General features: G+C 45.5%; 39 protein-coding genes and 1 tRNA gene (1 of these 40 only partly in view). 19 read left to right on the top strand and 21 right to left on the bottom strand.

The features are described 5' to 3' along the window. The 10 genes from LZZ85_RS22530 to LZZ85_RS22485 all read right to left on the bottom strand — a co-directional run. Positions 1–790, bottom strand: partial view of a T9SS type A sorting domain-containing protein gene (locus tag LZZ85_RS22530; RefSeq protein WP_237875626.1) — the 5' portion only. Its footprint begins 74 nt before the window's first position; 790 of the gene's 864 nt are visible here — the first part of the coding sequence; the start codon lies at positions 788–790; its stop codon lies beyond the left edge, outside the window. 303 nt (positions 791–1,093) lie between these two features. Further along, positions 1,094–1,741, bottom strand: a complete 648-nt coding sequence (locus tag LZZ85_RS22525; protein WP_237875625.1) for a rhomboid family intramembrane serine protease — start codon at positions 1,739–1,741, stop codon at positions 1,094–1,096. Between the two features lie 60 nt (positions 1,742–1,801). Then, positions 1,802–2,275 (bottom strand): 23S rRNA (pseudouridine(1915)-N(3))-methyltransferase RlmH, encoded by a 474-nt coding sequence (locus LZZ85_RS22520; protein WP_237875624.1) that lies wholly within the window; start codon positions 2,273–2,275, stop codon positions 1,802–1,804. A 118-nt stretch (positions 2,276–2,393) separates the two neighbouring features. After that, positions 2,394–3,800 carry a M16 family metallopeptidase gene (locus LZZ85_RS22515; RefSeq protein ID WP_237875623.1) on the bottom strand — a complete coding sequence of 469 codons (1,407 nt, stop codon included), beginning with the start codon at positions 3,798–3,800 and terminating at the stop codon, positions 2,394–2,396. Positions 3,801–3,839: 39 nt separating this feature from the next. Continuing rightward, entirely contained in the window at positions 3,840–5,153 is a 1,314-nt protein-coding gene (locus LZZ85_RS22510; protein ID WP_237875622.1) for a M16 family metallopeptidase, read from the bottom strand. A gap of 189 nt (positions 5,154–5,342) precedes the next feature. Further along, a complete protein-coding gene (locus LZZ85_RS22505) occupies positions 5,343–7,694 on the bottom strand; it encodes an ABC transporter permease (protein WP_237875621.1) in 2,352 nt (783 codons plus the stop codon). Positions 7,695–8,593: 899 nt separating this feature from the next. Beyond that, positions 8,594–8,667, bottom strand: a tRNA-Arg gene (locus LZZ85_RS22500). 149 nt (positions 8,668–8,816) lie between these two features. Continuing rightward, the gene (locus LZZ85_RS22495; RefSeq protein WP_237875620.1) at positions 8,817–9,938 is read right to left on the bottom strand and encodes a DUF4932 domain-containing protein; all 1,122 of its coding nucleotides are present in this window, start codon (positions 9,936–9,938) and stop codon (positions 8,817–8,819) included. Positions 9,939–10,002: 64 nt separating this feature from the next. After that, on the bottom strand, positions 10,003–11,094 hold the full coding sequence (locus LZZ85_RS22490) for a helix-turn-helix domain-containing protein (protein ID WP_237875619.1): 1,092 nt from the start codon (positions 11,092–11,094) through the stop codon (positions 10,003–10,005). Positions 11,095–11,317: 223 nt separating this feature from the next. Further along, a complete protein-coding gene (locus LZZ85_RS22485) occupies positions 11,318–12,763 on the bottom strand; it encodes a hypothetical protein (protein ID WP_237875618.1) in 1,446 nt (481 codons plus the stop codon). 151 nt (positions 12,764–12,914) lie between these two features. Between LZZ85_RS22485 and LZZ85_RS22480 the strand changes: the two genes are divergently transcribed. Continuing rightward, positions 12,915–14,168, top strand: a complete 1,254-nt coding sequence (locus tag LZZ85_RS22480; RefSeq protein WP_237875617.1) for an LVIVD repeat-containing protein — start codon at positions 12,915–12,917, stop codon at positions 14,166–14,168. Positions 14,169–14,170: 2 nt separating this feature from the next. After that, a complete protein-coding gene (locus tag LZZ85_RS22475) occupies positions 14,171–14,731 on the top strand; it encodes a hypothetical protein (RefSeq protein ID WP_237875616.1) in 561 nt (186 codons plus the stop codon). 14 nt (positions 14,732–14,745) lie between these two features. Here LZZ85_RS22475 and LZZ85_RS22470 read toward each other — a convergent pair whose 3' ends face one another. The 3 genes from LZZ85_RS22470 to LZZ85_RS22460 all read right to left on the bottom strand — a co-directional run bounded on the left by LZZ85_RS22470 (position 14,746) and on the right by LZZ85_RS22460 (position 18,474). After that, positions 14,746–15,114 carry a DUF1801 domain-containing protein gene (locus LZZ85_RS22470; protein ID WP_237875615.1) on the bottom strand — a complete coding sequence of 123 codons (369 nt, stop codon included), beginning with the start codon at positions 15,112–15,114 and terminating at the stop codon, positions 14,746–14,748. Positions 15,115–15,164: 50 nt separating this feature from the next. Beyond that, positions 15,165–15,938: a hypothetical protein gene (locus LZZ85_RS22465; protein WP_237875614.1), complete on the bottom strand. Its 774-nt coding sequence runs from the start codon at positions 15,936–15,938 to the stop codon at positions 15,165–15,167. Between the two features lie 166 nt (positions 15,939–16,104). Next, positions 16,105–18,474 carry an ABC transporter permease gene (locus LZZ85_RS22460; RefSeq protein ID WP_237875613.1) on the bottom strand — a complete coding sequence of 790 codons (2,370 nt, stop codon included), beginning with the start codon at positions 18,472–18,474 and terminating at the stop codon, positions 16,105–16,107. Between the two features lie 721 nt (positions 18,475–19,195). Between LZZ85_RS22460 and LZZ85_RS22455 the strand changes: the two genes are divergently transcribed. The 8 genes from LZZ85_RS22455 to LZZ85_RS22420 all read left to right on the top strand — a co-directional run bounded on the left by LZZ85_RS22455 (position 19,196) and on the right by LZZ85_RS22420 (position 29,027). Then, on the top strand, positions 19,196–20,254 hold the full coding sequence (locus LZZ85_RS22455) for a sensor histidine kinase (protein ID WP_237875612.1): 1,059 nt from the start codon (positions 19,196–19,198) through the stop codon (positions 20,252–20,254). Beyond that, positions 20,251–20,958 (top strand): LytR/AlgR family response regulator transcription factor, encoded by a 708-nt coding sequence (locus tag LZZ85_RS22450; RefSeq protein WP_237875611.1) that lies wholly within the window; start codon positions 20,251–20,253, stop codon positions 20,956–20,958. Before LZZ85_RS22455 ends, LZZ85_RS22450 begins: the two co-directional genes overlap by 4 nt. A 95-nt stretch (positions 20,959–21,053) precedes the next feature. Beyond that, entirely contained in the window at positions 21,054–22,784 is a 1,731-nt protein-coding gene (locus LZZ85_RS22445) for a CocE/NonD family hydrolase (RefSeq protein WP_237875610.1), read from the top strand. A 154-nt stretch (positions 22,785–22,938) separates the two neighbouring features. Further along, positions 22,939–24,186: a transglutaminase-like domain-containing protein gene (locus LZZ85_RS22440; protein ID WP_237875609.1), complete on the top strand. Its 1,248-nt coding sequence runs from the start codon at positions 22,939–22,941 to the stop codon at positions 24,184–24,186. A 1-nt stretch (position 24,187) separates the two neighbouring features. After that, positions 24,188–25,885 carry a sensor histidine kinase gene (locus tag LZZ85_RS22435; RefSeq protein WP_237875608.1) on the top strand — a complete coding sequence of 566 codons (1,698 nt, stop codon included), beginning with the start codon at positions 24,188–24,190 and terminating at the stop codon, positions 25,883–25,885. A gap of 2 nt (positions 25,886–25,887) precedes the next feature. Continuing rightward, positions 25,888–26,628 (top strand): LytR/AlgR family response regulator transcription factor, encoded by a 741-nt coding sequence (locus LZZ85_RS22430; protein ID WP_237875607.1) that lies wholly within the window; start codon positions 25,888–25,890, stop codon positions 26,626–26,628. A 36-nt stretch (positions 26,629–26,664) separates the two neighbouring features. Further along, a complete protein-coding gene (locus tag LZZ85_RS22425; RefSeq protein ID WP_237875606.1) occupies positions 26,665–27,405 on the top strand; it encodes a DNA-formamidopyrimidine glycosylase family protein in 741 nt (246 codons plus the stop codon). Positions 27,406–27,545: 140 nt separating this feature from the next. Continuing rightward, the gene (locus LZZ85_RS22420; RefSeq protein WP_237875605.1) at positions 27,546–29,027 is read left to right on the top strand and encodes an alpha-amylase; all 1,482 of its coding nucleotides are present in this window, start codon (positions 27,546–27,548) and stop codon (positions 29,025–29,027) included. A 493-nt stretch (positions 29,028–29,520) separates the two neighbouring features. Here the strand turns inward: LZZ85_RS22420 and LZZ85_RS22415 are convergent, their stop codons facing one another. Further along, complete coding sequence (locus LZZ85_RS22415; protein ID WP_237875604.1) at positions 29,521–29,748, bottom strand: hypothetical protein; 228 nt, start codon at positions 29,746–29,748, stop codon at positions 29,521–29,523. A gap of 310 nt (positions 29,749–30,058) precedes the next feature. On the opposite strand from LZZ85_RS22415, the gene LZZ85_RS22410 reads away from it, so the two are divergent. Then, positions 30,059–30,244 carry a hypothetical protein gene (locus LZZ85_RS22410; RefSeq protein WP_237875603.1) on the top strand — a complete coding sequence of 62 codons (186 nt, stop codon included), beginning with the start codon at positions 30,059–30,061 and terminating at the stop codon, positions 30,242–30,244. 156 nt (positions 30,245–30,400) lie between these two features. On the opposite strand, the gene LZZ85_RS22405 is transcribed toward LZZ85_RS22410, so the two are convergent. Then, complete coding sequence (locus tag LZZ85_RS22405) at positions 30,401–31,336, bottom strand: AAA-type ATPase lid domain-containing protein (protein WP_237875602.1); 936 nt, start codon at positions 31,334–31,336, stop codon at positions 30,401–30,403. Positions 31,337–32,041: 705 nt separating this feature from the next. Here LZZ85_RS22405 and LZZ85_RS22400 point away from each other — a divergent pair. From LZZ85_RS22400 to LZZ85_RS22385, 4 genes are all read left to right on the top strand, one after another. Next, entirely contained in the window at positions 32,042–32,959 is a 918-nt protein-coding gene (locus LZZ85_RS22400; RefSeq protein ID WP_237875601.1) for a lytic transglycosylase domain-containing protein, read from the top strand. A gap of 102 nt (positions 32,960–33,061) precedes the next feature. Beyond that, positions 33,062–33,634, top strand: a complete 573-nt coding sequence (locus tag LZZ85_RS22395) for a DUF4142 domain-containing protein (protein WP_237875600.1) — start codon at positions 33,062–33,064, stop codon at positions 33,632–33,634. A gap of 482 nt (positions 33,635–34,116) precedes the next feature. Next, the gene (locus LZZ85_RS22390; RefSeq protein WP_237875599.1) at positions 34,117–34,296 is read left to right on the top strand and encodes a hypothetical protein; all 180 of its coding nucleotides are present in this window, start codon (positions 34,117–34,119) and stop codon (positions 34,294–34,296) included. 335 nt (positions 34,297–34,631) lie between these two features. Continuing rightward, complete coding sequence (locus LZZ85_RS22385) at positions 34,632–35,267, top strand: response regulator (RefSeq protein WP_237875598.1); 636 nt, start codon at positions 34,632–34,634, stop codon at positions 35,265–35,267. Between the two features lie 103 nt (positions 35,268–35,370). On the opposite strand, the gene LZZ85_RS22380 is transcribed toward LZZ85_RS22385, so the two are convergent. From LZZ85_RS22380 to LZZ85_RS22365, 4 genes are all read right to left on the bottom strand, one after another. Next, positions 35,371–37,992 carry an OmpA family protein gene (locus tag LZZ85_RS22380; RefSeq protein ID WP_237875597.1) on the bottom strand — a complete coding sequence of 874 codons (2,622 nt, stop codon included), beginning with the start codon at positions 37,990–37,992 and terminating at the stop codon, positions 35,371–35,373. 19 nt (positions 37,993–38,011) lie between these two features. Further along, positions 38,012–39,013 carry a PorP/SprF family type IX secretion system membrane protein gene (locus LZZ85_RS22375; RefSeq protein WP_237875596.1) on the bottom strand — a complete coding sequence of 334 codons (1,002 nt, stop codon included), beginning with the start codon at positions 39,011–39,013 and terminating at the stop codon, positions 38,012–38,014. Positions 39,014–39,049: 36 nt separating this feature from the next. Next, positions 39,050–47,953: an Ig-like domain-containing protein gene (locus tag LZZ85_RS22370; RefSeq protein ID WP_237875595.1), complete on the bottom strand. Its 8,904-nt coding sequence runs from the start codon at positions 47,951–47,953 to the stop codon at positions 39,050–39,052. A 741-nt stretch (positions 47,954–48,694) separates the two neighbouring features. After that, a complete protein-coding gene (locus tag LZZ85_RS22365; RefSeq protein WP_237875594.1) occupies positions 48,695–49,546 on the bottom strand; it encodes an AraC family transcriptional regulator in 852 nt (283 codons plus the stop codon). Positions 49,547–49,668: 122 nt separating this feature from the next. Between LZZ85_RS22365 and LZZ85_RS22360 the strand changes: the two genes are divergently transcribed. From LZZ85_RS22360 to LZZ85_RS22345, 4 genes are all read left to right on the top strand, one after another. After that, positions 49,669–50,490 carry a phytanoyl-CoA dioxygenase family protein gene (locus LZZ85_RS22360; protein ID WP_237875593.1) on the top strand — a complete coding sequence of 274 codons (822 nt, stop codon included), beginning with the start codon at positions 49,669–49,671 and terminating at the stop codon, positions 50,488–50,490. Positions 50,491–50,589: 99 nt separating this feature from the next. After that, complete coding sequence (locus LZZ85_RS22355) at positions 50,590–52,509, top strand: beta-L-arabinofuranosidase domain-containing protein (RefSeq protein ID WP_237875592.1); 1,920 nt, start codon at positions 50,590–50,592, stop codon at positions 52,507–52,509. 372 nt (positions 52,510–52,881) lie between these two features. Then, a complete protein-coding gene (locus tag LZZ85_RS22350) occupies positions 52,882–53,721 on the top strand; it encodes an MBL fold metallo-hydrolase (RefSeq protein ID WP_237875591.1) in 840 nt (279 codons plus the stop codon). 1,437 nt (positions 53,722–55,158) lie between these two features. Further along, entirely contained in the window at positions 55,159–55,974 is an 816-nt protein-coding gene (locus tag LZZ85_RS22345) for a Cif family virulence factor (RefSeq protein WP_237875590.1), read from the top strand. Positions 55,975–55,979: 5 nt separating this feature from the next. Here the strand turns inward: LZZ85_RS22345 and LZZ85_RS22340 are convergent, their stop codons facing one another. After that, the gene (locus LZZ85_RS22340; RefSeq protein WP_237875589.1) at positions 55,980–56,435 is read right to left on the bottom strand and encodes a DinB family protein; all 456 of its coding nucleotides are present in this window, start codon (positions 56,433–56,435) and stop codon (positions 55,980–55,982) included. Between the two features lie 582 nt (positions 56,436–57,017). Continuing rightward, entirely contained in the window at positions 57,018–57,386 is a 369-nt protein-coding gene (locus LZZ85_RS22335) for a helix-turn-helix transcriptional regulator (RefSeq protein ID WP_237875588.1), read from the bottom strand. Between the last annotated feature and the right edge of the window lie 285 nt (positions 57,387–57,671).

Below are 57,671 nucleotides of genomic sequence, written 5' to 3'. Positions count from 1 at the left end.
GGCGGATCGCGTTTGATCCGGAGATCTCGAAGCTCAGTTGTTTGCCCGCGAGGTTGAAAACGCGGATATTGTTCTTGTTCATGTCAGCAGCTTTTACACCGATCAGTTGAATGTCTTCGTTCAGGAACGGGTTTGGTGCTACACGGACGCTTTGGCCTGCTTTTGCACTGCTGTTGATATACACAACTTTGGAGAAAGAAGTGGTGCCGTCGAAGTCAACCTGTTTCAGGCGATAAAAGCTGACGTCACCTGCTTTGTAGGAAGCATCAGTAAAGCTGTATTTGTTAAGTTCAATGGAGTTAACAGCGCCAGCCACTTCTCCAACTGCAGAGTAGCTTCTTCCATCTGCGCTTTTTTCTACAATGTATTTAGCATTATTGAACTCAAAGGAGGTAGACCATTTCAGCAGAGCGCCACCAGCGGCAGCAACCTCAACAGTGATCGACTCGAATTTTACAGGCAGAATGACTTCCTGTGCAAACTGAACCTGCGTACAGATCTGTCCGCCGACAGTGAGTGATTGAACGCCCGTAATGGGTGCTTTTGCACAATCATAAGGGATGGTAACAGCGCCATTTGGACCGGCTGTACCCTGCGCAACATATCCATCTACGTTCGCGATGCTGACATTCGAGTTAGGGATCGCAAACTGGATATAGATGTAGCACAAACCCTGTAGTTTGTACGGTTGGGCGGTCATGCCCTGAGGACGTGTACACTGCGCGTTAGCGTTAACAGATGCAACGGTAAAAAATAAGACACTAAGTAATCCAAGGGTAAAAATTCTCATACAGTATGACATTTAATGAATGAATTAAAAAATTATTCATTAGGACATTAAGGGCACTCGTTAATGTAGACGCCGGGGAATTTTAACTGCGGAATTTTGTGGGATATCAGAGTACGGGGAGCGGAGCTCAGTAGAAATACTATTAGAAGTATTACGGCGATAAAAGTAGAAAATGTACTTAGTATCTCAAAGCTTTTTGGAGAATGTTTTTAAAAAGGCCCGTAAAAAGCACTCTAAATTAGTTGATTATCAACGTTATTTGTGCCCAAAAAATATTAGGAATCAGTAACGCTCAGATTGGATTTATTTGTTGAAATAGTATTCGATGCCTCGTATACAGTAGGCAATAGCGTCAAAATCGGCGACAAGTTTGCCTACAATGATCACGAAGGCCAGGCCAAACAAAGCGCCAAAGATATGAGCTGAATGGTTTATGTTATCTCTCCCACGACGCTCCATTGCGATCGAGATCAAGATATATAGAGGAGCGAATACAAAGCCTGGAATGCGAACAAAAGGAATAAATATAAGCCCAACTTCACTATACGGAGCGAGAAGGAGGCCGGCAAATATAACAGCACTCACTGCACCGGAGGCGCCCAGGCTTCTGTAGTGATAATCGTCCTTATGCTTTACAAAAGTCGGAATAAGACACACTCCCAGCGCCAGTACATACATCAGCAGGTAGATGGCTTTGCCTGAATTTCCAAATATCGCAACAAATTGTGATTCCACCGCTCCGCCGAACATATAAAGAGCAAGCATATTAAAGATGAGATGCGTCCAGTCTGCGTGTATGAGCCCACAACTGAAAAAACGATACCATTGTTTCCTGCGGGTAACTGCCGGTGGGTAGAATATCAGATCTTCAATGATTTTCTGATTATTAAAGGCTGTGATAGAAACAATACATGTTACTATGACGATGATAAGAGTTAAAGTGAATTGCATGGCTGTCCGTTACTTTCAGTGCTCAAGATAATCGTTTTACTTTAAGCAGCCGCGCTTCGCTTACTTATGATGATACTTTTCATTGCGCAGGATCGTGCAGGCGCGATAAACCTGTTCTGCAAGGATAAGTCTGACCAGCTGATGCGGAAATACGAGCTTGGATAGGCTCCAGCTGAGACTGGCCCGTTTCATTACTGCTTCATCAATGCCAAAGGCACCGCCGATAAGAAATACAACTTTCTTTGATCCGGCATTCGCGCGGGATTGAAGAAAATCGGCCAGCCCTTCTGAAGAAAGCTGTTTACCGCGTTCATCCAGCGCCACCAGGAAATCATCTTTATCAAGGCGTTCAAGAATGATCTCCCCTTCTTTTTTCTTGAGGTCCGTTTCACTCAGCATGCCGGCATTCTTTAGCGGAGGTATGATCAACCAGTCAACCTTGAAATAATTGGAGATGCGTTTCGTGAAATCTTCAACACCGCTCCTGACATACGGTTCATGATTCTTTCCGATCGACCAGAGTTCTATGCGCATGGGAGGAAATAAAAGTTTAAAAGTTTACGGGTTTAAAATGTTCAATGGTTTTAAAGTCTGATGTGTAAGGCTGGCCCCGAACATTAAACTTTAAAACCATTGAACGTTAAAACTATCCTTAGAACGCTTTCTTCGTTGGTTCTTCTTTTATCTGTACTTCGGTTACGGGACCGTATTTTTCAGCGATCTTTTTAATATCAGCAGATTTGCCTACCAGGACGAACTGGAGTTTATCCTGCGGGAAATATGTTTTGATGATGGATTTTGCTTTATCAAGCGTAAGTCCATCTACATTCTTCTGGAAGTTGTTGATGAAAGATTCATCAAACTTGTACCAGTACATCTGTGTGAGCAGACCGGCGAGCTGACCGCTTGTTTCGTATCTCGGAGGGAACTGCCCCTTTACATAGTTCTTAGCAGAAGCAAGAGATGTATCATCAACACCCTGTTCGTGAAGTTTTTTCAATACTTCGAGCGCTTTATCGATAGCGGGTTCCGTTGTTTTGCCTGCTGTAAAAGTTGAAATAGCGAATGTGCCGCCGTTTTTCAGCGCAGCGAAGCGGCTGTTAGCTCCGTACGTAAGACCGGAGTTCACACGCAGCTCATCGTTCAGCATTGAAGTGAAACGACCGCCAAAAAGTGTATTGATCACTTCTACGGCAACATAGTCAGGATTGTTCCTCGCGATACCCTGTGAGCCGATAAGAAATGTAGTTTCCTTTGCGTCATCTTTATTTACCAGCAGTACTTTGTTGCCTGTTGCTTTAGTGATCGGTTTGGCAGCAAGATTCGCATTGTCCTGCTTGCCTTTCGCCCAGCCGGAGAACACTTTTGTGACGAGTGCTTTCATCTCTTTGCTGTTGAAATCGCCAACAATAGAGATCGCCGATCCATTAGGGATATAGTTCGCTGAATAGAATTGTTTAAGATCAGTTGTGGAAAGAGTTGTTACAGATCCAACTGTCCCGCTGATTATGTTTCCGTAAACGTGGTCACCGTAAATGAGTTTATCAAAATAAGAACCGATCACATTGCGCGGGCTTTCTTTTGCCTGTTCCAGTCTGAGCAATGCTCTTCTTTTTTCTTTGGTGAATTCAGCCGTATCAAAAACAGGAGCTGTGAGGAGGTCGTTGATGATATCAAGCACGAGGTCTTTATCTTTTGCCGCGAATTGGGCGGATAGGCCAGCTGACTCTTTGGAAGCATACGTTGAAACGGAAGCGCCGATGAAGTCGAGCTCCTCATCCATTTTCGCTTTTGGGTATTTCTTCGTACCATGTTTCAGGGCGGTGGCTGTCAGGGACGCAAGGCCGCCTTTTTCTCCGTCATAAATGGCACCGGCAGGTAGGATGGCGGATACGCTGACCATAGGCACATCATGTTGTTCCATCAGGTAAACGGTCAGGCCGTTCTTCAGCGTGAACTGCTGATAGGAGGGCAGTTTATAGTCCTGCGCATTCACCACCAGGCCTATCATGCAGGCCAGTGAGAAAGCAAGGGATCGAATATAGATTGATTGTTTCATTTGTGTTTGTTTGTAATGTTAGCTGAGAAATGTTCCTGCTTACTCTGCAGTGTTAGATTTAAGGATACCAACGGTACGCGTTGTTTTCCTGAAATAGGCGTTGGCTACGCGCTTGATATCATCTGCGGTTACTTTGTTATAACGATCAGGAGCTTCAAACATCTTTTTATAATCGCCGAAGAAAACTTCGTAAGTACCGATATTGTTCGATTTACCGTCGATGGTTTGCACCTGGTTATAGAACTCTATCAGTTTCTGGTTTTTCACTTTCTGAAGTTCTTTATCTGTCACACCACCGGTTTTGATCTTTTCCAGCTCTTCATAGATCGCATTTTCAAGATCTGTTTCCTTGATACCTTTTGCCGCAATCGCGCTGATGTCAAACGTGGTAGGATCGAAGCTCTCTCCATAAGAAGCAGAGATCGTTGTAGCGAGCTGCTTATTGTCAACCAGTGCAGCATACAGGCGTGACGATTTTCCTGAGCTGAGAATATCGCTCAGCAATACCAGGGCATAGTAGTCATCATGTTTTGCTTCCGGTGCTTTGTAAACGATATTCAGATAAGGAGTGGCAACATCTTTTTGAACAAGGATCCTTCTTTCCCCTGTTTGTACCGGTTCAACCTGGTGAACTTTGGGCGGTTCAGGCTGAGCAGGGATCGGTTCAAGATATTTTTCAGCGAGTGCTTTGATATTTTCTGTTTTGATCGCGCCGGACATTACGACAACGCAGTTATTTGGTGCGTAATATGTTTTGAAGTAGCGTTCAAGGTCAGTCTGTTTCCAGTTCTTCATATCATCTTCATAGCCGATCACCGGCCAGTGATAGGGGTGTTCCTGGAATGCCTGCGCAGTTACGGCTTCGCCAAGTGTGCGCCAGGGAGAGTTTTCCAGTCCCGTGCTTCTTTCGCTCAGCACCACACCTCTTTCGCTTTCCACCATTTTCGGGTCGATGCTGAGGCTGGAGATGCGGTCGCCTTCCAGATCGAAGATGGTTTCTGTTGCTGAAGCGGGAAACCAGTTGGTATACACGGTCACATCTGACCGGGTGTAAGCGTTATTTGCACCGCCATTGAATTCCATTGTGCGGTCGAATTGTTTTGGGCCGTATTTTTTTGCACCGTTGAACATCATATGTTCAAAAAAGTGGGAGAGGCCAGTGATGCCCTGGTATTCGTTTCTCGATCCGACACGATAGAAAAGATACATATTCGCATTGGGAATAGAATAGTCTTCCACAACGAGGAATTTCATGCCGTTCTTCAGTGTAAAGCTTTTTACATCGTCCGCTTTTATTTGCGCCTGGGACACAACACCCAGCAGCAAACAGACGGGAAGCAGGATTTTTTTCATATTTGTGCTTGTAATTATAGCGATAAAGCTAAGGAATGAGCCGATTGAATGCGGTACCGTTCAAAAAAAAGGCGGAAATGGGCGGCGCCTGGCAGTACAGACGGCTATTGACCGAAATACCGCCGGATAACAGCTGTCAGGAGCTGAAGCATCTGCAGAAGCTGAAAACAAGCCTCATAAATATTCGCCCTATTCCGACCGCAGGCTTTTGACCGGATTGGTCATTGCCGCTTTCACCGATTGAAAAGTAACGGTGAATAGCGTCAGCATAATAATAGATATGCCTGCAATGATGAATATGTAGGGATTGATAGTTATGCGATATGCAAAGTTTTGAAGCCAGGTGCTCATGATCCACCAGGACAAAGGAAAAGCAATGATCAATGAAATAAGGATCAGCCGGAGGAAGTCGGTCGATAGCATGGCCGTAATATTTGCTACGGAGGCTCCCACGACTTTGCGTACACCGATCTCCTTTCTTCTTTTTTGAGCGGAGAAAGCCGCCAGACCAAAAAGACCAAGGCAGGAGATGATAATGGCCAGCCCCGCAAAGTACCTGGAAAGAGCGGATACGCGTGATTCTGACTCATACTGTTTTTGAAATGCCTCGTCCAGCAGGCTATAGGTAAACGGAAAACCCGGATTGAATTTGGTATACAACTCCTCCATGGACCTGATCGCCTCCTGCATCTTACCTGTCTCTACGCTGGCGATAATTGTATTCCCTCCGTATAAGAACAGGTAAGCCGGCTTGATCGGCTCATGTAATGACTCAAAATGAAAATCTTTCACTACTCCGATGATCTGTACATCCTTGCCAAAACGGCGAATGGTTTTCCCGACGGGATCTTTCAGCCCCATCCTTTTAACAGCCGTTTCATTCAGGACAATGTTTGAGGAATCATTACCGAATTTTTTTGAAAAAGTTCTTCCTTCTGAAAGTTGCATACCCATCGTCTCCACAAAATCATAATCCACCTCAAATGCGTCAAAGAAGATCTCCGGCTGAGGCTCTTTTCCTGCCCACTCCATCCCGGAATGATTATATCCACGCCCCACGATTTTGTGGTAAGTTGAGCTGGCGTTAATGACTCCGCCGATCTTTTTGAGCGCTTCAATAAAAACAGTCTCTTTCCCCTTGATGGCACCTTCTGCGGAGAACCGGACGATATTGTTTTTATTATAACCTGTATCTTTCGATTGAATAAATTGTATTTGCTGGTAGATCACCATTACTGCGACGATCAAAACTGTCGATAAAGTAAATTGAAAAACGACAAGACCTTTCCTGGAAAGCACTTCGCCGACCGAGCTTCCTATTTTTCCTTTTAAGACATTAAGCGGGTTGAATTTTGAAAGGTATAATGCCGGGTAGCATCCTGCGAGCAAGCCGGTGGCGACGATAATTAATATGAATGAGAGCAGGAGGTCTGGTGTTAAATGAAAAGAGATCTGCTTGCCGGTGATCTGATTAAATGCCGGGATCAGCAGGGAAACGAAAAACAAGGCAAATGCAGCCGCAAGCAGTGTTAACAGCAGTGATTCTGTAAGAAACTGAAAGATCAGTTGCGGTCTTCGTGCGCCGACCACCTTCTTTATTCCAATTTCCTTTAGACGCCTGGATGCTTTAGCAGTGCTAAGGTTCATGAAGTTGATACATGCCACACTCAGAATGAAGAGTGCCAGTAAAGAAAACAGCTTCACGTAGCCGATCTTGCCGCTATCGCCGGCTTTTCCTGAATTCAGGCCATACAGATAGGCATCAGAAAACCGGGTTGCGAGCACTTTTCTTGAGGCATTCCCCGTACTGCGTGTGATTATATCTGCGACATTCCTGTTGAATATTTGTATATCTGTATTGCGATTGAGCAGCACGTAACAGAGAGGGCCTGAATGATCCCACAGATTTACCCATTCTTTTATACTTTTGAAATAATCAAACGGTAAAACGAAATCAAATTGCTGTGAAGACTGTGCCGGCACTTTCTCAAAGACTCCGGAAACAAAGAAGGTGGTATCCTGGTCGAAACGAACAGGGCGCCCGGTTACATTGGTTGTTTGCCCAAAAAGCTTTTGGGCAAGTTCGTCAGAGATAACGATCGAGTTTTTATTTTCGAGGACCTGGCTTTTATTTCCTTCGATAAGTTTGAAAGAGAAAATATTGAAATAATCTTTTCCTGCATATTGGCCGGTGGCTTTAATATTTTTTTCGTCAGCGGAGAGCGTGTATTGGGGAAACCAGTCCGGAGGCGCAACTGCTGCTGCGTAGTCAACTCCCCGTACCTGCTTTGCGACCGCATCTGCCAGCAGTCCCGATGACTGCGCAGAGGCAGTACTCTCATCGCCTGCTTTGAATTCCATCAACTGATAAAGCCGCTCATCGCTGTTAAAGAATTTGTCGTATTTCAGCTCATCATCTATCCATAAAAAAATCAGAATGGCGCAGGTCAGTCCCGTTGCCAGTCCAAACACATTTATCAATGCAAATTGTTTGTCTTTTAAAAGGTTTCTCCAGGCAATCTTGAGGTTTGTGCGGAACATAGATGAGTTATTGATTGGTTTGGTGAAGCATCATCATATCCGGGTATCGGGGGAATAATTTCCAATAGCTTCTCTATTAAAAATATATGCAGGAGAATACAGTTAAATATATGCCAGTAAATTAAAGATTGATAACCTTCCTGTTAAGTCCGGGACGATTGGATGGATGTCCGGTTTCGGTACAATATGTGCCCGGTTTTGTGACAGGATCGTATGTATTACGGATGAATTTTAGAAAGAACAATGCCCGGCTGGATATTTCGGATCAGGAACAAAGGTTGGGGGAAAAGAGGGATCAAGTTGAAAAGTTGGGGGGTGATCTACAAAATGGCCTGGGTCGAAATGTTCCGGATGAGCATCGCTCGCATAAACTTCTGGCGGCCCTTCCACCGTAGCGAAGCGGAGAAGGGAACCCAGGCCAGTCGCTCAAAAGATTTATCACCCTCAGCGTGTCAGCTTGTCACCATTTTTCACTGCCTAAAATCCCGTCAAACTTTGGACGGCCAAAGGACGACCAAGAGACGGACTAACGACGACCAACAAGCATTGCAAAAACACGTAGAATTTGACCCTGAATGATTCTCATCAGTCAACACAACAGCTGGCTTCGCGTGCCAGAATGTCGTATCTAAGGAGCTATATCGCTTCTTAAAAACTTGTAAGTGGACAAGTGATAATAACCCGTTTGCAGAATACCGGCAAGCCTGATTACATCAGGCGAGGGACCGAAACAAAAGCAAAAACTTTAAACTTTTAAACCATTAAACATTTAAACAACCATCCCACAACTTTTACGCTTGATCCGATATTTCCGTAAAGTGGCAGTATTGATCAGGAGCTGTATTCAGTGAAGGTATGAGCATTAAAAAAGCTTCACATTTCTGTGAAGCCTTTTAGTGTGACCGCGTCAGGATTCAAACCTGAAACCTTCTGATCCGTAGTCAGATGCTCTATTCAGTTGAGCTACGCAGCCAAACGGACGGCAAAAGTAAAGGAAAATAGATTCACTGCAAAAAGATTGGCAAAAAAAGTGAAAGTTTTTTTCAAAAAAAATGCATCGCCGGTCATGATCAGGACCGGCGATGCAAATCCTGCTTACTCAATGATACTCATAACGGTTGATCATAATCTTTCCGCAGCAATTCTCACGGCATCTTTATATGTTTTTCCTTCCTTCAATGCAGATTCGATGGCTTCAATGATCACCGGCAGGTAAATAAATTTCCTGTTTTCTGTATAGTTTTTCAGCAGATCATTCGCAGCATTTGTTCTACCCATTCTTTCCGCGATCATTACTTCCCCGGCACGCACAAAATGCTCGGTGACGCAGCTTTTCCAGGTGGTATAACCCTGCTTATCCATTGCTTCCCGAATAGGTTCAAAATGTGACCTGGAGGAAAGGATCAGTGAGTCGGGTAATGCGGCGACAACAGGATTAGCGAAAGAATGTCCGAACTCATGTACACTTAGCTCGAGAATATGCTGCGGATTGTTATAACCCAGGCTGATCGGGGTGTTTCGGTTGATCTGCTGTACTGCGAACGGGCCGAATAAATTGAATACAGCGGTTCCGTCTGCGCGATTTAATTTTAATCCGAATGCCATTCCGGAAGGGATGGTAAGGCTGGGCATTATTGTATATTCCGTAAAGCGTTTACCATAAAACTGCTCCATTGCGGCGATCGATCCTTTTGGCGGTAATGCCGACCTGATCTCTTTAAGCGTTTGCTGATAATACGCTGCCGCATCAACGTAGTATTTCTCAAAAGACATCTTTTTAAAGACACTGTTAAGTGCGTTGAGAAAAATGGATGCCTGACGTGCCGCTTCAAGGCTATCCCTGCCGGGAGCGAATTCTTCGATCGAGCGATAGCTGATACCGTTGTGCATAGCTGCCGCCGGAAACGGAGCTACATTCATCAATAAGGGAAAGATATCGGTGGACTGGAGATTCTCCATAAAGCCGGCGGCGGTTTTCAGATCTGCATCATCACGGAAAGCGTGGTATTTTTCTGTGAGTGCGATATCATACCGGAACCAGTCCTTCTTCAACTGACCATTATTCATTTTCGCGCCGGGCGCCAGCGCATCATCAGCCATTGATCCTATAAAAAATATGAACCCGGCAAATTCTGTATTGTGATCAAACCGGATATGGATCTCGCCGGATGTATCAACAGGAGGCAGCTGTGCAGCAATTTTAAGGCATAGGAGGCAGGTTGCTGATAAAAGGATCGTCTTCATTTTTTTACCCGAAATTATCCGTGTCTGGGGTGCGGATCCTGTCAGACTGGTGCGAAAACAGGTTTCAACACTTGTTTTTCAGGTATTCAGAGGGTGTCATACCCGTATGATTTTTGAAAACCTGGTTAAAGGTCGACTTTGAACTGAACCCGGATTCCATTGCCAGTGCGAGGATTGTTTTTGATTGAAGTTCGTCGTCTTTCATTTTCCGGAGCAGGTCCTCCACGCGGTATTTGTTGATGAAGGCGATCGCCGTCGTATTCAGCTGCGTTGCCAGGATATGTGTGAGGTAGCGTCGTGGGATGTTCAGGGCTGTTGCAAGATCATCCACCGACAGGCGTGACTGAATAAACATCTTTTGCTGTTCCATCAGTTGCAGAAGACGTTCCACCGTTTGACGGTCGTCATACGCCCAGGCAGCGGGCGGCGCGGCGGGAGTGGAGACGGACACAAGAGAAAGGCGGTCGAAAAGTCCCGATCTTAAGAGCACCAGATATCCAAGCAGCAACATAGATCCCGCCAGTAATTGAGCGAGCAGATCTGAAAACCTCCATCCGAAAAATGCATCAGATAGCCAGAGAATGCCAAGCAGGAGATAATAAAACGGTAAGGCCAAAGGAATGAGCGCGGCAGAAAATATCAGTCGTTTTCCACTGTAAATCTTCGTTGAAAAAGGTTTACGCCAGAGCCGGATGGTCCACCAGCCAAGAATGATCAATGTGGCGGTCACGGGAACGATCTCAGTAAAAGCAAACCAGGGAATGTTTTTTTGAAGATCAGGGACACTGGTGCCTGCCGACCGGAAGAAGAAGACCACAGTCTCCGCAAACACCTCGATAAATGCGGGGATAAAAAGCAGGGTCGACTGCTGTAGTGTCAGCGGCTTGATCCCTATTGAATTTCTTGCAAGGCTATATAGTGAAGGAGGAATGAAGAGATAAGATCCGAGCAGCCAGAATGGGAATGCGTCGGCATGATTTGGATAATTGATACTGACAGCAAAGTTCGTCAGCAATTCAATAGACAGGATGCCGATCAGAATTGCGAGATAAATAAGTACGCCATTGTTTCGCTTGGATCTCGCGGCTAAACCGATGGTGAGCAAAAGGCCCTGACCGCCAGCGAGGAGAAACCAGTAGGATTTCCAGTCTTGCATGGAACAAATATAATAGGTTCAATGCAATTGCCCTTTGCTGCACCGGGATACTTATAATTGCAGGCATATGGTCCTCCTGATGCACGCAGGTTCGTGCGAAGAAGCGCAGATGGCAGACGATCAACCGAACTATTTGCGTATCTGCACTTCTTCGCACGAACCTGCGTCTATCAGCGGGAAACTCCGCCTGGCTGTTTAGAGGAGTATATAATACGAGACAAGCTTATTCTACAATAAAAAGCGGTGTTGCCGGATCCACGTACTGTTTCTGTTTCAACAGGCTGAATGCTTTATCAAGAAATGCTTCACTGGTCACTCTTATAAGCACAACGGGCCTTTTTGTGTTATCAAAAAATGATACAACATAATTCGGTGATCGCTGATCTTTTAACAGTGCCTCTAGTTCCGGCAGCGTTTTCTTCAGTTCACTGATAGTGGAATCCTGGTTTTGATCAACAATGATCAGTTGGGTAGCTTTGCTTTTCTTTATATACCCAATGCTGTATTCATGCAGAACAGGACTGGAGAAATTATAGCGAGATGAACTAAAGTATTTTCCAATTATTTTTTTCAAACGGGCGCGATCCTGGCTGGCCTCGGCGTCTGCATACAGGAACATATTATTCAGGAGAATGGAATAATCAGAGAGAGAGCGAGGGTACGCTTTTCCGAACAACTCAATGGACTGTGCAACAAAACTGCTGTCTATCGTTTTCTTCTTTGCGAGATAGTCTTCCACTAATGGATAGATCGCATGGGCAAATCCATCTATATACGGATTATTATACCAGGATGTTGTATCTATCTGGCCGGTAAAATGTTTGTAGGCATATCCATTGCCGAGAGCTGTAGCCATCGCTTCGTCAAAGAAGCCGTAGGTGATTGCCGCGAAAGGTGATCTGCTTGTTTTGAACATGGCATCAAGTTCATGCTGGAACCCTCCTGATTGTTCATCATACAACACATGGCAGATCTCATGCAGTGTAACACCCATGGTGCCTGGGAGGTCTTTATTGCCTGTAAGAACAGCAACGCAAAGGCTGTTTGCATGCGGTGTGGCGGAAGTGTTTCCTGATACTGCCGGAATGGGAAATACAGAAACATCAAAGGGGATGGCGTCAGGCCAGGTGGAATTGTAGAGATGGCGGAACGCGCGGAACATTTCATTTGCTTTTGCTTCGTATTTCTTCAGGCCGATGATCTGATCTTTTACAGATCTTTCAGAACCCGCCCATACAAACCTGTCGTAGTAAGGCTCCGCTTTTTCAAGTACCCTGAAAAGCTGCTGATGTGCGTTGTTTGAAAGTATTCCAATTGAATTTTCCTGAAATTCACGGAGCGAATTGCTTCTTACGGCTGCGATGATCAGCAGATCGTATGTTGAGCGGGTCTGACGGCGACCTGCGGGGTACTCTTCACGGCTGTAATTATAGGAAAGATTGATCCTTCCAAAATCATTGAGCAACGAACTGAAAGCCGTATCATTTTTCAAAGCAGAAGTATCTATGTATCGTTTAAAAGTAGAAGAATGAACCTCCTGGCCGCTTGCGGTTTCGACAAAACTTAATACCGCATAAGGTTTGCTTGACTTAAAACGAACAATGGACTGTGAAAAGGAAACATGGGCCGAGGCTAACAACAACACCAGCGGGAGCAATAAAAATTTCATATTATTTGATTGGCTGCAAACGTACGAAGATTGTCGTATATCGTCAACTAAATTGTGTGAATGGTCAAATTGGATCAGCAAACAGTAACTTTTTTTTAAAACTGATGCAATGGTTTTTAACAATGTGTTGTCAGCGTATGAAAACTACGTCATGAAACCGATCACCAGACTATTGCTTCCCTTACTGCCTGTATTCCTGCTGGCAGGCTGTTTGAAAGACAAGGTAACCCGAACGTATACTATTTTTACCCCAGTGTATAAGGAGAAAAGCGTGGTGTTGGCAGATGTCGTGAAGCCATTGGCTGGTCGTTCTGTGCAAAATGCGGGTAAGATCTATGTTTATGGCAATTATCTTTTCGTTAATGAGATCAACGAGGGGGTGCATATTATCGATAACAGCAATCCGGAAGCACCGGTTTCGAAATCGTTTATAAATATTCCGGGCAACGTGGACATTGCGGTGAAAGGAAATATCCTGTATGCGGATATATATTCGGACATGATCGCATTGGATATTTCAAATCCATTGCAGGCCAAGGTTACAAAATTGACTTCAAACCTGTTTCCCGAGAGAAATTATATTGGCAGCAACGGCTGGTATTTTACGCCTGATACATCACGCTACATTGTTGGCTGGACAAGAAAGGATACAACAGTAGCGTATGAATCGCCTGAGATATGCACGAGATGTGGTATCGTGTTTGACAACTTTGCAACCTTTGCAAATGCATCTTCCAGCGGGGCAACGGTGGGCATCGCCGGATCAATGGCCCGCTTTGCTATCGTGAACAATTATATGTACGCTGTCGGGCTTTACAGTCTAAAAGTTATTGACGTTGCCACTCCATCTACCCCTTCCTACAAAAAAGATATTTCAATCGGATCTGGTATTGAAACGATATTCCCTTTCAAGGATAAACTATTTATCGGTTCAAACAGGGCCATGTATATCTATGATATCTCTGTAGCGGAAACACCAAAGTATACCGGATCTTTCCCGCATGTAAGATCCTGCGATCCTGTTGTTACAGATGGAGTGCATGCTTATGTGACACTGAGGGCTGGCAACTTCTGTGGGGATATTACAGAGAGCCGGCTCGAAATACTCGATGTAGCAAATCTTGCCGCACCGAAGCTTGTTAAGACCTATCCTATGAAAAACCCATATGGGCTTGCAAAGGATGGCAACCTGCTTTGGATCTGTGATGGTACTGCAGGGCTAAAGCTCTATGATGTATCTAACCCTGCAGATATTTCATTAAAGAAATCGATTTCAAACATTGAACCTTTTGATGTAATACCAATGAATGGTAAACTGATCGTAAGTGCAAAAGAAGGGATTCTGCAATATGATTATTCAAATCTTTCAGATATCAGGTTGCTCAGCCGCATTCAAAAGAAATAGACATGTTGAGAAAACTATTACTGGTCACGTTTCTGATCAACAGTTTGTTTTGCGCAGGTCAGAAAAAACTGTATCGCTCGTATAATTATTTTGCTTTTCTGGCCGGAGAGAGGACCGGTCAGCAATTGACAACCATTCATGGTTTGGAAAAAGGCTCGTGGTTCGCCGGAGCAGGAACAGGGCTTGACAGATACGAACTTCTTTCACTGCCGGTGTTTTTATCCGGTTCAAAATACCTGTTTCCTTCTTCAAATAACCTGCTCTTTACGATCAATGCTGGAATGTCGTTTCCTCTGGAGAAGAAAAGTGAAATGTTGCGGACTGCTGTAAAGGCAAATTATCCAGCGCGTCCTTTTGGTGAGGCGGGTTTCGTATATCGCTTCCAGGAAGAGAGCATGAAGAAGGGGCAGGGGATATTGCTTGGTGTGTATTATTCATATAAGGGCATGCGCATTAAGCAGACCCTGAGTGGTAATTGCCCCAATCCGCCGTGTGCAGATACGTATGAGTACATAAATTACGAGTTGCATCGCTGGGCGTTCAAGCTTGGCCTTGCTTTGTAACGCGAATGGAGTGCTTATAGGCCGGCCATTCCCGCTCCATTCGCGTTTATAGCTTTGATATACTGACGGATCTTTGTTTGTATTATTTCATGTGGGATATCCTCTGCCGGGTCAATCCGGAATGATTCATACTGGTCTTTGGGCTTTGTGTTTTCCGGAAACTTTAGCAGTCGTTTGTCGGTGCAGAATCCGATCATCAACTTTTTATGATCAAGCCAGATATAACCCAGCTTCATTCCTTTATAGGAAAAAAAGGGGATCTGGAATTTTCGCTCTTGTTCGATACCGGGATGTGCTTTTAAAATGATATCACGAAGTGCGAGCAGACATCCCTGATAGGGTTCAGGCTTGCTCAGATAATAATTTTCCAGCTTTGAATTCATATCACCGTTATTGTCTCAAAGGTACAGCAGGTGATATGCAGTTCACCGGCTTATCTATTAAAAAGATAATAAAGGTTCAGTTCTTCTCCCGTTTGCTGGTTCATTACCAGGCCAAATACCTCGGAACGCAACCAGTTCTTATTGGCCATGCGCTGGGAAAATCCGAGAAATGCATGCTGTTCAAATTGGAAGTTCCCGTCCGTGTAGCAATCCCCGTCGCATTCCCAGTTACCGCCATCGGTTCGTTGCTCACCGTTATCGGCCTTATATAAGGCGGTGCGGTCAACGTATACATAGTCCCATTTATCGTTACTTATCACCATGTCAGTATATGGGTCATTGGGATCCAATGCTGCAGTCAGCACAACCGAGTGGTCATTTGTTGCAACAATAACACGGGGTTTCCATTGGTCGTTAAACAGGCCCGTAGCGGCTGATAAACGGATCCCTTTTCCATTTTCGACGATGCCGATATTTTGCGTAAGATCATACCTCCTTTGATAGTTATCATTCAGGATCCGTGCGTAGATCCTGATCTCCGTCGTCCATTCGCCTTTTTCAAGATCATTGAGATCCGCTTTCAGCAGGCGGTTGTCCCTGATCATGTTTCGTCTGATCAAAGACGCGCCTTTCGTCAGTATTACGACAGCAGAGTCAACCCGATCGAATGAGATGGTTGATGGAGAGAAATGAATGGAGATCGAATTATCTTCTTTTACAGGGGAACGCTCTTTTTTACAACGGATGATTATAAACATCAGCAAAAGCAGGAATAGGGTGCTGTAGTTTAGCAGGAACGGAAATCTCAGGATAGGTTTTGGCATGAGAGGCATTTGGCCGCTAATGTAGGATAGCTAGGCAGTATGATCTACCTGGCAGTGGCCGAGTTGTGGTTTTTAGTTGTTCAATTGATGAAAATGTGCTCTCCAAAAAAAATCCACCGCGATAAGAATAAAGCGGTGGATACATACACATGAGAAATAAAAAAAACTATTCTGATCTTAATGATTTTACAGGGTTTGCAATAGCGGCTTTTATAGATTCATAACCAACGGTCAGCCATGCGATAATGAGTGCCGCCAGCGCTGAGAGCGCGAAGATGACCCAGCTGACGGAGGTTCTGTAGGCAAAGCCTTCGAGCCAGTTGTTGACCGCCCACCACGCAAGTGGGATGGCGATCAGCGTTGCGATCAGGATCAGACGGGTGAAGCTTAATGAAAGCAGATACACCAGTTTGCCTACGGAAGCGCCCAATACTTTCCGTACACCGATCTCTTTTGTTCGCTGTTCCGCCATGAATGCGGATAATCCATAAAGCCCCATACACGAAATTAAAATTGCAAGGATCGCAAAGACATTGAACAGGCTTCCCATTTGGTGATCGCCTTTATAGGCTTTATCGATCTCCTGGTCAACAAATCCATAGGAAAACGGATAAGCAGGATTCAGTTTGGTATTAATCTTCTCCATTGCTTTGATCGTTGCTTCCGCCTGGCCGGGTTGTGTCCGGACGATGGCAAGATGTCCCGGCTGAAAGCGCAGAATCATCGGATCGATCTTATGCTGAAGTGTTTTGAAATTGAAATCCTTTACCACACCAACGATCATTCCTTTTGTACCCCACATTTCCAGTGGTTTTCCTACAGCGCTTTCCGGGGTCATATTCATTGCCCGCGCAGCTGTCTCATTAATTATATAATTGCTGGAATCTCCTTTGAAATTGGAAGAGAATTCACGTCCACTCGCCATCTTCATCCGGAAGACCCTGAAGAAATCTTCATTCACATTCATATTCGGGAAAATAGTCTGGTTGCCCGGTTCCTTTCCCTCCCATTGAACGTTGATCGTTCCGCTGGTATGGTTTGCAGGAACGGCATTGGTGATAGTGAAATTGCTGGTAAGCGTATTACTCTTCAATTCGCCGCGCAGGGCATCCTGCATGTTTGCAAGATCTCCGGCAATCGGCATATATAACAGGTTCGATCTTTCGAAACCGAGGTTCATATTTTTGATAAAGCGCATTTGCTTAAAAACAACTACTGTTCCTGCAAGCAATACGATGGAAACAACAAACTGCAACACCACAAGTGTATTCCTGAACGCAAGATTTCCTCCCATTTTCCTGACGTTCCCTTTGAGTACTTTTACCGGTCTGAAACCTGAAAGGAACAGGGCAGGGTAGCTGCCGGCAACAAGCCCCGTTACCAGGGCTATACCAATTAAAGTGAGGAGCAGTTTTACGTCGAATAATGAGATCCCGAGCTCTTTTCCTGCAAGCAGATTAAATGCTGGTAATAATAACCATACCAGCAGTATAGCCAGTAAGAGAGACATAAAAGAGATCATGATCGATTCGCCAAGGAACTGACCGATCAGCTGCCCGCGGACAGCCCCGACCACCTTGCGCAGACCCACTTCCTTTGCACGTCGTGCAGATCTGGCTGTGGACAGATTCATGAAATTGATACAGGCAACGACCAGTATAAAAATGGCGACAATGAAAAAGATCTTGACATAGAGATAACTACCGTGACCGGAAACATCGGCCTGGTAATCTGAATGCAAATGGATCTGTGAAAGAGGCTGGAGTGCAAAATCCACTTTAAGCAATTCTTCAGGGATCTGTTTTTTGTATAGTTCGTCAGCCTGTTGGGTTACTTTCAATATCGCAGCATCGCTGGCGGCGATATTGTCTTCCAGTTGAACATAACTGTAGAAGTTGAAGTTATCCCATACATAATTTTTTATGTCGCTGTTGGACTGTGCGATTGCCGAAAAAGGCATGATATAATCAAACTGAAGATGCGAATTCGAAGGGATATCGGCCAGTACACCTGTTACCAGCACATTCGCATTTTTATCCTTTCGCAACATTTTGCCAATCGGATTTTCGCTGCCGAAATATTTCTTTGCCATTGATTCCGTGATCAGGATCCCATCTGTGCGGCTAAGTGCCGTACTCCGGTCGCCCTTAACCAGCCGGAAAGAAAATGCCTGTAAAAAAGTGGAATCAACATAGTAGCCATGTGGTTCTTCAAACCGTTTGTCTTCTACCTGGAATACAATGGGGTTTGAACTGGTGAAACGTATGATCCGTTTTACGCCCGGGGCTTTCGCCTGTAGCTCCTGTGCTACGGGATATGGCGTTACAGCTGCCTTGAATTGCCCAACGGTGCACACAACTCTGAAAAGCTGATCACTGTTCTGATGGAAGCGGTCATAACTCAGTTCATTTCTGACCCAGAGAAAAATGAAAATACTGCAGGTCATACCGATCGTGAGTCCTGCAATATTGATCATGGAAAATGCCTTGTGTCGGACGATATTCCTTATTGCGATCTTTAGGTAATTCCTGAACATGGGCTTGTGTTTTGACGGAGAACTTTCGTTCTTCTGAGTTTTAGTAAAGGATGCCCGGATTGCGAACCAAGTATATGCCAGTTGTGAAAGCGTTTGATTGTCATGCAGTTAGAGTGTGCGTTGGGTGAAAGTGTACGGAAATGCTACAAATATTGTTCGTTGGCGGACGGTTTTGGAAGAAAGAGCCTCCTTCGCAAAGTTCGGCGCGCGTTCTTTTGAACACGTTGGTTTATCCCGGCGCAGCTCCAGGTGCTTATCGGTTTTCTTATGATAAGCGCCAGCGGGCAGTACGCCTTTTTCGACGGCACATCTACCAGTTCCGGGCAGGCAGAGCCGTTGTAAAAGAGCATTTCCAACGGGTAAATTGTAAACCAATGTCTTTAGTTAGGGCTTTTTCCGAAAGTTCATTCGATGACCGATGACCGATGGCCGTTGGCCGAAAATACATATACTTATTAGTGTCGATACCCTTTACCAATTAGCAGCAATAGCTTCCATCTAAATGCGGCACTCGGTCATCGGCCATCGAGCTACTATAGGACGATCTCTCAACTAAACGATATGGAATTGTAAACGGGACTTCGATGTCCCGCCGGATTATAGCATTCACTCCAGGACCGGTGGCTTCCCTGCGCTCATCACCCCTGATCACGCGTTCCTGTACTTTGATTTTTTCATCCGCCTAAGATGTCGTTGGTTTGTTCAACGAACAACAAAAAGAATGCTGGACAGACGCAATATTTCACTTTACTGGAGGTGTCAGCTGATCGGGTGGTCAGCGGCTTCGCTTTACTGGGGATTGGCGGGATATACAGGTACTAATTTCAGCATATTGCTGGCGATCATTCATTTCCTTGCGGACCTGCTGATGTATATCGCTGTTACCCATTTATTCAGGAGCATATCAAAACATTACAAATGGCACCAGCTTCAGCCGCGGCCACTGTTGTTGCGCATAGTGCCGGCAACGGCCTTGCTGGGCGCCGCGTTCATGATCCTCACCATCGGGAAAACATTTCTGATCAGGTACACATTTGAAGATGGATTTGCGATAACGTTCCAGCACTATTTCAATTCTCAGTGGCTGGTGACGCTTGTGACCGGCGTAAGGCTGATGGCGATATGGATCCTTGCCTATTATCTCTATCATTATGCGCAGAGAGAATTGAAGGCCACCAGAGAATCGGCTCGATTGGCCCTGATCGCAAAAGATGCTCAATTGGATAACCTTTCTTCGCAACTGAATCCACACTTCTTTTTTAATTCATTGAACAATATCAAAGCGCTGGTGCTGGAAGACCCGCATGCTGCAAGACGAGCAATTGATCTGCTATCGGAATTGCTGCGGACAGCCTTATACAAGCGGGATGGAATGCTTATCCCTTTAAAAGAAGAAATGGCCCTGATCAATGACTATCTGGAACTGGAAAGGATCAGGTTTGAAAGGCGGTTGGAAACGAGCATCGAGATAGATCATAACCTACTACTAACACTTGTCCCGCCCTTAAGCATACAGGCCTTGGTCGAAAATGCGATCAAGCACGGAATTACAAAAAGAAAGGAAGGGGGGAAGATCACGATCTCGGTAACAGAAGAAAACGGCTTCTTAAAAACCAGGGTGTCTAATTCGGGAAAGCTGAGTAACGTAAGCAGGCTCGGCCTTGGCCTTAATAATTTGGAGGAAAGACTGGCACTTCAATTTAACGGGAAAGCCAGTTTTGAATTAAAGGAGGCCGGTGATGATACCGTCTCTGCTACCATAAAAATCCCGATCAAATGAAGAAGCTTCGTACACTGATCATAGATGATGAGAGACTGGCCAGGGACGAGATAAAGCTTCACCTGCAGGAATATCCGTTTATTGAAGTAGTTGGTGAAGCCGCAGATGCTGATGAAGCGGAACAGTTGATCATCGCGGCAGGACCAGATCTTATTTTTCTCGATATACATATGCCGGAACGTTCCGGTCTTGATCTGCTTGAATCACTGGATCAGGCCCCGGAAGTTATTTTCACCACGGCCTATGATCAATATGCGGTGAAAGCCTTTGAATTGAATGCGCTTGACTACCTGGTAAAGCCGGTCAGGAAAGAGCGGTTTCAGCTCGCCATCGAAAAGATACAGGCAAGAATGAATGAAACCACCAGCCAGGCAGAACGGCGGCATGTATTCATCCGGGAAGGAGAAAGAATGTTCTGGATCAAAATAATGGATATATGCCTGGTGGAATCATCCGGTAATTATTCGATGATATATACCACCGGGAGGAAATATTGTTTGAAGCGATCGCTTAATCAACTGGAGAAGATCCTGGACCCCGATGTGTTTTTCCGTGCAGGCAGAGCTGCGATCATCAACACCAATTTCATCAAGGAGATCAAGCCTCTTCCGAAAGGAAAGCTGGAAGTTTCGATCGGTTCGGGACAAACAATAGAGGTCTCTGGGCGACAATCATCTGTTTTCAAGAATAAAAACATGATATAATAACAGGAAATGCTATTTCTGCTTCAGGATGGATATAGTATTACCCTGCCGGCACCTGAACCGGCTTCCTGTATATTTCAATTAACACTATGTACATGAAAAAAATGTTCATCCAGGCATGGGTATGCCTGCTTATCTCTGTGTCTGTAAACGCGCAATCTGTTGTGGAAGAGCTTAAATCCAACCCTGAATACCTTGTAACGGACAGTATCCTGATCAGAACAGCGGATGGAGCATCTGTTTCTGCGTGGGTTGTCAGGAAGAAAGATATGAGCACCCCGCAGGCGACAATACTTCAGTTTACGATCTACGCAAGACAAACCGATATATTGAAGATGAAAGATGCGGCCGATCATGGTTATATCGGGATGATGGCCTATTCGCGCGGCAAGCGATACAGTGATGACGAGGTAGCGCCGTATGAATATGAAGGCAGGGATTGCTATGATGTGATCGAATGGATCACTCAGCAGCCCTGGAGTAATAAACAGGTAGGCATGCGGGGTGGAAGTTATAATGGTTTCACACAATGGGCTGCTACAAAGAAGTTGCATCCGGCTTTGAAAACGATCGTAACGTCTGCATCCGTCGCACCGGGACTTGATGTGCCGATGACAAACAATGTTTCGATGAGCTTTATTTTTCCGTGGATATATTATGTGTCGAACAATAAGTTTCTTGATGAGGATGATTACAGAGGTTCGCAATGGGAAGAGGGCTATCGCAAATGGTTTTCACAAGGAGCGAGTTACCGAAGCCTGGATACTGTTATTGGCCGGCCGGGAACGAAAGTATTTCATCGTTGGCTGGATCATCCTACTTACGACGCATACTGGCAATCGATGGTTCCATATCAACACGAATTTGCCAACATCGATATTCCCATACTGAGTACAACTGGCTATTATGACGGCGGTCAGATAGGAGAGATGTACTACTATCGTGAACATTTGAAATACAAGCCCAACGCAGATCATTACCTGATCATCGGTCCATATGGCCATTTTGGTTCGCAGGGGAAACCCGATTCGATCTATAGCGGGTATCGAATAGATCCCGTTGCAAATATTTCAATCCATGGGATCACTTATGAATGGTTCGATCATATTTTTAAAGGAAGTCCAAAGCCGTCATTTCTGAAAAACAAAGTGAATTACCAGGTCATGGGAACCAACGAATGGAAACACGCGGCAAGTCTTGATAAGATGTATAATAAAGCACTAAAGCTATATATCACCTCAGCCGATCAGGGTGAAGGAAAGCTGAGCTTAAAGCAGGCCGGGAAGGCCAAACCGTTAGAGCTGCAGATTGATTTTAATGACAGGACTTCTGTAAACAGTTACTATTATTTTAACCAGGTTGTCTACGATCATCTCAATATAAACAATGGCATTCTTCTCATTAGTGATCCGCTGCAGGATGATACAGAAGTAAGCGGCCGCTTTACCGGTGAAATAAAAGCGATCATCAACAAAAAAGATATGGATTTCAGTCTTGCACTTTTTGAGATCCTGCCCGATAGCAGCTATTTTCTGCTGTCATATTTTATGGGCAGAGCCAGCTATGCTAAGGATATTCATAAAAGGACCCTGCTCAAACCCGGGAAAAAGGAAAGCATTCCATTCAGCAATAGTTATATGACAAGCCGTATGCTCCGGAAGGGTAGCCGGATTGCTGTTGTCCTGAACGTAAATAAAAGCGCTTTTGAGCAGATAAATTATGGTACAGGTGGCGACGTGAGTTCGGAAACGATAAAAGATGCCGGTGAACCATTACGGATAAAATGGTTGCCTGACAGCTATATCAGCCTGCCTGTGTTCAAATAATGCGTTGTTCTTCCGGATCCTGCCTGCGGTTTTGTTAGCCGCAGGCATTTTTGTTTTCCGGATTCACATCCGGAATTACGTTATTCACACCGGGGATCTCAGACAGCTGTATTTGGTTGATATTTGTGCGTAGAATAAAATTCAAGCACAACAAATGAAAATGATCTTAAAGTTACCAATCCTCGCAATGCTGCTGGTCGCAGGCATTTGCATCCATGCACAACAGGAAAATACGGTGTTCAGGCAATTTGCTGAAAAACAAAGCGGGCTTTTTAATAAGGCCTATGAATCCCGCGATCTGGAAAAATATCACACATTACTGGATGAGTGGAACGCAAAGTTCAGTGATCTTACAAATGAAGAAAAGAGGAAGTTCTCCAACTATTCCATCAATGCATTGTATAATTTATCCTGTACGTATGCGCTGCTTGGTAAAAAACAGCAGGCATTGGATTACCTGGAAAAATCGATACAACAGGGTTATTCGAATTATCAGCATATTCAGGCAGATAAAGACCTGGATGGTCTGCGGGCCGAGCCGAGATATGTTTCAATGATAAGGCCCCTGCGCGAGACCGGGGACTATCTCTATATTTTGAAGAAAGCCGGTGCCTATAACCATGGCGATCGGCGTCCATTACCTGCATTTACGTATCAATCTGCATCTGCACCAGAACTGATTGCATTACAAAAAGCATTTAATCTCGATTCCGTTGCGGGCTCCGGCAACGAGCTATCAAAAGTGTTGAACCTCCTTCACTGGGTACATGAGCTGATCCCGCACGACGGTAATCATGAAAACCCGGTGGTAAAGAATGCAATGAGCATGATCGCGGTTTGCAAGAAAGACGACCGGGGACTTAATTGTCGTGGTCTCGCAACCGTATTCAATGAAGCTTGCCTGGCAGTTGGATTTAAGTCGAGGATGGTGACATGTTTGCCGAAGGACAGTCTGGGTACAGACCCAGACTGTCATGTGATCAATATGGTCTATTTACCATTGGCAAAGAAATGGATTTGGGCCGATCCGACAAATGACGCGTATGTTATGAATGAAAAGGGAGAGGTATTGGGAATTGCTGAAGTAAGGCGATCTATTATCGAAGGTCGCCAGCTGATCCTCAATCCAACGGCCAACTGGAATCACCGGCAAAGCACCACGAAAGAAAATTATCTTTATCACTATATGGCCAAAAATCTCTACATATTGCAGTGCCCGGTTAGCAGTGCTTATGATATCGAAACAGCGGCTGCGGGGAAAACGATTGAGTACATTCAGTTAAATCCGCTGGACTATTTCAGGCAAACACCGGATAAAACGCAGCGAACAGGTTCGCAAAGTGGTACGACATATATATATTACAATACCAATAACCCGGATACATTTTTCCAAATCCCATAATATGAAAAAAATACTGATCGTTTCTTTTAGTCTGATCGGGGTATTGAACCTGGCTGCGCAGGTGAAATGGGCTGATACTACTGTTAAGTTTTCTGATGTCGACTGGAATAATTACTCTACCTCTTATCTTGGTAGTGATGCAAAGCGTGACCCCGTGCTTGTGACAGCCATTCCATATAATGGCATTTGGAATATGCATGACCAAAGCGCTCTCGATATGGATTTTTCTGGCTCGGCATTTCGTTTCCGCTCGAATCTTGGAGATGGCTACCGGAAACTGTTCACATATAGCGAGGGGGATGTATATTTTCTTGTTCCAGGTATCTTCAGACCCAACGCACATCAGTATGAGTTCAGGGTTCTGATAAATGATAGCATTCAATTAAAGCCATGGAGTGAAATTGATCAATTTGTTGACGATGATTTCGGGCTGAATGATTTTCCCAAAGGATTTGCTTTTCTTGGTGGATTTCATGCTGACTGGGATCAATACCTTGTTGTTGAGTTGCGGAAAAAAAATGAAACAAGGCTTACCGCAGCAAGCGTTGTGTACTGGAAACCGGCAGCGCCCCAGATAATAAACATCTTTACCTCGGCAGAGTTAAACGAGCTGTTGCTCAAGGCAAAGAAACCTTTTGATATTCCTGCACTAGCGGCTACGCCCGAAAAATGGCAGGGCAGGTATACTCCTGATCAGATAGACAGTTCTAATTTTCTTCCGAAAAATCTATCTCTTGCTCCGGATGAGAATAATCTGACCTTCGTATTAAGTGCAGATGTCTATAAGAAAGAAGCCTTGACATATACCCTGATCAGGGATGGCAGGGTATACAGAAAACCTGGCTTTAATGATAATGCCAATAACCTGATCTCGCTAAGAAGCTTGCCTCCCGGGCAATATTCTTTGCAAATGAACTATGCAGCTCAGCCGCAAAAGGTTTCGTCATATTCATTCGAAATAAGACCAGCGTGGTATCAAATGTTGATCGTAAAGATAATTGGCGTCATTCTGATCGCTGGATTTACGTTTTCATTTTTCCTCTGGTGGAAGTTAAAGCGCCAGAAGAAAAAGACAGCGGCCGAGCAGGCAAAGAAGGAGCAGCTTCAACTAGGCTTGAAAAGTATCCACTCGCAGTTTAACCCACACTTTATGTTCAATGCGCTTTCGTCAATCCAGGGGTTGATCAACAATAACAAGATCGAAGCGGCGAATCGTTACCTGTCTGACTTCGGAGTGCTGATCCGCTCAGCATTGACAGACAGTAACAGGGAACTTGTTCCGTTGGAAAGAGAATTGCATACGCTGGAAACTTATATGAAACTCGAACAATTAAGGTTTAACTTTGCCTACAGTATTTTTCTGGATGACCGGATCAATGCGGCAGCAATTGAATTGCCATCATTGTTGCTTCAGCCATTGATAGAAAATTCTGTGAAGCACGGGATTTCGGGCATGGATAAAGGTAAAATTGAACTCAGGTTTACGAAGCAGGAACAAAGTCTGCTTGTGAGTATACACGACAATGGAAGCGGATTTGATGTGGCCCAATCGTCAACGGGGTTTGGTCTGAAGTTGACAAAAGATCGCATTGGCCTGCTGAATGAAATGATGCCTGATCAAAAGATCTCACTCAATATAGACAGCGAATTACAACAAGGTACTACGATTCAACTTTTATTTAAAAATTGGCTGACATAAAGATGAAGACCGTCTTAATAGATGATGAAAAGAATAACCTGGATAATCTACGGCAACTGTTAAACGCTTATTGTCCATCCGTGCAGATAGTCGGCGCTGCAATAAATGCTGCTGAGGGTAAAAAGATCATTCATGAGCAAAAACCTGATCTTTTGTTTCTTGATATACAAATGCCTCAAAAAACAGGATTCGATCTCCTTCGCGAGCTTGATGATTATTCATTTGAGGTGATCTTTGTAACCGCCTATGATCATTTTGCTATACAGGCGGTAAGATTTGCAGCAGTCGATTATTTGTTGAAACCGGTCAATATTGAAGAACTGCGGGCTGCAGTGGATCGTGCGGAGAGCAGGGGCAGGCAAAAAAAGCAAAATCAGCAATTGGAGAACCTGCTGCAATTGCTTCATCAGAAAAAGGATGAACATCGGATTGCTCTCGCTACGTTAAAAGAGACGCGCTTTGTAAATACCAGAGCGATCATCCGATGTGAGTCATCGAATAACTATACCAGTTTTTTTCTGAAAGACGGTGAAAAGCTGATCGTTTCAAAACCTATTTACGAGTTTGAAGAAATGCTTGAAGGGTATGGCTTTCTCCGGCCGCATCAGTCGCATCTTGTCAATCGCATATATATTAAAAGTTTGCTGAAAGAAGATGGTGGAACTCTTTTGCTTGAAGATGGATCATTGGTACCCGTATCCAGATCAAAGAAAGAAGAAGTTCTTCGTTCGCTTTCGCAATGAATGTGGCGTATAGTTTGTACCGTTTCGGAAAAAACAATGCCTGAAGGCCCATCCCTTGTCTTATTGAAAGAAGATATACTGCAATTCCGCCGCAAGAAGGTAATGGCTGCCGGAGGCAACGCCGCAATCGATGTTCAGCAACTGGAAGGGCGGCAGCTTCTCGAGATCAGGACCTGGGGAAAGCAACTCTTTCTCCTGTTCAGCGGCAAAATCACTATCAGGATCCATTTGCTGATGTTTGGTTCTTATAGCATCAATGAGCGGATACGCCTGAAGCGGTCGGTAAAACTTGAACTTCATTTCAATACCGGTACTCTTTATTTCTACACTTGTTCTGTAAAAGAGATGGAGCCTGGTTGGGAAACAACTTATGACTGGAATGCCGATCTCCTGAGCAAAAAATGGGCTCCGCGTGCTGCACGTGCGAAACTGAAAAAGATTCCGGAGACCCTTGTTTGCGATGCCTTGCTTGATCAGCAGATCTTTTCGGGGTCGGGTAATATTGTCAAAAATGAAGTTCTCTTCCGGATCTTCCTGCATCCCGAGTCGACATTAGGTGCCATTCCTCCCCAAACATTCACCCTGCTGATCCGTGAAGCTAAACAGTACTGCTACGATTTTCTGGCGTGGAAGCGCGAGGGTACGCTGAAAAAGCACTGGCAGATCATACGGAAAAAGAAATGTCCCCGATGTGATCTCGCTGTACAAAAAAAATACTGCGGGAAAACCCGGAGAAGGACTTTCTTCTGCAAGAATTGCCAGGAAAAATATGTGTAAGAAAATTCCCACCAATCTCCCGTTAATATCTCAATACTAGCTTTCGTTAAACATTTCCCTGTATAATATTCGCAGTAGCTGAACAAACCAAGAATGGCATCTGTTTTTCATTATGCAAATCACAACTGTAGAAAAGCAATATGGACAATCAGACTATCTTTCAATTCTTTCACTGGTATTATTCAACAGAAGGAAATCTTTGGAAACATGCGCAGGAGAAAGCCGCGCATCTCGCATCATTAGGTGTTACACAGGTCTGGCTTCCTCCAGCCTACAAATCCGCAAAAGGAACGGAAGAGCCAGGGTATGCAGCCTATGACCTTTATGACCTGGGAGAATTTGATCAGAAGGGAACGGTGCGTACGCGCTGGGGAACGGTTCAGGAGTATCTTGACTGTATCCGGACATTTCATGAGCACGGCATAAAAGTGCTGGCAGATATCGTTCTTAATCATAAGATCGGTGGCGATGAAACGGAAAAGATCACGGTGCAGGAAGTGGATGAGGATGACCGGACGAAGATCACCAGTGAACCATACCAGGTTGATGCCTACACAAAATTTTATTTTCCCGGCCGCGGAGGCAAGTATTCTGCATTTGTATGGGATTCACAGAGCTTCACCGGTATCTGTGAAAACGAAAAGATCGCCATGATCAGGAATGAATATTTTAATGGGCAGTGGGAGGATGTTCCCGAAAAACAATATGGCAACTATGACTACCTGATGGGGAATGATATTGAATTCCGGAATCAGCACGTACGGGAAGAGCTGAAGAATTGGGGCGCATGGTATACCGAAAAGACGGGTATTGACGGTTATCGGCTTGACGCGTTGAAACACATCTCACCTGATTTTTTTCCAGAATGGCTCGCATTTCTGAAAGACCATTTTAAGAAGGACCTGTTGTGTATTGGTGAATACTGGAAAAATGATGTAGGAGAATTACTTGCTTACCTGGATTCCACTAATGGTGCTATACAACTGTTTGATGCGCCACTGCATTTTAATTTTCATAAGGCGTCGCGTGAAGGCGAAGCTTATAATATGGCGGGTGTTCTTGAGAGCAGTCTGACAGCTATCAGGCCTGAGCTATCTATCTCTTTTGTTGACAATCACGATACGCAACCGCTGCAATCTTTGCAATCGCCGGTTGATCCATGGTTCAAGCCGTTGGCATACGCGGTGATCCTGCTTCGTGAGCAGGCAACACCGTGCGTGTTCTTCCCATCCATTTATGGCGCGCAGTATGTCGACAATACAACGGGTAAAGAGGAATACATTGAATTGCCGCCATTGAGTTGCGTGGAAACGATGATGAAAGTAAGAAAGAAACTGGCATATGGCAGACAAACGGATTATTTCGATCATTCCAGTACCGTTGGCTGGACGCGTGAAGGAGTGGGAGAGCGGGAAAACAGTGGGTGCGCGGTAGTGCTGACTAACGGCCAGGAAGGATTCAAACATATGGCAGTCGGTAAGCAACATGCCGGTCGTACAATGGTGGAAGCTTGCGGTCACAGGCAGGACAGCGTTATCTTAGACGAAAATGGCGAAGCTGATTTCCCTGTCAATGCCGGTTCGGTATCTGTTTGGATCTTTGAAGGGGTCAGCCTGGATTAGATCACCAGTAAGTTATTTTTAACGCGACTCCGATTCAGATTGGAGTCGCGTTATCGTTATACCAAATATTTCCAAATCAATGGGATTCCATTTTGTCTTCAAGCTCTTTCTCCTGGATTTTTGATTCAACCCTTTCTTTCTTTAGGCTTACTCGTAGCCGACCATATATGCTCATATAACAGTTCGCGATCCATACCAGCGAAAACCCCGCGATTATATAACCGCGCCAGTCCGGAAGCAATAATCTGTATTTGGTCATTATCAATGCGAGGACTGTTACATAATGACTAAAACAGAATTCGCAGGTAAATAAGTAGAAGAATTTTCGTTTGATAAGATACCTGCAATTGTTCACGCGATCCTTGCAATAGTTGTTGAACTCGCTGAATATCTCTTCGTGAGTAACTGTCCATGCAATACAAGCAATGGGTATAGCGAGTATGAATAGCCATATTATCTGTATGTTAAGTGCCGGCATTGATCATCTGTTTCATTATTCTTTTCTATATTGTTTATTCCAGTAGGCTGCGTCCCAGCTTACCATGGCTTCATCGATAGTGGCTCCGCAGCCTATAATAGTATCATCACCGTTTCCCAGAGTAGCATAATAAGTGCCGTCATCCTGATACATATCGGGCCTGAAATTCTTTACTGATTCAGGAACATCCGGGGCAGAATGATCTATTTTGATCAATTCAGCATTGATCACCTTTCTATTCATAACAGCATTTTATATAATAATGCAATTCACATGCCTCAACCAGCGGTGGCGCAGCGATCAGCACTGAAGGCGACATATGCATTACCAAAACAGCAGTTGAAATTGTTCTTATCTCATGCAAATTTTGCTTTAATGATCTCCTAATTTCAAGGGTTTACCGGCAATGTATACAGGATCATCGTGTATGTATATCCTTATATTACAAGCAGGGAAGAGATTTTTTTTCAGAGTTATCCACATTGCCGCAATCTGGCAGCATATTGGTTATGTATGGCCGACACAACATATCTCATCACAAAAACTTATAACGATGAAGACCCTATTAAGCACAGCGTTTTTAAGCATTGTATTGCTGACTTTCGCAAGCACTGAAAGCCGCGCAACAAAAGAGACAGTTAACACTAAATCGTTCTCAACTCCTGTGCAGGATACTATCCCTAAAAAAGATACGCTCCGTAAGGATACGTTGAGAAGAGATACACTTCGTCTCTTCTAAATTAATAGCTGGTCATTAGGAAATTGCCGGAACGGAGACTAACGTTTCCCTTCTTGTCAGAGTACGATGACCAGCTTTTTTATGTGTATACGTCAACATGAAAAAAGGTGAATTGATTCAATATCAATTCACCTTTTTTAAATAGGAAGATCACTTCTACAGTCCCAATGCAGCAGAGAAATTATTCATTTTGTACATATTGATCTTACTGTACAGTGTCTTTCTGCTGATCTTCAGTATCTCTGCTGTTTTACGTTTGTTATTATTTGTTTCGCGTAGTGTTTTATAGATCATTTCATACTCTGCCTGTTTTACGGCTTCTTTAAGGAAGTCCCGGTCTGTCGCTTTAAACGTTCTGATCTGAGAGGGCAATGCTGACAGGTCTAGAAGCTGATCAGCGGGAGAGATGAATGCGGCCTGTCTTATAGTCTCCCTCAACTGAGGTAGCTGGCCTGGCCAGGGGTACGTCATCAGTTGTTGAAGGCAATCTTCAGTGATGCCGGGAATATTTTTATGCCATTCAAGATTTGACTTGGAAAGAAAGTAATTCGCAGCAAATCGTATATCACCGGAATGGTTACGTAATGACGGAACTTTCATTACACGAACATTTTTCAATAGCGGGGATCCTTCAAGTGACTGTTGATCACGATCGAAGGTTTTGCTATTGATGATCACTTTCAGATCAAGTGTGGAAGTCAATAGCTCCAGTAACTGTTGCTGTTGCTGTGATGGTAAGAGAAAAGGATCGTTCACCAGAACTGTTCCTCCGTTGAGAGACTCCAGCAATGCTGCATTGCTGAACAGATCAGGCATTTCATAATGAACAGGATGAGAAAGCGTAATACCAGGCTTTGATTGTCTGCCTGTTTGAGAATGGCAGGATAATACAAAGAAGGATCGATCGGCCCAGGCGCTCAGATCATGTACGGCTTCCGCAACGAGCTGGTTGCCCTCATCTGGAATGTTTGAAAGTATCACAGGGTGCTTGTCGGCTGCACAAGCAGAAATTATCTCCGATAATTTTCCTGAAAATTTCGCAGACACATCGTTTTGAGCCGTGAGTGTTGAAGTTTCAAAGGTGTTAAGCATACGATAACAGTTGCGCGAATCCGGTAGATTCACTTGATTATTGAAAACAACCCGGTATCAGCCACCATGGCCATTACCAGATAAAGTATTCCTTGTTTGAAAATTTGCTTCGAAAGAGAAGCAACAGAAGAGATGTATATAATCAGGTCATTGATGGAGTATGACCGTGCTATAAAATTAGGTTATTTGTGTAACCCAAAAACCAAATTGAGAATTTTTTTTGACCAAATCTGCATTTTTTAATAAAAATCAGAATGAATAAGTGGACACATTTTTATGACGTCTTTTCAAAAAATAAGCTTTTACGGGTAAACACTAAGTAGTTTCTTGTAGGATGTTAAACGGCGGGCCTGCCTAAAGCTCTCACGGGTTGTATAAAAATGTGACAAGCCGGTGACAGCGGTATTTATGCTAAAGAAAGTGCTGCAACTGTCAAAATGCATCTGTACTTGCTTGCTATTAATATCATCAGGCAGGTCGTCTTGTATTCATTCTGTTGCAACTTTCTGCTTTCACTGTTGTTTGGCTGATGTTTTGAAATGATACATTCTGACCGGCTTATCAAATAGATCAATGCTATTTTTCATGTGTTGGCAGCAACATGCCGGGAACGCTGAATAACAGTTCAAATAGCAGCAATGCGGGGCAAAGGGAGAATAACTGCCGGAAAGAAGCATTGAATTCGTACAGTAAATCTGGATCTTTATGAAGATATTCAACAACGTCAATTGGAAATGGAAGTTCTCTGTAGTATGTGCGTGTCTGGTAGCAGTATACAGTTTCCGGCAAAAAGAAGGGCTCCATGTTGCATCCCCGGATGCGGTCATTATGAAGTATACGGCACCACCGCTTCCGTCAAGCTTTAGTTTTGCTGGTGAAGCTGTGCCGCTGCAGGATACAGAGATAAGGGAGCAATGGGATAGGGAAGTGCTGTATAATTATTATCAGCCGAACTCTATCTTATATATCATCAAACTTTCTAAAAGATACTTTCCGCAGATAGAAGCTCAGTTAAAAAAGAACGGGATCCCGGAGGATATGAAATACCTGTGTGTTGCGGAATCGAATCTCCAGCTATTGGTGTCAAAAGCAGGTGCTGCCGGGTTCTGGCAATTCATGCCTTCTACTGCGCCTGGATTTGGGCTGGAAGTGAATAGTTATGTTGATGAACGATATCACATTGAGAAGTCAACTGAAGCGGCATGCAAATATCTCCGGAAAGCTTATGAACAACTCGGCAGCTGGACCGCCGCTGCGGCATCTTATAACTGCGGAATGGGGGCCTATGCCGGCCAGGCTAATTTTCAAAAAACGCGTAATTATTATGACCTGCTGCTTCCCGAGGAAACCAACCGCTATATCTTCCGGATCCTGACATTTAAATATTTCCTCGAACAGGCAGATGGTCTCGGATTTATCATCGGACAGAGCGATGGCTACCTGCCACAACAATTCCCAACGATCGAGGTCAACTCTTCCATACCCGATCTGGCAGCCTTTGCTACCGCACATGGCAGCAATTACAGGTTGCTTAAACGGCACAATGCATGGATACGGGGAAAAACACTTCCAGTTCCACCGGGTAAAAAGTATACACTGGTGTTGCCATCCGTCAACAGGTAAATACAATTATCAGGGTATTTTTCTTACTCGTCAATGGATTAGAGGATCTGATAATTAACTGGCATAGATCTTCCAATATATGAGCAATCACAAATTGTATTTATGAAAAGAATATCTCTATTGCTATGCCTTGGTTCAATGATCGTGTTCTCCTGCAACAACGAGGGAAAAGATCCGGTTGAGAAAGCTGATTCTGCAAACAAAGAAGCAAGGACAGATACTACGACGATGGCGCCTGCACCGGATGCCGGAACGAGTACCTTCCTGGTGGATGCAGCCAACAGCGGTATGGCGGAAGTGGCGCTTAGCCGACTTGCCCTGGAAAAGTCCTCCAATACGTCTGTTAAACGTTTTGCCGACATGATGGTTTCAGGTCATTCTGCTGTAAATGACCAGGTTAAAGAAATTGCCGTCCGTAAAAATGTGGTACTTCCGTCTGATGTTTCAGAGGAAAACAAAAAGAAAGCGGACGATCTGATGAAGAAATCAGGAAAAGATTTTGATAAGGAGTACATCGATGTAATGATCAAAGATCATGAAAAAGCGATTGATCTCTTTGAAAAAGCATCAAATAATGTAAAGGATGCAGAAGTGATCTCATTCGCAACAAACACACTCCCGAATCTCAGAAGTCATCTCGATTCGATAAAGGTCATTAAGAAGAATTGGAAATAACCTTTCAGTTCTAATGGAAAATCCGGTGTCAAAAGCACCGGATTTTTTGTGTGTGTACGATAATTAAACAGGATCGTAACCGTCAACAGATATTTCAGGGTAAACCCGGAGTTTGATGGCATGCCATTTGCAACTGTATTTACTCTTTCTTTAAGTATTCCAAAATCAACATCTACGCTTACAAGATAACCCGGCAGTAAAGCTGCTTACCGTTATCTCCGTCCTTAAGGGAATAATAGATAAGTCATTTCGATTTATTGTTTATGCCTTTGTTGGGATGAGGCGGGCTGATCTGAAGAATCAGTACAGATCACCATAATACTTAAGGATCATAGACGGCTGGTTAAGGAGTGGTTAATGATGATTGATGAGATGGCCGTTCTACAACCGGATAATCCCTGTGCGAGACGAAATCACGTCAACGCTGAAACATATATCCTGAAAAACACACTGCTTTGGAAACTTTAAAACTTATTATCTGTATGAAATCAGCGCAAAAGAACACAGAAAGCCCGGGCATACGTAGCCTGGTCGTGTACAAGAAGGAAACACCATTGGCTCTTCGTGTGAGAAAGTCGGATCCTTCTATCCATTATCCAAAGATCATTATGCCGGAGCAGCCCTTGCGATACATTAAAGCAAGAAGGCACGAATGCTGGTAATTAAAGATAATGGGTCCCGGAAAGCCGGGACCTTTTAATTGATACTCCTCTTCCCGTGGTGAAAGCTAAAGTATCCCTAACGTTAAAGTTTTAGCTGGGAAAATGTTTGTTGAGAAAATGTATTAGTTTTATCCCTCATTGATCCGACCTCTTAAAAGTCCCCCAATATTTTACCCCTTACTGTGTTCCTGTATGCTCAGCATACCTGACCGGTTTTCCGTTTGTGGCATCTGACGGAAAAGAAAAACACTCGCCATTCGATCGCTTGTATTATTGTATAATCGGACCGCGGAGTTTCAGGCTGCGGTTCAGGCTGGTGTAATTTTATTCAGAAAATGAACAAGATCACAGTTTTATTGGTGGATGACCATCGGATGATGATGGAAGCATGGGCCATTGTATTAGGGCAGCACAAGCAGTTCAAAGTGATAGGGCAGGCGACGGTGCCGGATGAAGCCCTTAAAATGGTAGAGTCCGAGCGGCCTGAAATAGTCCTGACAGACATCAACATGTCTCCCATTGATGGATTTACCCTCACCGAAAAGATCCTGGAACTATCCCCGGAATCAAAAGTTATCGGTGTTTCCATGCATAATATTCCTCTGTACGCAAAAAAGATGTTGCGGATGGGCGGAAGAGGGTATGTTACTAAAAACTCCTCAAAAGACGAGCTGATCAGCGCCATTCTTGAAGTGCACGCGGGCAATATCTTTATCTGCAAAGAGATCAAGGATATTTTAGCCAATGAACAGCTGGACGAGAACCATGACATGATGCGGATCTATTCGCTCACGGAAAAGGAGCTGGAGATCATTGCCTGCGTCAAAAAAGGTCTTTCTTCCCGCGAGATCGCCGAACTCAAAGAAGTGACGCTTAAAACAGTTGAAGTTCACCGCTATAATATTCTGAAAAAACTGGGGCTGCCGAACACCGCGGCGCTGGTGAGCTATATCCAGTCCAAAGGCCTTTGACGCGAATTTGCAAAATGACAAGAGCCATCCCGCTGCAGCGGGATGGCTCTTGTCTTAGACGTCTGTTTGTTAGAATTTAATGGGGTAGTGGAGATCTTACCAACTACTGGATGAATTTAAATTCCACCCGGCGGTTCATAAATCTGCCTTCAGGATTGTCACGGCCGTTAATTGTTTCGGCTTCGAGCGGGCAACATTCGCCAAGGGCCCTTCCGCTAAGACGCGTCCGGCTTATGCCTTGTTGCTCAAGGTAAATGATAACCGCATCCACTCGCTCTTGCGCCAGCCTGAGGTTATAGGCGGCACTTCCTTTAGCGTCCGTGTATCCGTTCACTTCCACTTTCATGGAAGGATCTTGATTCATTAATTCAGCAAGTCTGTCGAGGTTGTTGAAATATTCATCATCTACTAAAGACTTGTCGAATGAGAAATGCACAACAGGCTGGAATGATCCTGTGCCGGACTTTCTTTGATTTCGTCCGACCCTGCCTGATTTGCCTGGCGCAGCTACCGGTACATTTACTGAACCGGATTGACGTTCGGTCATGTCCCTGGTTACCGAAGGGCCACCTGTGTTTGCAGATGTTGTTCCCTGCAGTATCCTGAATTCCACCCTGCGGTTTATTGCACGGCTTTCGGGATGATCCAATCCGTCAACGATCTCGCTGACAACGGGGGAAGACTCACCATATGATCTGCCGATCAACCTGTCTGTGCCGATACCTCTATCGCGCAGGTAGTTGATACATGCATCCACTCTCTCCTGGGCCAGACGGAAATTGTAATCCTCCGTTCCGAAGGCATCCGTATGGCCGCTTATCTCAACTATCATTGATGGGTTTCTCTCCATGATCCTGATCAGTGTATCTAAATTATGATGATACTGTTTCTTTAAAAAAGATCTGTCAAAGTCAAATCTTGCGATCAATACGGGATCGTACCGTTCTCCCGGAGGTCTTTCCGGCGGATCTTTTCCTTTATCAGGTTTAAAGATCTCGTCCGCTGGATCCGGTGGTTCACCCACATCAGGATCAAAGATCTCATCTGTGGTCAGTAATACATCTTTATTACTGATACTATCCCGCCCCGTCAGCATCACCACCACATAACTGCTTGTATCAGTTTTGTAAGTTGGCTTCTGCGCAACGATACTGTACCGGGATGTATTTCTTAATTCAAATTGATAGAAACCCAGGCTATCTGTTTCTCTGATCAGGATCACATTCCCTTCTTTTTTAGGGTCTGTGATCAGAATAGCCACATGAGGGATAGGTGTGCCCGTTTTCTCGTCCACCACTTTCCCTGAAATGTATTGAACATTGTCGGATACTACCGCAAACAGGTCGAGGCAACAATCCGTTTCACGATCAGAGCTTAGCCAGCCAGTATTCCACAGGTTGTCTTCATCCGTTCCTATATAATACTGATCATCTTTTGATGAATTCACCGGCGCTCCGGGATTCACGGGATGATCCCAGGTAGCAGACTCAATAGTTCCCTTCGATGCATAGATATCAAAGCCGCCCATCCCAACATGTCCGTTACTGGAGAATACAAGGCTGGTAGATGCAGGGTGATACCAGGGAGATGCTTCATCATTCGGTGTATTGATAAAGATGCCCATGTTCTGAACAGACACCGCCTCCAGTGAAGCATTCAGTTTAGCAAACCAGATATCGTATTTACCAAAGCCGCCTTTCCTGTCTGAAGAGAATAACAGGTATTTCCCATCAGGCGTGACAGAAGGTTGTGTACTGTTCGACCCGTCAAGATTCACCGGTGCCTTCAGCTTTTCCGGTGCAGACCATGAACCATCTGTACTTCTCTTTGATGTGTAAATAGCGGAAGAGATTACACCGTCTTCTTTTGTCCAGCGGGTAAAGAAGAGCTGTTGTCCGTCCCGCGTAAGCGAAGGGAGGCCGTTATTAAATCCGGGTTCCTCGGGTATATTCACCAGCTTAGCCGTTTCGCGGATATTTCCGCTATCGGGTGCGCTATACAATCTTGCGGAATAAGCAGGGTTGCCGTGATACATTTTACTGCTATCCACAAACACTGCAGTGAAGAAAACTTCTTTTGCAGAAGAAGTTGCGAGGGCATATGCCGAAGTATTGGCGGCGTTTGCTTTTCTTGTTACAGTAAATACACTTTGTTTTTTTGTTTCCGTTTGAGAACGTATATACCGAAGGTTGGCGAGCTCCCTGTCAGCGGCTTCCATCCACTCGTCTTTCGCATCACGCGAGTCCCGGAATTCAGAGATAACTTTTAAAGCTTCATCATATTTCTGATTTGTTCTCAATGCAACACCATACCAGTATTGACTGGCAGGATAGGAGCTAAGTGAAAAAGAGGAAGCTTCTTTATACCATTTTTCGGCTTGTTTAAAATCATTATGTAAACGATAACTTTCTGCAAGACGGTATATAGCCCCCTGCCGGGACACCGTACTTTCCATTGTTTTCTCGCCCTTCTTTCTGACAGCAAAGGGACTTGCAGATGCCCTGCGCGGGTCCTTGCCACCGGCGAGGAACTTCTCATAATACTGAGCAGCTTCATAGTAGTTCTTTTCATTGAACAACTTTTCAGCTTCTTCAAACAACGCCGGCTCATTGTTTTGCGCATGCAGCGCCCCCATACCCAGCAGCAGGCAGGATATGAGGCCATACACAACCCTTGCGAAGGCTGTTTGTGGTATGGCTGACCGGTGAATGATTTGGTTACGCATAGGACTCTCTCAAACTATTTTAAAAACGTGGACAGTAGAATGGTTTTGTTTTTATCTCCGAACTACCTCCCCATCCAACATAGGAAAATGAGACTTCGAGGCTATTGCGGCTGATAAAATTCTGGGTCTTTGCTGAGGCATTCACATCATAGCTCATCCCGAAAGTGAAGCCTTTATGATAGAAACCTACGAACGGGGCAAGTGCATCATCTACACGAAGGTTTGCGCCGAACATAATATCTGTATTCGCTCCACCATAGAACTGTGCATATGCGCCTACCATTTTCTCCTGGGCATTTCCCTGGCGCATATAAAGAAGGTTAGGAACCAGATCAAACATGTCGGAAATGTAGATCCGCGCACCGGCATGTGCACTATATCTGATCGGAAGCTTTGTTTTCTCTCCGCCACTGATGAACGGATCGGTTGGTCGTGTGAGGTGAAACGTTGAAAACCCTCCGAACAATTTTATTTTATTGTCAGGATTGCCATTATAATAAGCGATACCAGCTCCTGCATCAAATGAAGAAACAGATGGTTTGTAAAAATTTTCAGAAGTGATGGAATTGGGGTCAAAACCAAGTCCGGCCACCCATTGATCACCAAATTGCAATTTGCTAACATTGAAGCGGCGGTTGATAAGACCAGCCTGTACAGCCATTACCACCTGGTGATGGCCAAAGCGAACACCTGTGTAAGCGAAGTTGGCATATCCGGTTGTATAATTATAAGCACCGTCTGAAGATGACTGATGCATCAGGTTTATCCCAACATTCAGATTCTTATTGGTAGGAGCTTCGGCGGAGATCCCCTGGGTAGAAAGGGTGCCGCCATACTGACTTCTCCATACGGCGGAAACTCTGTAGTCGCCTTCTATAGCACCAGTTAATGCAGGGTTCAAAAACATAGGCTGAATGAAATACTGCGAGAAATGCGGATCAACCTGTGCGTTGGTCACACCGCGTGAACCGATAACGGTCATAACGACCGCCACAGCCTTCAGCAAAGTATTTTTTTTCATTCAATTGGTTTTTACAGGACGTTATTGGATTCTCTTTTACCGTACGAGATTTACTGTACCTCGTTTTGTTACGGTCGTATTATCAAGGAAGGTGACCTTTACTCCGTAAGGATACACACCAACCGGTTGTGCTTTCCCTTTGTATATGCCATCCCATCCTTTATTTACATCTGTTGTCTGGTACACCAGTTCTCCCCACTGATTGAACACTCTCATCTCGATAGACTTGATTGATGAGCCGTATGGTTTAAACGTATCATTCTTTCCATCATTGTTCGGTGTGAACGCATTGGGGATAAAGAAATCTTTACCACCCGGCTCAAGCTCCACCAGCAGGCGTGCAGTATCAAGGCAACCATCAGCAGACCGGCCGATCACGGCGAAGGTCTGTGAGCTGTCTTTGATAATGAGAGACTGCGCGATGGCTGTCTGTGCAGAGAAATTCGCTTCAGGTTTCCAACCGATAACATTATAAGAACTATTCGCGCCAGATGTCAGTGTTAATAGCATGCCTGGCATGATCGGGTTTGTATTTGCTGTGAGTGACATTTTGAAATCTCTCACCTGAACCTGTACTGTTGCTGATACAGAACATCCCGCCGCGTTTGTTGCAACAGCTGTGTAAGTAGTTGTTGATTGCGGATAGACTATAACGCTATTACCGGCTCCGATATTTTGCCATGTAATGGTATTTCCGGGAGACGAAGCACTCAACGTAACAGCCTCGCCGCGGCAGATCGCTGCCACATTCGCTATACTGATCGTTGGGGTTGCACTGATCACAACGTTTACGGCTCTTGCATCAGTCTGACATCCGCTTGCCGTATTCAATGCGCGGATATAATACGTTCCGCTTGCAGTGATCGCAGATGCGTTAGTCAACGGCGTTGTACAGGCCGCGTCCGAGAAATACTGGTAAGTAAGACCAGCAGTACTTCCGGCAGTGATGGCAGCAGCCGTCAGATCAACTGTTGCGGGGATACATGCAGGAACCGGATTCGTTACCACCAGTACCGGAGCCGGCATAATATTTACATCAGTAGAAGTCGTATTACTGCAAAGACCATTATTGAAGCTGTATGTGATAGTATAAGTGCCTGGTGTACTTGCTGACACATTGATCGCTCCTGTAGTGCTGTTCATGGACAGACCTGACGGTGATGATGAATATGTTCCGCCTGCAAGGCCCGTCCGCGTAACGGTGCCTGTTCCTCCTGCACTTACGCAGAAGGGAGCGCTGTTGTAAGCAATGGCGGCAGTTGGTGTAAGATTTACCGTAACGACTACTGCTTCGATATCAGTCACACAGCCCGCTGCGGTTGTTCCCTGCACATAATATGTTCCACTTGTTCCGATGGCATTCGGTGAAGATAATTTGATCAATCCTCCCGGATCGATAAAGTAATTATAAGTCAATCCCGGAGTACTGTTTGTTGTGATCCCTGGCGCAGTGATATCAACAGTGCCGGGCGCACAAACGGCTGCGGGGTTGGTAATGATCAGTACCGGCAGAGGGCTGATCGTAACTGTCGCATTTGCAGTGGCGCTGCAGATGCCATTGCTGAACGTATAGGTAACTGTATATGTTCCCGGCGTGCTTGCAATGAGATCAATTGCACCGGTGGTCGCGTTTATTACAAGACCGGTTGTTGAGCCGTAGATGCCACCGGTTTGGCCGGTTTGTGTAACGCTGGCTGTAGGACCCTGGGCAGCGCAATACGGAGATCCGTTATAAGAGATATTTGCCACTGGCAACGGATTGATCGTTACTGTCACAGCCTGTATCGATGAACGGCAACCTGCAGGAGTGACTCCCTGTATATAATAGGTGCCGCCTGCATTAACAGCATTGGGGTTACCAAGGGCGATGGTCCCTGCTGCATCTGTGTAATAATTAAAAGAAAGGCCTGGCGTACTTCCGGCAGTTACGTCCGCATGCGTCAGGTCAACAGTAAGTGGTGCACAAACAACTGCAGGGTTGTGGATCACAAGAGTGGGGATCGACGCAATCACTACCGATGTGGTAGCGGTGCTGCTGCAGGTTCCATTGCTGAAACTGTAAGTGACAGTATATGTGCCAGCCGTGCTGGTCGTGATATTGATAGTGCCCGTCACGGGATCAATGGACAGTCCCGCGGAAGAAGTGTACGATCCACCTGCCTGACCTGTTTGTGAAACAGTTGCAGTTCCTGCAGTGCAGAACGGACTGCCTGTATAAGAAATGCTGGCAACAGGAGCGGGGTGGACGGTTACCTGTACAGGTCTGATCGTTTTGCAGCCGCCGGCATTTGTTGCTTCAATATAGTAAGTACCGCCTGCTGCAACCGCTGAAGGATTGGTGAGCGGGGTTGTTGCAGTTGCGTCAGTGAAGTATGCATATGTAAGACCGGATGCGCTGCCTGCGGTGATCGATGCAGCTGTAAGGTTAACAGTTGCAGGCGCACATACAGGTGCCGGATCAGTGATCACTAACACCGGAGGTGTTGCAATGACGATGTTAGCGGTGGTTGTTCTTGAACAGGTTCCATTGCTGAAGCTGTACGTGATCGTATACGAGCCCGGAGTGCTTGCGCCAAGATCTATCGTACCTGTCACAGGGTCGATGATCAATCCTGCACCAGAGCTGTATGAACCGCCTGTCTGTCCGGTCTGTGTTACCACCGCGTTACCTGTGTTACAGAAAGGAGAGCCAGTATAGCTGATCGTTGCAACCGGTAATGGATTGATGACTACATTGACGGCCCCGATAGTCGTTACACAACCACCAGGAGTGGAACCCTGAATATAGTAAGTGCCGCTCGCGGAAACCGCTGACGGATTGGTCAGTGCTGTAGTACCGGAGGCATTCGTGTAATAGCTAAAACTTAACCCGGACGTACTGCCTGCTGTGATAGCCGGGTCGGTGAGATCTACAGATGATGGCGCGCAAACCGGTGCCGGATTGTTGATCACCAGTACCGGCGCTGATACGATCGTAACCTGCGTCGTAGTCGTGTTTGAACAGGTTCCGTTACTGAACGTATACGTTACTGTATATGTTCCGGGCGTACTTGCTGCTATATTGATCGCACCCGTTGAAGGATGGATGGATAAGCTTCCGCTTGCGCTATATGTACCACCTGTTTGCCCTGTTTGCGTTACAGTTCCTGTTGATGCGGTTCCCTGGCAATAAGGAGAGCCGGGATAATTGATCGACGCAACGGGAGCCGGAACAATTGTCACCACTACAGGAACTATGGAAGTGAGACAGCCCGAAGCTGAATATCCCTGAATATAATAGGTGCCGCTGACAGATACGGCGTTTGGATTTGGCAGTGCGGTTGTTCCCGCCGCATTGGTATAATAGTTAAAGCTTAGACCAGGAGTGCTTCCCACGGTAACCGCAGCCAGCGTTAGATCAGCCGTTGCAGGTGCGCATACCGGTGCCGGGTTATGCGTTACCAGTGCAGGAGCTGCTATGATCGTGATCGTAGTCGTTGTTGTATTGCTGCAGGTGCCGTTGCTGACAGTATACGTGATGGTATATGTTCCCGGTGTGCTGCCGCCAAGGTTGATCGCGCCTGTTGAAGGATTGATGCTCAAACCAGCGGTTGAGCTGTATGTACCACCTGTCAATCCTGTCTGGGTTACTGATGCAGTACCGGTTACACAGAATGGAGCACCGTTGTAAACGATAGAGGCAACAGGTGCAGGAGTGATCACCACATTGACCGGTCTTACCGGAGTTTTACATCCGCCTGAAGAAGTTCCCTGAATATAATAAGTGCCGCTTGCAGCAATTGCCGAAGGGTTTGTCAGCACGGCTGTGCCAGCCGCATCAGTATAATACTGGAATGTCAGTCCCGCATCGCTTCCTGCGGTTACCGCAGCTGCTGTAATGTCGACAGTGCCCGGAGCGCAAACAGGAGCGGGGTTAGTGACCACCAGATTCATAGTTGCGCCGATCACTATCGTCGTGATTGCCGTATTTGAACAGGTTCCGTTGGTGAATGAATAGGTGATCGTGTAAGTTCCGGCTGTACTCGCGCCAACATTCACAGCTCCCGTTGCAGGATCAATAGACAAGCCTGGGCCTGCGCTGTAAATTCCGCCTGAATGACCTGTACGCGTGACCGGCACGATCAGTGTTGCAGATCCCGCTACACAGAACGGTGAACCTGCATAAGAGATCGATGCGACAGGCAGGGCATTGATCACAACCGTTGTGCTCGCCGTATTGGTACATGTTCCGTTTGTAAAACTATAGGTAACAATATATGTTCCCGGAGTACTTCCTGCAATATTGATCGTTCCTGTTGCCGCATCAATTGATAGACCTGTTGTCGAACTGAAGCTGCCGCCAGTCTGCCCGCTCTGAGTTACTGCTGCAGTATTGCCGCCACAGAAAGGAGAACCACTGTAAGAAATGTTTGCAAGAGGTTGCGGATTGATCACCACCGTTACCGGTTTGATATCAAAACAGCCTCCGACCGATGTGCCCCTGATATAATAGGTGCCACTCATTGATATCGCGGAGGGATTTGCGAGAACAGCGGTTCCCGCGGCATCAGTGAAATAGGTGAACGTCAATCCTGCTGTGCTGCCCGTTGTAATTCCCGCCAGTGTGATGTCGACAGTAGCTGGTGCACAGACAGGGGCGGGGTTCGTGATCACAACTACCGGAGTACCTGTCTGGCCTCCTGCATAGTTGAAAGTAGATGTATTTTGCGAAGCAACAACTACTTCAGTGATCGGGCAGGTTACGCCTGTTTGTGAGCAGACACCGCCGTAACGGATCACTGCTTCTTCGGTGATCGTCGAACTGCTTCCCGTAGGGTAAGTTGGAGCTGCTGTAGCGGGCACACGAACAGTCGCGGTAAATACAACCGAATCTCCCGCTGCCACACCGGCACCCATCAGGAAGTTATAGTATCCTCCGGTCAAACCGGTATAGCTTGCTCCCGCGGGATCATGTGTGAAACTGATCGACGCTGCATCCATCTGCCATGGAGAAGGAAGTGTAACCCTGAAGCCATCTGCAATGGTTGTTGGCAACGGTCCCTGGTTAATGATCTTGAACTTATATGTAGCCACAATATCTCCGGTTGTACAGTCGAGCTGGCCGGTTGTCGTGACCGAGCTGACACTGTATACATTCGTGTATTGAGGAATTCCATTGATGGTGATCTTCTGGCTTTGTTGCTGGGTTGCGCTGGTCACTGTACCACAGAAAGAACTGCCGGTAGACATAAAGCGGAAGCTTCCGCCACTGCCAAACCCGCAGGCTGTTGTTAACCCGAAACGAATCCTGAAACCTTCCGTTGAGATCAGCTGTGCGATCTCTGAAGACGGAATGGTGAATACGATGCTGTTTGCGCCAACATTGACCTGCGCATCCGGGATAGAAATGTAGGATCCACTGCCCGCAGGATATTCCAGGCGGTATGAGCCTGGCACGTAGGTGGTTCCTGAGGCAGGAAGGAATGCGGTAACGGTAAGTCCGTGTACAGCAGATGAACCTGTATTGATCGTTTCGATCTCATAGGTCAGCACATCACAGAAATCGTGTGTTGAGCCAGCCGGTTCCGTGATGATAGAGGTCTGCAATGCCGGATGAAGCGGTATCACGGATAGCTTCATTTCTTTTTTATATACGGCAGAGGCGACGTTAGCCGGATAGCCAACGCCAGCGCAATCATACCAGTAGGCAAGTTGCATGCTGTCTTTCTCGCAGCTCGTGTAGGTAGCATTGATGCGGTAATAGTTACTCGCCTGGTTCAATGTACCCAGTTGGTATATACCTGCTCCGGTTGGAGAAAGTGTTGTGGTCACAAATCCGCCGGGACCGCTGAGGCGTTGTATGCTTGTGATCGTAATGCCTGCTCCGCTCGCTTTTCCCATCCATACGCGTGTTGCCTGTGCGATGGTTGGGTTACTGATCTGGATCTCCCAACTGATAGTGGCATCGTTAGAGGTCGGTGTTGTATTTGCTGTGCTGGCGATGATCTCAGGTGCGATCAGGAAAATGCTGTCCTTCCCATTATAGGAAGCAGGCGCGAAACCCGTATTAAAACCAGGAGTGGCGATCTGGCTCATGAAGAAGAGAGCTTCTGAAGAAGCCGGTGCTTCACAACCCGGTTTGATGGTCACATTCAAGACGAGACGATGTCCCTGGTCACCTGCCGGAAGCGTTCCATTCTGGAAAAGATTACCGGCATTAAATACCAGCGGATTTGCGGAAGCACTGACCGGTGTCACCGGAACTGTCAATGATGCACTGGTTCCAACACCAGTAGTATAATAATAAGTTACGGTGGCTGCTACATAATCGTAATTCGCGGGAACGGTATAGCGGAGTTCGTTATAAACACTGACAGGCCTGAATTCATTGATAAATGGCTTGCTGCCCGCGGCGGCTCCGCCAATAGACAAGTAATGATCCATTGAGGTGACAACATTACCATTGCCTACCGAAGTATAGGTCTGGTTGCCGCCTGAACCGGTCTCATACCCTACGAGCGTGATCTGTCCCTGTATATTATTACCACAGGTATAGTGATCGGCGGGGGAGGAAGGGTTAGGGATATCACTTAAGTAGAACCCATTTTTTACTTCTACGGGAAAATAACGCGAGCCGGGGTTTCCGGTCACTTTATAATACATGTATATGACAACCGAATCTCCGTCCAGGTATTCGCCATAGCCTGGCATCATTGGTGTGATAGCGTCCAGGGTGGAGATGCTCGCATCGACCCTGCGTGTAGTGCCGGTACCCTGGATCGGTACATTGTTCGCAATATAAAAAGGAGTTGACTGACCCCATGCGAAGATCTCGACCCGCGCATACAGGTTTGACAAATAGGTTGAACCGGTGGTAAAGGTGTCAACGGCGTAAGCATACTGGAAACTCGGGGAAGAGGAGCCTCCTGTAATGGCTCCATTAAATACGGCCACGATGGTGTCTCCCGGCATTGCAAGTCCTCTCCGGATCCTCGAAGGATCTGGAACACCTGCTTCAGCTATACCATTATTATCATTATCCGCAAAGCCAACATTGGTGCGCTGTAAAGAAAAATCAGCAAATGATAACCCGCCTCTGACATCGCATGCAGGCTGAGGACAGGCAAAACTGATGCTCGATGTTGTAGCGAAAAGCGACTCTTCTGCAGGACAGCTTGCTGTACTTTTCAGGAAACTGCTCAAGGTAACAGTGTTTCCCGCGCCTGCAGTATTGCAGTCGAGGATCATGTTATTGAAGGTCAGAACGGCATTATGCAGGGTATTCAGAGGGAAACCGGGTGTGACGGTGTAGCTTATCTGAACCTGGTTAGTACCTGTATTGTAGCTGAAAGAAGAACCTGTAGCGAGAGCATTTCCTGTTACAGGATGCCTCAGCTGGATGTCTGCGGCGTTTCCGCTGAAATGGATCTTTGCCGGAAGCTGCAACTCAAAACGGATGGAAGACGCGTCCGCTCCCGTGCTGGTGTACAAACCAGCTTGCGCAACCGGGAACCGGTAAGTAAATGTATATGACTGACCAGGGACCATTGTAGCCGGCAGGGATGCTTCGGGTACGATCTCGGTTGAAACCGGGTTACGGAGAAGCGAAGAAACGGCTTCCGTTCTTCCGCCACATGGTGCTTCATAATCATAGCGCAACAGGGTTCCGGCGGCAACCAGTGGACCATTCACGGCCACGCCGACCGGACAGTTCTTTTCGGTATATCTTATGAATATAGTATCGCCCGGATTGATTACCGGGATATTGAAGGTCAGATTACTGCTGGATGCGCCAAAACAAGCAGCAGGAGTGCTGAAATTTGCCGCCGACGTTGAAGTCAGGGCGGCCCAGCTGCCGTTCACCCCGACCTTAAACTGGAATGCAGTGAATGCGGACTGGGACGAAACAGGTGCGCCAGCATTAAAATGCTGAAGAGCTGCGGGTTGCTGAGAGGCTGTCGAAAACAGGTTCAGTGAAAGATCATTCAATCTTACACTTCCGGTATTTGTGAGTTTTAATACCTGAGCATAGTCAGTGCCCCGGCATTGAAGCGCAAGCAGCTCGGGAATGAGTTTGAGTGAGGGAACGTATGAGTTGTTGACGGTTGCGCCGGCTGTAGCTTTTCCGCTTACATTGTTTGTCATGCATGGCACACCATCACACCCAAACCAGGTAGCAAACCTGCTTTGCAGGTTGCAATTGCTGACCATGGTTACGTTCTCAATCAGGGTTATACTTTGTCCCTGGGCTAATTCTCCACCGATCAGGGTGAAATTTGTAAGTGTATCGGATCCGAAGGTCTGCTTGCTGGTCAGGAATGTCCAGCCGCCGCTCACCGAGATCCCTTTGATTGAAAGGCCGCTTCCGCTCGTATCCGTAAGGTTTACTCTTGAAATAGATCCCAGACCATTGTTTGTAATGGTAATGGTCCGTGTATAATTGTCGCCAGCAGCTCCAAAATAGCTGGTGTTAGTGATATTAGTGATTGTAAGTGAAGCGCTCCGGGTATTGAAGCTGTTGCTCGTAACAGTGGTTGAAGGGCCGCAGGGGGAACTGAAAGAATATGCCGCCTGGTTATTAACAGCAGTTCCGGCACTCAATACCGCACAATTTGCGTAAGCCTGATAGCTGATCTCTGTAAAGCCCGGTGCGGCGGGAACAGATTGAATAGTGAGCGTAGCCGTATTTCCCGAAACAGAAGTTTCAGTTACCGAACCACTGCCAGCACTCAGCGTAGCTGAGCCGGCGAAATAAGCATAACCTGCCGGAAGACTGATGGTCAGCGTTCCCTGTGTACAGGCACTTGATCCTCCAACAACCCTTACCTTGAATACGGCATTACCATTACACACATTGACGGGCACGGCTGGTGCTCCGAAGTCCGGTTGAAGAGTTTGAGCTCTTGAAGGCGTAAGGTTTAAAAGGAGGCCCAATAATAGTATGGGCAGAATTCTTGTCATGGTTCGGGTAGATAATGGATAACAGGGATCTATGGAATAAGTGGATATGTACCAGCAGATTGCCAGGATGCCTAAATACTACCAGCTTGCTTATGGTGTTCAGATTCCGGGATGTCCGGGTGAGGTTTGTTTGCCGAAGAGGCCTGGTGGTGCCTGATAGGAAAGGAGGGCAGTGTAGTTTTGTTTCATGTTTTTCTGGATTTTGGATAGTGAATTTCTCATATAAAGAAACTCATTAGTGTATTATTAAACAACTGAAAAAGCCTGATTATTGTATGAAGTGCCTGAAAGAGGGTATAAAATATATGGAAATACTTATTTCTTAGTAAATAAACCCCTAAAACCATGACTTTCTACCTCAATCCGCTCCCGTGTAAAAACGTATGTTTCCCAGTAATTTGTACGCAATTATTGCAGATTTTACCGGAATAAAGGCATGTTTGTCTTTCAAAGGAAACTGCTTACAGGCAAGCCTTTCCTTAAACCGGAGCAGGTATTTGTACTTGGGCAATAACGGCATGGCACAGACCGAATGACAATGAGGTTATAACTACGAATAGAGCTTATACGGGCATCAAATGAAAAATCCCGATACCTATATCGGGGTTTTACGATCTCAAACCGCTCCAAATATCGTTTTCCACATATTTTTCACATGGAACACTCGATTTCTCTGAAACCTTTATCAGACGCGGCTTTCAGGCTTATGTGCTGGAAATGACAATGGTAATAACTTTTTGATCAGTTGATATTTGCCGAATTAATGAGGAAAAAGTTGTCGCGGAACGCTTTCGGATTTATACTCTTTTTGCGAAGGAAGATCCTGTTGAAGTAGGCCATATTTTCAAAGCCGCAGCGATAAGCGATCTCACCCACCGGCAGATCTGTTCCTGTAAGCAGCGCGCATGCCCGGCCAACCCTGACCTCGTTCACGTAGTCTGAAAATGTCTTGCCGGTTGCCCGCTTAAAGAACCTGGAAAAAGCCGGCAGAGATAAATGAACCAGAGCCGCAGCTTCCTCAAGGGTCAGTTTCCTGTCGAGATTGCGGAGAATGTAGCGCCCAACCTTATTGACCCTGTTCTCCATATCATTTCCTGCTGACAGGCTAAAGTTTTGGGATACAAGGGTTTTTTGATTTTGTCGGGACAATTGCTCAACTGTACTGAATAAACGTAAAAGCCGCTCCGGTCCGGGCAGTTCCGGCAATTGTGCAAGTTCGGGTAGACTATCGGGAAAGAAAAGGCCCCTGCTTGAGGTTGCCAGCATTTTGGCAATAGCGGACATTTCCGGAAGTTTCAGAAATGGGCTGGTCAGCTGCTCTGAAAATTGTATCACCACGGCAGAGCAGTTCTTTTCCTCCGTGTCGCTCACCCAGGTGTGCGGAACGGACGGTCCTATAAGTATAAGGTCTCCCGGCCCGAAGTTTTCATGACTATCACCGATCAATCTCTTCCCGCTTCCATTCAGTATCAGGGTTAATTCAAATTCAGGATGGTAATGCCATTTGAATTCAAATGCCGGCACGTCCATCCGATAGGCCAAAAATGACTGATCTCCCTGTTTGCTTGGAATATTCTCAAAAAATGGCTTCATAATACATTTTGAAGTGTATCTGGCTTGTAATTTATGAAATCGCGTCAATATAGTATCAAAACTAGGCTCAATGATATCATTGAATTGGTTTGTTGATGGGTAAGTTTACCAAAACAATTGCTATGGCCTTAATGACAGATCTGATCAGGCTTGATCTTGCCGCTCCATTTGCATTCACTGCGGATCAACTCAAATTCTACCAGCACAATCGCTTTATCAAACTCAAAGAGGTTCTGCTGCCCGAAACTATCCTATTTTTTAACCAGGTGATCACGCGGCAGGTCGAAGAGATGAATGGTGTCAAAACAGCCATCTCGGAACGTGATACCTATGGAAAGGCATTTCTGCAGCTTTTTAACCTGTGGAGGGAAAATGCAGTTATTAAAGAACTCGTTTTCAGTAAGAAGCTGGCGAATATTGCAAGCGTGCTCATGCAAACGGAGGGAGCGAGGTTGTATCATGACCAGGCGCTTTTCAAAGAAGGCGGTGGCGGCATAACCCCCTGGCATGCTGATCAGTATTACTGGCCGCTCGAAACGGACAAGACGATCACCGCGTGGATTCCTTTACAAAAAACGCCACTGGAAATGGGGCCGCTGGAATTCAGTGCCGCGAGTCACCAGATCGTTGAGGGCCGGGAGCTGGCAATTGGGGATGAAAGTGAGCTGGTGATGCAGAAACGTTTAAAGGTTACCGACTTCAGGCATGTGATCGAGCCTTTCGATGTGGGGGAGATCAGTTTTCATTCCGGATGGGTATTCCATCGCGCGGGAGCAAATATCACTGCCGAAGTGAGAAAGGTAATGACGATCATCTATATGGATAAGAACATGAAGCTGAAAACGCCGCAGAACGAAAATCAGGTAAATGACTGGCATACCTGGTGCCCGGGCGCGATACCCGGAGAGATCATCAGGTCTCCATTAAACCCGGAACTAAGCTGATATTTATTTAAAGTAAAATTCTAGTAAACGATCGTTTTGAATTGTGCAAATCGGTTTTTATTATTTAGTTACAGCTGCTTGTTTAAATAAAATTAAAGTATGAAAAAGGGTTTACTTCTACCGATAATTGCACTTCTCATTTTTGTTGATATTTATGGGCAACGACAGGTTCAAGAGCGATTCCAGCTTTTTCCTGTCGGCGATATAAAACCGTCCGGCTGGCTGAAAGATCGCCTGAACCAGGATCTTGCAGGATTTACCGGCCGCCTGGATAGCCTTGTTCCCGACCTTATTTTGAAGGACGATATTTATGGGAAAGACCGCCTTACCCGTAAAGTAAAGTCGAAGGAGTTGGGAGCGGTTGGCGAGGCCGGAGACTGGCAGGTCCAGCTTTTGTGGTGGAATAGCGAAACGCAGAGCAACTGGTGGGATGGTTATATCCGTTCGGCCATCATGACCGGAAGCCCGCAACACCTCCGGCGCGTCAAAGATCATATAAACCGGATCCTCGCTACTCAGGATGAGGACGGATATCTCGGGATCTACGACCGTGAAATGCGCTATCGATTTGATTATGAAAATGGAGAACTCTGGTCAAAAGCCACCTTGCTCCGCGGATTGCTGGCCTGGTACGAGTACTCAAAGGATCCAGCTGTACTCCACGCCGCTGAACGGGCGGTGAGAAATGTAATGACCAGTTACCCGATTGATAAGTCGCACCCGTTCTATTCTACCAAACCTGATGTTGGCGGGCTTTCTCATGGCCTTATGTTCACGGATGTTCTGGAGTCACTTTACCGTATTAATGGCGACAGATCCTTGCTCAGGTATGCGGCATTTTGCTATGCAGATTTTTCAGCGCAGAACCTGAACGAAGACGCCCGTCTCTCCAAACTTCTCGACCCGTCGCTTCCCTTAAAAGGTCATGGCGTTCATACCTATGAGCATTTACGTTCTCTGGCTGCGGCTTATCAGGCAACAGGCGATATGCAGATGAAGACTGCCCTGGCCGGTTTTGTCCAAAAGATCGAAAAAACGACCACTCCAACGGGCGGCCCGGTCGGAGACGAATGGATCGGCGGCCGGCCTGCAAATTCAACCGACCGGGGTTATGAATACTGCTCGCTTCAGGAATTAATGCACAGTTACCTCGAACTTTATCTGAAATCGGGGAACGCGAGTTTTGCAGAAAAAGCCGAGCACCTGTTCCTGAATGCGGCCCAGGGGGCTCGTCATCCCCGGGAAAGCTGTATCGCTTATCTGAAAACGGACAATTCCTATTTTATGACAGGGGGATTGAACGGCGACACTTCCATTAAGACACAAACCCGTTATAAATATTCTCCCGCCCACCAGGACGCCGCGGTGTGCTGCGTGCCCAATGCCGGCAGGATCACTCCTTATTTTCTGCAGTATGCATGGCTGAAAGATGGCCAGAACCTGGTAGCCAATCTTCTGGGGCCGGTGGAACTTACCACAGTGATCGGAGGCAAGAAGATCGAAGTGCGGGAGGAAGTGTCCTTTACTGACAAGCAGACGGTAAAGTTCACCGTCAGCGGTAACGGTGCTAACTTCTCGCTCATGATCCGGAAACCATCCTGGGTGAAAAAGTATCATTCCAGTGTGCCTCTCACCGAAAAAGATGGATATCTCATTGTTTCCAGAAAATGGACGGGCGGCCAGGTAGTCGAGCTCAGCTTTGAGCCAGCTATCGAAACCCATAGGGACAATAATGGAGAATATTACTTCAGTTTTGGACCATACGTGCTGGCTCATCCGATTTCGGCAACTGCGGAGGTTAGCCGCTCATTCCCCATTCCGGGGTTTTCGGATCTGAAGTATAAGCCGAATGATCTTCTGATCTATAAATACAGTTCCGGAGAACTTCCACTACCTGGTGAAAAAAGTGGCAGGTTCCGTTTGAACGTTCTCAACCCGATCTCTGGGCAAAAGGAGACTATCAACCTTGAGCCTGTGGGCAACACCATCCTCCGCCAGGTGACCTTTAAAGCATACTGAAAGCAGCAGATCGTATCAGATCAGCGGGATCTTCCCTTCATTCCGGCTGGGCTATGGGCCTGTGTCCGATCGCTGTTTTTCCCATTCTCCGTTCATCCTCCATAAATTAACGGTAGATGAACGGAGTATGAACGGAAGATGGCCAGAAAAAAACAGGTTATGGTCCGAAAAAGAGGAGGATACATAGCAGGCTGGAGACGACATCTAATTCCCCAGGAATCAGCGACATTCCCCGGAAGTCGGGCAGGCAAGCCCCGTTCACCACATCAGCGACTATACTCTTGTTCGTTATCGTCCATTCGTGCCAATTGGCGATTCGCCTAAATTATCGCCCATTCGTCCTAATTCGCGATTCCTGTTTTATTTTTGCGCATGCCCCTTTACATCGCTTCGCTCAATTCCGGATCCAATGGCAACTGTTACTATATCGGTAATGACCAGGAAGCTGTATTGGTGGATGCAGGGATCTCCTGCCGGGAGATTGAAAAAAGAATGAAGCGGCTTGAGTTGGAAATGGAAAAAGTAAAAGCTGTTTTTATATCTCACGAACATGGCGATCATATCACGGGAGTGGTAGCTCTTTCCAGAAAGTATCAGCTGCCTGTTTATATCACATCCGCTACGTTGACCAGCAGCAGGCTTCCGCTGGAGTCGTCACTCGCTCATTCATTTCTGCATGAACAACCAGTGAGTATAGGTCAGTTGCTTGTCACTCCATTTCGCAAAGCGCATGATGCGGCAGATCCGCACAGTTTTGTTGTAAGCAGTGACGGGATCCATATCGGGGTCCTTACCGATATAGGAGTATGCTGTGCTGAAGTCAAAAAATATTTTTCTAAATGCCAGGCCGTTTTTCTTGAAAGCAATTATTGTGAAACAATGCTCGAAAACGGCCGCTATCCTTATCATTTAAAAAAACGGATAAGAGGAGGGAATGGTCATTTATCCAACACAGAAGCGCTTGACCTTTTTGTTCGTTACAGAAGCAGACACCTTACGCACCTGATCCTCTCACATCTTTCAAACAATAATAATGATGCAGATCTGGTGAATCGCCTTTTCTTAGAGAAAGCAGGCGACACAAATATTGTGGTCGCATCCAGGTATCAGGAATCTACCATTTATAAGATCGATGCTGTAACATCATCTGCTATTTCATTACCTGCATATACAGTAGAGCAATTTGTGCCAATGCAGCTCTCATTATTTTGATCGCCGTCGTTGCTCTTCCTGTGGTGGCATATACGATGGTCTGCCAATAAGAGCCAGCTTCACAAACGTCGTTCATACACTTATTCTTTTCCTTGACTTGTGATCTATTGCAGGCATAATTAAACATTTTATGAATGCATAAATCGGAAAATTACGAAGTAGGATTTCTTATTAAAATATATCTCATATATAAGACTATTTGATGACAGGATAATAGCGCTGATTACAATTATGCTATATCAAAACACGCAACTGTTATTTAAACTACATATCAATCATAATGTGTTCTATATTTTAAAGCATGTGTATGATGTTACTTTGTATTGTCAATGACGAAACAGGTTAAGCACTGATGCATACCTGAACAATATCCGAAAGAAACCCGTATCCAATCCCTTTGAAAAACAAATATCCAAATCCTTGTACCGAAGTCAATTCCTTTGAAAAAACCATGTCCAGATCCTAAAAAAACCGTTGTCCGATCCTAATGAAAAACAATGTCCAATCCTTTGAAAGAATTATGAAACAGATCCAATCCCTTTGAAAAACGAACTTCAGGTATGAAGGAAATTACAGCCCCGGTCTCCGGGGCTTCTTTTATTAAAAGGAGATGTTGCGTGTTATTTATCATACGATACCTCTAACAGATTATGCACACTGAATAGATCAATGCATCCACTAAGAGATTTTGCTTACTACATTGATCACGCACAATAAAATTTACATTCTAATACGCTCATTGCAATTATCACTTGTTATCGAATGATATTGCAGTGTATGCACTATAGAATATCGACTACATGTGAATCATAATATGGTCTATTGAGTAATACAGGCGATTGATCTTTCTTTGTATTACAAATGATGCAGATCGTTGGTTAATGGTTAAAAATCCGTATCCTAGAAAAACTACTTCCGAAGTGAACTTTTTTAAATCCGATCCTTTGAAAGACCAGATCCATCGCCGATTGATAACCGATTCCTCAGTTGGTATGAAGGAAAATCACAGCCCCGGCTTTTGCCCGGGCTTTTTTTTGTATCAACTTCAGTGTACGCAAAAAAAGAGCGGGTAGTAGAAACCACCCGCGTTCACATGAGAAAACTGTTACTAGCGTAACAATTATATAGATCACGAATCATTTTTTTAAGCTCATGGATCAAAAATAATCATCCGGGGTTCCCGTCATTCATGATTCTTACAGGTCACCATAATTACTTGCTGAAGTGAATGATTTATGTGCTGAGATGATCGGTTGTGATCAGCGTACACAGGTACTGATGGTATTTTGTTATCGTTGGTGGAGAATAGGTGGGAGGGTTGGGCTGTTTTCTTTTATATCATTCATCATACGCTTTAATTCACTTTTTCATCAATTCCTGCACTATCCACTTCTGCAAATACAGTTTTATCCTAGCTTTCCGCCCGAAAAGAATACCATGATTAAGATCAGCTATTTTAACTTCTTCCTGGTGGCTATGACCAGCCATGTATGTCTTGCGCAAACACGCAGTGAGGTGGTGCGGGCGGAGCTTTCATTCGCGGCCACAGCAAAGGAATTCACGATGAAGAGGGCTTTCCTGGAAAACATGGACAGCGCTGCTGTCGTGTTCGGGGAGGGAAAGATCTACAATGGATTTGAATACTGGAACAAGGCGACTGAAACGCCGGGGAAATTATTGTGGCATCCTGCTTTCAACGGCCTGTCCCAGGCAGAAGATCTTGGGTTTACTACCGGCCCATGGGAATACAGGGCGACATTGGCAGACTCTGTGATCGCCAGCGGTCAATATACTACGGTCTGGAAGAAGAATAAAAAAGGAGAGTGGAAGTTTCTTGCGGATCTCGGTGTTGATTACCGTGGAAACCTGTTTGGTCAACAGTCGCTTTCAACTTCAGAAGTTTTTATTTCTGCAAAGAAGAATGATACTTCAGCATTGGCGATCGAAAAGAAGTTCCTTGAAACATTTGCTGTCCATAAGCAAAAAGCATTTGAACAATCGGTTCATTACAATTCATGGCTGAATACGGATGGAAAACATCCGGTGCAACTGGCTGCGCTTGTACTGCCTGAGCTGGCAAAGCTTCCTGACACCATCTCATTTCAACCAGTAGAGGGAGGAATGTCTTCTTCCCGTGATCTTGCTTATATATACGGAACAGTTACTTACGGGCAAAAGCAGGAAAATTACCTTCGTATTTGGGGACATACAAAAGATGGATGGAAGATCATTGTACAGGTGATCAAAAAGTAGCTCATTTATTTGGTGCCCCATTCCCACAGGCCAAAAAGTATTTTCTTATCGAGATGATGACCTGATTGTTTGAGTGATAAAACGATCTGCCCCCGGTGATGAGCTTCGTGCGCGATCAGATAACCCAGGAATGCCTGTGCATGCGGTTTAAAGCCTTTGATCTTTCCATCCGCAAGGCCTTTTTCCAAAAGCTTACTGATCGCGTCTGCGCTTTTATCGAATTGTTCGACCAGTTGTGTTTTACTGATGGCGTCTTTTTCAATTTTAGTTACCGTACTCATCAGTTCGGGCATAGAGGCCTGCAGCCACATCAGCCGGACATTGTGTATATGGGCGAGTTGCTCGCCAACAGTTCTTCCTTTTGATACTGCCTGATCGGCGAAATGTTCTTCAGGGATGGCATTGATCAGATACTGATTAATACGGTTGCTGATCTGCCAGGTATCCACGGCCTGGTTCATGAATAATGGTTTAAGCTTACGGTAAGATGATCAGGGGATCAAGCGAAAAAATTGAGAGATGGTTGTCTAAGAGTTTAATGGTTTAAAAGTTTAAAGTTTTTGCTTTTGCTTCGGTCCCTCGCCTGATGTAATCAGGCTTGCTCCTTAGATACGACATTCTGGCACGCGAAGCCAGCTGTGTGTTGACTGATGATAATCATTCAGGGTCAAACTTCGCATGTTTTTGAAATGGCTGTTGGTCGTCGTTAGTTCGTCTCTTGGTCGTCCTTTGGCCGTCCAAAGTTTGACGGGGTTTTAGGCAGTGAAAAATGGTGACAAGCTGACACGCTGAGGGCGATAAATCTTTTGAGCGACTGGCGTAGGTTCCCTCCTCCGCTTCGCTACGGTGGAAGGGCTGGCAGAAGTTTATGCGAGCGATGCTCATCCGGAACATTTCAACCCAAGCCATTTTGTAGACCATCCCCCAACTTTTCAACATGATCCGAAAAAGGTAAGAGTTTGCAATGAACCTTCCTAAAAAACATAACCTCTTCCCGGAAGAAGAGGTTATGTCGTCGATGATTCTCAGAGTACCAAAATAAGCTACTCGGTCAACATCTTTTTACGAAGCAGACCTGGCGATGAACTGTAGTGTTTCTTGAACACGCGGATAAAATTACTCGGCTTTTCATAACCGAGACGGAAAGCAATTTCTTTTACAGAGGTGTTTTGCTCTGCCAGCAGTTGTCTTGCCTGCTGCATTTTCTTTTGCAGGTAGAAATGGTAGATACTGGTTCCAAACACTTTTTTGAAATTGCGTTTCAGTGTTGATTCACTTAATGAAAGATCCTGAGCGATTGCCCGGATAGACGGGAGATCCTTTTCAAGATACACATCTAGCATTTTCTCTACAGAGAGCATTTTCGAATGCACCTGATTTCTTGACTCTTTGAGTTGAATTGATTTTAACATACAGATCCGGTTTATGATTAATGGAAAAAGAGACGAAACAGGGGGGATGAAGATGGTTATTTCGTAGATAATAGGACTTTCCAAAAAAAACATATTCCCGGAAGAAGAGACGGAAGAACTGCGGATTGCAGCAAATGGCAGTCAGGTTAGTCGTTAATTCCAAAGGAAGGTTTTGCAGTTTGTTAAGGTTGTTACTAAAATTAAGACTTCTTTTGATTATTACCAATAGGTGTTACAACTTATAATTGGACTGATTAGGGCATTCTTTTCCCGTCCCGGAAAATG

It is taken from the genome of Terrimonas ginsenosidimutans (assembly GCF_022012415.1).
GTDB lineage: Bacteria > Bacteroidota > Bacteroidia > Chitinophagales > Chitinophagaceae > Terrimonas_A > Terrimonas_A ginsenosidimutans.
The sequence above is the reverse complement of the archived record's forward strand: the minus strand, read 5'-3'. Positions and strand labels throughout refer to the sequence as shown.

Excerpts from the sequence above, each read along its gene's own strand:
- LZZ85_RS22525 (WP_237875625.1), bottom strand. The coding sequence starts at position 1,741 with ATGCAATTCACTTTAACTCTTATCATCGTCATAGTAACATGTATTGTT.
- LZZ85_RS22520 (WP_237875624.1), bottom strand. The coding sequence starts at position 2,275 with ATGCGCATAGAACTCTGGTCGATCGGAAAGAATCATGAACCGTATGTC.
- LZZ85_RS22515 (WP_237875623.1), bottom strand. The coding sequence starts at position 3,800 with ATGAAACAATCAATCTATATTCGATCCCTTGCTTTCTCACTGGCCTGC.
- LZZ85_RS22510 (WP_237875622.1), bottom strand. The coding sequence starts at position 5,153 with ATGAAAAAAATCCTGCTTCCCGTCTGTTTGCTGCTGGGTGTTGTGTCC.
- LZZ85_RS22505 (WP_237875621.1), bottom strand. The coding sequence starts at position 7,694 with ATGTTCCGCACAAACCTCAAGATTGCCTGGAGAAACCTTTTAAAAGAC.
- LZZ85_RS22495 (WP_237875620.1), bottom strand. The coding sequence starts at position 9,938 with ATGAAGACGATCCTTTTATCAGCAACCTGCCTCCTATGCCTTAAAATT.
- LZZ85_RS22490 (WP_237875619.1), bottom strand. The coding sequence starts at position 11,094 with ATGCAAGACTGGAAATCCTACTGGTTTCTCCTCGCTGGCGGTCAGGGC.
- LZZ85_RS22485 (WP_237875618.1), bottom strand. The coding sequence starts at position 12,763 with ATGAAATTTTTATTGCTCCCGCTGGTGTTGTTGTTAGCCTCGGCCCAT.
- LZZ85_RS22480 (WP_237875617.1), top strand. The coding sequence starts at position 12,915 with ATGAAACCGATCACCAGACTATTGCTTCCCTTACTGCCTGTATTCCTG.
- LZZ85_RS22475 (WP_237875616.1), top strand. The coding sequence starts at position 14,171 with ATGTTGAGAAAACTATTACTGGTCACGTTTCTGATCAACAGTTTGTTT.
- LZZ85_RS22470 (WP_237875615.1), bottom strand. The coding sequence starts at position 15,114 with ATGAATTCAAAGCTGGAAAATTATTATCTGAGCAAGCCTGAACCCTAT.
- LZZ85_RS22465 (WP_237875614.1), bottom strand. The coding sequence starts at position 15,938 with ATGCCAAAACCTATCCTGAGATTTCCGTTCCTGCTAAACTACAGCACC.
- LZZ85_RS22460 (WP_237875613.1), bottom strand. The coding sequence starts at position 18,474 with ATGTTCAGGAATTACCTAAAGATCGCAATAAGGAATATCGTCCGACAC.
- LZZ85_RS22455 (WP_237875612.1), top strand. The coding sequence starts at position 19,196 with ATGCTGGACAGACGCAATATTTCACTTTACTGGAGGTGTCAGCTGATC.
- LZZ85_RS22450 (WP_237875611.1), top strand. The coding sequence starts at position 20,251 with ATGAAGAAGCTTCGTACACTGATCATAGATGATGAGAGACTGGCCAGG.
- LZZ85_RS22445 (WP_237875610.1), top strand. The coding sequence starts at position 21,054 with ATGAAAAAAATGTTCATCCAGGCATGGGTATGCCTGCTTATCTCTGTG.
- LZZ85_RS22440 (WP_237875609.1), top strand. The coding sequence starts at position 22,939 with ATGAAAATGATCTTAAAGTTACCAATCCTCGCAATGCTGCTGGTCGCA.
- LZZ85_RS22435 (WP_237875608.1), top strand. The coding sequence starts at position 24,188 with ATGAAAAAAATACTGATCGTTTCTTTTAGTCTGATCGGGGTATTGAAC.
- LZZ85_RS22430 (WP_237875607.1), top strand. The coding sequence starts at position 25,888 with ATGAAGACCGTCTTAATAGATGATGAAAAGAATAACCTGGATAATCTA.
- LZZ85_RS22425 (WP_237875606.1), top strand. The coding sequence starts at position 26,665 with ATGCCTGAAGGCCCATCCCTTGTCTTATTGAAAGAAGATATACTGCAA.
- LZZ85_RS22420 (WP_237875605.1), top strand. The coding sequence starts at position 27,546 with ATGGACAATCAGACTATCTTTCAATTCTTTCACTGGTATTATTCAACA.
- LZZ85_RS22415 (WP_237875604.1), bottom strand. The coding sequence starts at position 29,748 with ATGAATAGAAAGGTGATCAATGCTGAATTGATCAAAATAGATCATTCT.
- LZZ85_RS22410 (WP_237875603.1), top strand. The coding sequence starts at position 30,059 with ATGAAGACCCTATTAAGCACAGCGTTTTTAAGCATTGTATTGCTGACT.
- LZZ85_RS22405 (WP_237875602.1), bottom strand. The coding sequence starts at position 31,336 with ATGCTTAACACCTTTGAAACTTCAACACTCACGGCTCAAAACGATGTG.
- LZZ85_RS22400 (WP_237875601.1), top strand. The coding sequence starts at position 32,042 with ATGAAGATATTCAACAACGTCAATTGGAAATGGAAGTTCTCTGTAGTA.
- LZZ85_RS22395 (WP_237875600.1), top strand. The coding sequence starts at position 33,062 with ATGAAAAGAATATCTCTATTGCTATGCCTTGGTTCAATGATCGTGTTC.
- LZZ85_RS22390 (WP_237875599.1), top strand. The coding sequence starts at position 34,117 with ATGAAATCAGCGCAAAAGAACACAGAAAGCCCGGGCATACGTAGCCTG.
- LZZ85_RS22385 (WP_237875598.1), top strand. The coding sequence starts at position 34,632 with ATGAACAAGATCACAGTTTTATTGGTGGATGACCATCGGATGATGATG.
- LZZ85_RS22380 (WP_237875597.1), bottom strand. The coding sequence starts at position 37,992 with ATGCGTAACCAAATCATTCACCGGTCAGCCATACCACAAACAGCCTTC.
- LZZ85_RS22375 (WP_237875596.1), bottom strand. The coding sequence starts at position 39,013 with ATGAAAAAAAATACTTTGCTGAAGGCTGTGGCGGTCGTTATGACCGTT.
- LZZ85_RS22370 (WP_237875595.1), bottom strand. The coding sequence starts at position 47,953 with ATGACAAGAATTCTGCCCATACTATTATTGGGCCTCCTTTTAAACCTT.
- LZZ85_RS22365 (WP_237875594.1), bottom strand. The coding sequence starts at position 49,546 with ATGAAGCCATTTTTTGAGAATATTCCAAGCAAACAGGGAGATCAGTCA.
- LZZ85_RS22360 (WP_237875593.1), top strand. The coding sequence starts at position 49,669 with ATGGCCTTAATGACAGATCTGATCAGGCTTGATCTTGCCGCTCCATTT.
- LZZ85_RS22355 (WP_237875592.1), top strand. The coding sequence starts at position 50,590 with ATGAAAAAGGGTTTACTTCTACCGATAATTGCACTTCTCATTTTTGTT.
- LZZ85_RS22350 (WP_237875591.1), top strand. The coding sequence starts at position 52,882 with ATGCCCCTTTACATCGCTTCGCTCAATTCCGGATCCAATGGCAACTGT.
- LZZ85_RS22345 (WP_237875590.1), top strand. The coding sequence starts at position 55,159 with ATGATTAAGATCAGCTATTTTAACTTCTTCCTGGTGGCTATGACCAGC.
- LZZ85_RS22340 (WP_237875589.1), bottom strand. The coding sequence starts at position 56,435 with ATGAACCAGGCCGTGGATACCTGGCAGATCAGCAACCGTATTAATCAG.
- LZZ85_RS22335 (WP_237875588.1), bottom strand. The coding sequence starts at position 57,386 with ATGTTAAAATCAATTCAACTCAAAGAGTCAAGAAATCAGGTGCATTCG.